This is a genomic window from Exiguobacterium sp. s130 (assembly GCF_018619055.1).
Classification (GTDB): Bacteria; Bacillota; Bacilli; order Exiguobacteriales; family Exiguobacteriaceae; genus Exiguobacterium_A.
Window position 1 is genome coordinate 1 of sequence record NZ_JACSNI010000011.1, and the last position, 41,576, is coordinate 41,576.

Consider the following 41,576-nt stretch of genomic DNA (forward strand, 5'->3'; position numbering starts at 1 on the left):
CCGAAAGTAGTTGGGGGCTTCCCCCTGTGAGGATAGGACGTTGCCAGGCACTTGACCGATCTGCAGATTGCAGGTCGGTCTTTTTGTGTAATCATTTTAGAGGAAAAGGAGTTTTTTCATGAAACACGAACTTCCTATTGTACATGCACTTCAACGTCACTTAGATCGAACGCCCATCTCATGGCATGTTCCTGGTCATAAGAATGGAACATTGACACCTCTTCCTGACTTCTTTAAATGGGACGTCACAGAATTACCTGGTCTAGATGATTTTCATCATCCGGAAGAGGCCATTGCAGACGCGATAGCTTTGTTGCAAAAAGTCTACGGTGCAAAAGCGAGTCATTTCCTTGTGAATGGTTCGACCGTTGGGAACTGGGCGATGCTTGCCGCTACAGCAACAAGAGGAGATCGTGTTTATGTACAGCGTAATTCCCATAAATCGGTGTTCAATGCGTTAGAATGGCTTGGGATCGAACCGATCTTTCTTGAACCAGACATCCATGAGGAAACGGGAATCAGTGGACATGTTTCACGTGAAACATTAAAGGAAGCGTTTACGAAATACCCAGGAGGAGTCGGGGTGTTTATCACTTCACCGACCTATTACGGGGAAGCAGCTGATATCACGTCACTCGTTCAGCTCACAGCGTCGCACGGGCTCCCTTTATTAGTGGATGAAGCACATGGTGCACACTTCGGTAAAGCATTTGGTGTTCGTTCTGCATTTGAATTAGGAGCAACCGCTGTTGTCCAGTCTGCCCATAAAACGCTTCCTGCACTGACGATGGGAGCATGGATGCACGAGCGATTTTCGGAAAAGATGAGAAGAAAGTTACAGCGAGCGCTCCAAGCGTTTCAAACCTCAAGTCCTTCGTATTTGTTAATGGCTTCATTAGACTATGCCCGTTCCTATCGTGAACAATGGACAGTTGAAGGTATGTCAGATATTCAGGTTAGTCACGATGCGTTTATCGAATCACTTCAACGGTTTGATCATATGACCGTCCTTCGCTTCGATGATTGGTCACGGATGACATTAACGTATGAGGGATATTCAGGAGATGCGTTGTTGCACGCGTTACGAGCTGTTCAGCTCGATGCGGAATTTGCTCTAGGAGATCACGTCGTCTGTATTTTGCCACTTCGTCCGCTAGCAAAGTCTGAGCAGGATGACTGGGTCCATCGTGTCGAACGCGCCATTCAAATGATGAAATCAGAAGGAATTCCTTTGAAAAGGTATATCGAGCAACCAATTATGGGTAAAATACAGGTATCTGCTTTAGCTTGTTCTTATGAACAGTTAGAACAAGCAACAGGTATGTTCCGTCAGTTGGATGGGTGTATCGGTCATGTTTCACTTGAAACCATTATTCCGTACCCGCCAGGCATCCCGTTGATCGTCAGAGGCGAACGCATTACGGCGGAACAGGTACTACGTTTACGACATTATCAAACCGTAGCCGTTCATTTGCAAGGGGGCGAACAATTGCAACAAGGAGCGTTACGCGTCATAGAGGAAGGGTTTGAAAGATGAAAGGTACGTTCATTACTGTCGAAGGACCGGATGGTGCCGGGAAAACGACACAACTACAATTGCTTAATGATGTGTTAAAAGAAAAGGGCTATAATGTCATGATGACCCGTGAGCCAGGTGGCACACGCGTTGGGAACGAAATTCGTTCATTGATTTTAAATCCTGATTTTGAAGAAATGAAAGAGATGACGGAAATTCTGCTGTATGCAGCGTCTCGTGCCCAGCATGTCGAAGAATTGATTCGACCGGCGTTAGAGGCAGGCACAATCATCTTATGTGACCGATTCGTTGATGCCTCACTTGCCTATCAAGGATATGGGCTTGGACATCCGATTGATCTCGTGCGTCAAATCAATGATTCTGCAACAGGTGGATTAGCGCCAGACCGGACGTATTTATTTGATTTAACGGTAACGGATTCTAAAAAACGAATGATGGACCGGGGAGCACTTGATCGAATCGAGCAGCGAGATGATGCGTTTCGTGCCCGCGTCTATGAAGGTTTCCAACAGATTGCAGCATCGGATCCAGAACGGGTGCAGATCGTACAAGCCAATCGATCGATTGAAGTGATTCATCAGGACTTAGTGGAAGATGTCATTACCTATTTAGAAGAAAAGGAGAGATTCTCATGAAAATGGTCATTACGATTATTCAAGATAAAGACAGCTTACGTTTGGCGGAAGCGCTTGTCGAGCATGATTTCCGAGCAACGAAACTAGCGACGACAGGTGGTTTTCTTAAAGAGGGAAACACGACGTTCATGATTGGTGTACAGAGTGAGCGTCTCGATGATCTGTTACGATTGATCAAAAAGAATTGTTCGAGTCGTGAACAGATGGTCTCTCCAATCTCACCAATGGGTGGTCATGCCGATTCTTATATCCCGTACCCTGTTGAAGTCCAGGTAGGCGGGGCAACGGTTTTCGTCTTGCCAATTGAAGGGTTTCACCAATTCTAATGCAGACGTTTCATGAACTGGAACAGACACAATCGGTCATTTCGACGATTCTTCAAAATTCGTTACGAAACGATCGAATCAATCACGCTTATATCTTCACTGGAGACTATGAGCCGCTTCTACTTGAAGCGGCTCACTTGTTCGCGAAAAGCCTTTTTTGTGAGGCCCCGGTCGATGTGGAGCCATGTGGTGTCTGTCGTAGCTGTCGGCGGATGGAAAGTGGTAACTTGGTCGATTATTATGAAATCGAACCAGATGGCGCGACCATCAAAAAAGAACAGATTCAACAATTGATGCATGATCTCTCACTCCGAGGACTTGAAGGCGATCGTCAGATTTATGTCATTACACAGTCCCATAAGATGACTCCCCAAGCAGCGAACAGTTTGCTGAAGTTCTTTGAGGAACCAGGAGAAGGAAAAGTGGCCTTATTGTTGACGAATCAACCTCAACTCCTTTTACCTACGATTCGATCGCGGGGACAGTTATTAAGTTTTCGTCCAGCGGATCGTCAAATGATTGGCGAGGTTTTATCTGAAAAAACGGGACGGGACCACGAGTTGACGCAACTGGCAGCGCGTGTCTATCCAAAAGTCGAGGATGCAGAAGAAGCATTACTCGAAGACTGGTTTGTAAATGCGCGAGCGTCAGTGTTACAATTGATGGAGGAATTAGCGAATCGTCCGGCTGATTTACCACTGTTCGTACAAGAGAAATGGATGGGACAATTCAAGAACCGTCAGGATGTCCGAATTGGTCTTGAACTCGTCACTTGTTTCTTCGAGGATGTCTTACGCCTGAAACTGAATCCGGCGTGGGAAGGTATGACCTATACGAATAGTAAACCCCAACTTGAACAGATGGGGTCCAAGAGCCAGACGACGATCACCCGCTGGTTACAAGCTGTGCTTGCCGCAGTCCGACGGGTCGAAGCGAATGTTAATCCCCAATTAACAGTTGAGCGTCTCATGTTTGACTTACAGAAAGGGTAGAGCGACATGCTAGAAGTAGTAGGCGTTCGCTTTAAAGAAGCGGGCAAAATTTATTATTTTGCACCTGGACAAGAGTCATTATCACGAGGACAAGCAGTCATCGTTGAGACGGTACGGGGCATTGAATATGGCGAAGTGGTCATCGCCGATAAACAAATGGACGAAGAAGATGTGGTGTTGCCACTGAAATCCATTCTTCGAATTGCTGACGATAAAGATGCAATGATCGTCCGCGAAAATAAAGTCGCAGCGCTTGATGCGCATGCGGTATGTGTCGAAAAAATCCGTGAACATAAACTCGATATGAAATTGGTCGATGTCGAGTACACGTTTGACCGCAATAAGGTCATCTTCTACTTCACGGCAGAAGGACGTGTTGACTTCCGTGAGCTCGTCAAAGATTTAGCGGCTGTTTTCCGGACACGCATCGAACTCCGTCAAATCGGTGTTCGAGATGAAGCGAAGTTACTTGGAGGCATTGGTCCATGTGGTCGTGTCTTATGTTGTTCATCTTTCCTTGGTGAGTTCGAACCGGTCTCGATCAAGATGGCAAAAGATCAAAACCTGTCGTTGAATCCGACGAAGATTTCAGGGGTGTGTGGTCGTTTAATGTGCTGTCTAAAATATGAGAACGATACGTATGAAGAGATGCGCCGTGACTTGCCGGACTATGGAAAACGTTTGACGGTACCTGAAGGCGAAGGACGCGTCGTTGGCTTGAACATCCTCGATCAAGTCGTTCAAATTGAACTGAAGGATCGTTCCCGCGTCTTGACGTATTCGATGGAAGAACTATTATCCGTTGGTGCCGTAAAACCAAAACGACCAAAAGAATAACGGGGTGCATACGCGTGGAGAGAGTCGATAAAAAAGAAATCATTACGCGTGTCGATGCGATTGAGCAACAGATTCATTTGCTAACTGAGCATCTGAGCGTGTTAAAGGATCAGCTGGCTTACATGATGGAAGAGAACCAACATCTGTATCTGGAGAATCATCATCTTCGGGAAAAAGTCGAACGCGATGAACAACAGCCGGTCACGGAAGCGGAAGAAGCGGAAGCAGGCGTTGGTGCGGGCTATGACAATCTCGGACGATTGTACCAGGAAGGGTTCCACATCTGTAACTTGCATTATGGACAAGTACGAAAAGACGGCGATTGTCTCTTCTGCTTATCCATGTTAACGAAACATTGAGAGGCTGACTTCTACATGAGTCAGTCTTTTTTTCGGAAAGGAAGGCACGACATGTTTGAACTATTACCAGACGAACGACTTGATTATCTCTTAGGACAAGAAGGGAAAATCATTCAAAGTCCATCCGTCTTCTCCTATTCACTCGATGCGGCATTGCTCGCACGATTTGCATGGGTTCCAATTCAACAGGGGCGGATTGCCGATCTTTGCTCTGGGAACGGTGCGATCCCACTCTTTTTATCCTACCGGACGAAAGGGCAAATCACGGGTCTTGAAATTCAGCCGCGACTAGCGGAGATGGCACGACGTAGCATTAACTTGAATGAACTGAACGACCAGATTGAGATGATTGATGGTGACGTCAAAGAGGCGGGGGCACGTCTTGGATACGGCATCTATGATGCTGTCACCTGTAATCCGCCTTATTTTTTAGCCAACGAGACATCAAACCAAAACCAAAGTGAACATTATACGATCGCAAGGCATGAAGTCCTCTGTACACTTGAAGACTGTATTCGTGGAGCATCTGATTTGTTAAAACAAGGCGGAAAGGCAGCGTTCGTCCATCGACCGGAACGACTGCTCGATATCGTCACTTTGATGCGAACATACCGCTTGGAACCGAAACGGATGCAGTTGATTTATCCGAAGGCAGGGAAGGAAGCGAACATGCTTTTGATCGAGGGGATCAAGGATGCAAAACCTGGACTGAAGGTTCTTTCCCCGTTCATCGTCTATGAAGCGGATAACTCGTATGCGGCTCAGATGAAGGAACTGTTCGATGTCTGAGCATGCAGTCTATATCGTTCGTTGCCAAGATGATACGTATTATACGGGTTACGCGGTAGACGTTACGCAACGCATCGCAACACATAATGCAGGCAAGGGGGCGAAGTATACACGTGCCCGTCTGCCGGTCGTCCTCGTTCATGAGGAAATTTTCGCGACAAAATCAGAAGCGATGAAGCGGGAATACGCGATTAAACAATTGACACGTTCACAGAAAGAGCGTTTGATTCAAGGAGGAACCTCATGAAAGCGACAAGTAGCTATCAACAGCAAGGAGCCGGTCTCTATATCGTCCCGACACCAATCGGCAATTTAGAAGACATGACCTATCGAGCCGTCCGGATCTTACAGGAATCTGATATCGTCGCAGCAGAAGATACCCGGCAGACGATGAAACTGTTTCGGCATTTTTCGATTGAGACAAAGCTAGTCAGTTACCATGAACATAATAAACAAACAAGTGGCGAACGACTACTCGCTGATTTAGAGGCGGGAAAGCAAATTGCCCTCGTCTCCGACGCCGGGATGCCCGGTATTTCGGACCCGGGAAGCGATTTGATCCGCCAAGCAATCGCAGCAGATATTCCTGTCATCGTTCTTCCGGGTGCGAACGCTGCATTGACAGCCCTTGTCGCGTCCGGTCTGTCGACAGAACGCTTTTTGTATTATGGTTTTTTGCCACGAAAGAAAAAAGAACGCCGCGAAGCGTTAGAGCAATTGAAATACGAATCAGGAACACTCATCTTTTATGAAGCACCGCATCGATTAAAAGAGATGTTGCAAGGGATCGAAGAAGTACTTGGTGATCGCCAGGTGACGTTAGCCCGAGAACTAACGAAACGGTATGAAGAGTATATTCGTGGAAGTGTGAGTGAATTACGCGCTTGGGCAGCAGAAGACGTTCGAGGTGAGTTCGTCGTCCTTGTCGAAGGATCAAACGAAGAACGACCGGATGCCGTCATTCAAGACAGTGATCCCCTCGAGCAAATCCGTCGGTATATCGAAGAGGGCGAAAAACCGAATGCAGCGTTGAAGCGTGTCGCAAAAGAACGAGGACTGGATCGTCAGCAATTGTACCTCGCGTTTCACGAAGCAGATTAAAAAAAGAAGCCCCGTTAAGGAGCTTCCTTTTTTGTTTATTCGTTGCTTGCGTAATGACGATCGAGGAAATCTTTTAATTCAACGAGAACGCGTTGTGCGCCATCTGGTGAAAGAATCAATTTACCATCAGCCAATTTGAAGTTATCTTCTGATACTTCACCTGTCACTTGGCAAGTCATGTTTGGTTTATATTTTTTAAGGATGATCTGTTCGTTGTCGAAATAGATCTCGAGGGCATCCTTTTCTGCGATTTGAAGTGTACGGCGTAATTCGATTGGAATTACGACACGACCGAGCTCGTCTACTTTACGTACAATACCTGTTGATTTCATTTTGTTGTTCCTCCTTTGATGTCATGGATCTCTTTTTCTTTTGAAAAATCGTCAAAATTCGACATCGTTTCTATAGAATGTAGAATACTAGACTTTCCAAAAGTAGTCAACCAATCTGAATAGCTTGAAATCAAAATGTCATTTATTTCTCAAAAAACCCATATTTGAAACGATTTATTAATATATTTTCCCTTTTTAAAGGAAATGAAACTATAGAGTGTGTTTTTTTGTAATTTGATGTCTGATGTCAAAAAATGTTTCGATTCGACAAAAAGTGAATTTCGACATCAGTCCCGTAACAGCGTATAATAGCCTATAATGAAGATGGAAATAAGAGAACGGAGGAATAACATGGCAAAGACATTTTATATCACGACCCCGATTTATTATCCAAGTGCAAAACTACATATCGGTCACGCGTACACGACGGTGGCTGGAGATGCAATGGCACGGTACAAAAGACTTCAAGGATTCGACGTCCGGTATTTGACAGGTAGCGATGAGCACGGTCAAAAGATCCAGGAAAAAGCAGCAGAAGCAGGTATTTCGGAACAGGCATTCGTCGATGGTGTCGTCGAGCAGATTAAAGTCTTATGGGATCGTCTCGACATCTCGTACGATGATTATATCCGGACGACGGAACCACGTCACAAGAAAGTCGTCGAAAAAGTGTTCGAGACACTTCTTGAATCAGGCGATATCTACCTAGGTGAATACGAAGGTTGGTATTCGATTCCGGATGAGACGTACTATACGGAATCACAACTCGTTGACGGAAAGAGCCCCGATAGTGGACACCCAGTCGAACTCGTTCGCGAAGAATGTTACTTCTTCCGGATCAGCAAGTACGCGGACCGTCTACTTGAGTACTTTGAAGCGAATCCGTCATTCATCTTGCCAGAATCACGTAAACACGAAATGATCAATAACTTCATTAAACCAGGTCTTCAAGACTTAGCGGTCTCACGGACGACATTCAACTGGGGTGTACAAGTCCCGTCGAATCCGAAGCACGTCGTCTACGTCTGGATCGATGCGTTGACGAACTATATCTCGTCACTCGGTTATGGTACGGACGATCATGGTAATTTCGATAAGTACTGGCCAGCAGATGTTCATCTCGTCGGAAAAGAAATCGTTCGTTTCCACACGATCATTTGGCCGGCACTCTTGATGGCACTTGATCTCCCATTACCGAAGAAAGTCTTCGCACACGGTTGGTTGTTGATGAAAGACGGAAAAATGTCGAAATCAAAAGGGAACGTCGTTGATCCGATCCCATTGACGGATCGTTACGGTCTTGACGCCCTTCGTTATTACTTGTTACGCGAAGTTCCATTCGGTTCAGATGGTATGTTCACACCTGAAGCATTCGTTGAGCGGATGAACTACGATTTAGCAAACGACCTCGGGAACTTACTCAACCGAACGATCGCGATGGTCACGAAATACTTTGACGGTGAGATCCCAGCCTATACAGGCAATGTGACACCGTTTGATGCGACACTGTCAGATCTTGCAAGAGAAACGGTCACGAAAGTCGAAGCATCGATGGAACACATGGAATTCTCTGTCGTGCTATCGAACATTTGGCAATTGATCAGCCGTGCCAATAAATACATTGATGAGACACAACCATGGGTGCTTGCAAAAGACGAATCCAAAACGGCGGAACTCGGTTCGGTCATGGTGCATCTCGTCGGCGTCTTACGTCACGTGGCGATCATGTTGCAACCGTTCATGACGCGTTCACCAAAAGAGATCTTCGCGCAACTGGGTCTCTCTGGACAAGCGATGGACTGGGCAGCGCTCGAGAAATTCGCAGACATCGCACCAGGAACGAAAGTCGGTACAGCGACACCAATCTTCCCACGTCTCGACGTCAAAGAAGAAGTCGAAGCAATCGTCGACATGATGCGTCAAGCTTCTGCAGCACGTGTTGAGGAAGAAGAAGTTGAAGAAGAAGACGAAGATATTCGTCCAGAAACGACAATCGATGTCTTTGATCAGATCGAATTACGTGTCGGTGAAGTCGTGACGGCTGAAAAGATCAAAAAGGCGAAAAAACTATTGAAGCTACAAGTCGATATGGGCAAAGAAACACGCCAAATCGTCTCTGGTATCGCTCAGTGGTATGAGCCGGAAGATTTAGTCGGACGAAAAGTCATCGTCGTGGCGAACTTAAAACCGGTCACGTTACGTGGCGAACTCTCACAAGGAATGGTCCTTGCTGCTGAAAAAGCAGGAAAACTTGAACTAGCGACGGTCCCGTCAACGATGGCGAACGGCGCAAGCGTAAAATAAAACCGATGCCTGTGGACTTCATGTCACAGGCATTTTTTTAAAGAAGGAGTCGAACAGCTATGTTAATCGATACACACACTCACTTGAATGCAGACCAATTTGCGGACGACGTCCACGAGACGATCGAGCGGGCACGCGCGAACGGTGTCTCACCGATGATCGTCGTCGGATTTGATCATAAGACGATCGATCGTGCGATGGAACTCGTTGAAGCGTACGATGATCTTTATGCGGTCATCGGGTGGCATCCCGTCGACTCGATTGATTTTGATGAGGAAGCGTACCAAAAGGTCGAACGGTTGATGGATCACGAAAAAGTCGTTGCGCTCGGAGAAATCGGACTCGACTATCACTGGGACACGTCACCGAAAGATGTCCAGCAGGAAGCTTTCCGCAAACAGATCCGTCTCGCGAAGCAGAAAAAGAAACCAATCGTCATCCATAACCGGGAAGCGACAGAAGATACGTTACGGATCCTTGAAGAAGAGGATGCAAAAGAAGTCGGCGGGATTCTGCATAGCTACAGCATGAGTGCTGAATTATTACCACGTTGCCTAGCGATGAACTTCTACATTTCACTCGGAGGTCCCGTTACGTTCAAGAATGCGAAGATGCCGAAACGTGTCGCGCAGGAAGTCCCGCTCGATCGTCTACTCGTTGAGACGGATTGTCCGTACCTGACACCAACACCGCACCGCGGTAAACGCAACGAACCGGCTTACGTCCGATTCGTCGCCGAAGAGATCGCGCAGCTCCGTGGCATGATGTACGCTGACGTCGAAGCAGCGACGACGGAAAATGCAAAACGGGTCTTCCGTTTGCCATGATGCGTTCGTTAACGTTCATTACAATCGGGTGCAGCCTGCTACTTGCGGCAGCACTCGTCTATGGGATGATGGATCATCCACAAACCGTGACTGTCTTGATTGATGGTCAAGAACAGCAAATTGAAACGACAGCTGACTCTGTCTATGGAGCACTTGAAGAAGCCGGTATTACGACGCGTGACAATGATGTGATTGAACCAGCACTTAGTGCCGACCTGCCGAAAAAACGATTAATCGTCATTCAGCGGGCGAAAGAAATCACGCTGATCATGGGATATGGTGAGTCTCGTCGCGTTCGAACGCAAGCACGCCAAGTGAAGGATTTGCTGGCAGAACGCGGCATCAAGAAAGCCGACACGGATGATATCTATCCGTCCTCTGACGCTGTGTTGACGAACGGCATGACAGTTCGGTATCGGGAAGCTTTTCCCGTTGACCTCGTCGTCGGTGGAAAAGCCCGACAAATCTACACGTATGAGACGTCAGTTCGGGAATTGTTAGCACGGGAAGGAATCCGTCTGCAAAAGGAAGACCGGGTCGCTCCGGATCCTGATACCCGCGTGACGGAAGGGACGTTGATCACGGTCAACACGACACGTCGTGCGACGTTGACGCAAGAACAGCTCGTGCCGTTTGAGATTGAAGAAGTCAAGGATCCGACCTTACCGGAAGGCGAGCAACTGGTGACGGCATCAGGTCGTCCGGGTGTCCGAACGAAAAAGTATCAATTGACGTTAGCTGACGGTCTTAGTAAAGAGAAAAAACTGATTGATGACCAAGTGACACGGACGCCGATCAAACAAGTCGTTAAAGTCGGGACAAAACCGATTGAGACACCAATCGAAACGCCCGTCTTCAACGAAAAACAAGCGACCAATCCACTAACTGAAACACCGAAAGCCGATGCAGACCTTGATTTTTCGAGTGCGAAGAGTTTGATGGTCGAAGCGACGGCGTATACGAATGACCCAGCTTCGAACGGCAGTCGTTTGTACAACGGACGTGCCTTGACAGCGACCGGGTATGACGTGACCGATACGATCACCTATCAAGGTTTGCCGATTATCGCGGTTGATCCGAAGGTCATTCCGCTTGGTACGAAGGTCTACGTCGAAGGAGTGGGTCTTGCGATCGCTCTCGATACAGGTGGTGCCATTAAAGGCAATAAGATTGATATTTTAGTCGATGGCGAACAAAAAGCAAAGACGTTCGGTCGAAAACAACTACAAGTCTGGGTCATTCCTAGTGCAACGGAAGCGGACATGTGACGCTTCCTTGTTTTTTTCGTGGAAACAGGTACAATTACGAGAGTGTTTGAAGAAGGTGGAGAGATCATGCGGAAACGCTTAAAAGAAGTCATAGTCGTCGAAGGACGGGATGATACGACACGATTACAAGAAGTCTTTGATGTCGATACAATTGAAACGAACGGTTCAGCCGTTAATGAACAAACGATGCAACGCATCGAGAAGGCACTGGAACGACGCGGTGTCATCATCTTCACGGACCCTGATTTTCCAGGAGATCGTATCCGTGCCCGAATCAATGAACGCGTACCAGGCTGTAAACACGCCTATCTTCCGCGTGCTCAAGCAAAAGATAAACGAGGGAAAATCGGTGTGGAGCATGCCTCACCTGCCGCAATCGAAGAGGCGCTCGCTGCTGTCTATGAGACGGAAGAAGCACCGGTTGCCGAAGTGACACGTGAGATGATTCTAGCAGCCGATTTGATTGGTGGACCAGCAGCCTCGATCCGTCGTCGTCGTCTCGGTCAGATTCTTGCGATTGGTGAACCGAATGCAAAACAACTCGTCAAACGCGTCGCATCGATCCGAATCACGCGGGCGGAATGGGAAGCGGCATTGAAACAATTAGAGGAGGAAGAAGTTTGAAAGACATTGCTACATTGCACCGGACGAAGGAAATTTTAGCGAAACATGGCTTTTCGTTTAAAAAATCGTTGGGACAAAACTTTTTAATCGATTTAAACGTATTAGGAAACATCGTCGGGGCAGCTGGATTAACGCCTGAAAGCGGCGTACTCGAGATCGGACCAGGAATCGGCTCATTGACGGAACAATCGGCGAAACAGGCGAAAAAAGTCGTCGCTCTTGAAATCGATCAGCGGTTGCTACCGATTCTTGACGATACACTTTCACCATATCCCCATACGAAGGTCATTCACGGCGATGCTCTTGAACTTGATCTTTCGACGATCGTCGCAGAAGAGTTCACGCAAGAAGGCATCACTGACATTGCCGTCGTCGCGAACCTCCCATATTACGTCACGACACCGATCATCATGCGGATTCTCGAAGCGAAAGCACCGTTTCGGACGCTCGTCATGATGATTCAAAAGGAAGTCGCTGAACGAATCGGTGCAAAACCGGGCACGAAAGCATACGGTTCTCTATCGATCGCGATTCAGTATTATGCGGAAGCTGAAGTCTGCTTCACGGTTCCAAAACAAGTCTTTATTCCGGCACCAAATGTCGATTCAGCAGTCATCCGTTTGAACATTCGAAAAGAGCCGGCGGTACTGACACAGGATGAGGCATTATTCTTCGAAATCGTCCGAGCAAGTTTTGCACAACGCCGGAAAACGATTTTGAACAACTTGACGACACACTTCGGGAAAACGGAAAAGGCGGCGGTCGAAGCGGCATTGTTGGAAGCTGGAATCGAACCACGTCGTCGCGGAGAAACGCTCAGCCTGCAGGAATTCGCACAGTTAGCGGATGCACTTTTGCCAATTAAAAAACGTTGACGGATACGATTAGAACAGATATAATATTTCCCCTTTCTAATATTTATTTAATATGCTATAATAAATATTAGTGAGGTGAAGCGTATGCCAAAGACGTTGAACGAAATCAGACATGTTTTCGAAACACATGTTGGTGAAAGACTGACGCTAAAAGCAAGCGGCGGTCGTAAAAAGGTCGTAACCCGAATCGGAACGCTCGTTGAGACGTATCCTTCGGTGTTTGTAGTCAAGCTAGACGCAGAGCGCCACAATGTCGAGCGAGTTTCTTATAGCTACGCCGACGTGCTAACAGACTCCGTACAAATCGAATTTGCGAATTCGTAAACTTACCTTCCGAAGCGGACAAAATGTTCGCTTCTTTTTTTGTGGAAAGGTTGATACAATTCCTACAGGAAACGAACTAGAGGAGGAACGGCACGATGACGATTATTGTAAAGGCTCCGGCCAAGATCAACCTAGTCCTAGATGCGACGGCAAAGCGCCCGGACGGCTATCACGATGTACATATGGTGATGACGACAGTCGATTTGGCAGACCGTCTAGAATTGACGGAGCTGCCGTCAGGAGAAATTCGAATGAATGCCCAGCACGCTTACGTTCCGAACGACGAACGTAATCTTGCGTATAAAGCAGCAGCGATCTTAAAAGAAAAATACGACGTCAAGACAGGAGTAGAGATCTTCTTAGAGAAACACATTCCAGTTGCAGCCGGACTCGCTGGTGGATCCAGTGACGCGGCAGCGACGTTACGCGGATTAAATGAGTTGTGGCAACTCGGTTTGACGCTTGAAGAGTTGGCGGAAGTCGGCGCAGCAGTAGGCTCTGACGTCCCGTTTTGTGTCATGGGTGGAACAGCGATTGCAACGGGTCGCGGAGAGAAGCTAGAAAAACTTGTCTCACCACCCCCATGCTGGGTTGTTCTTGCCAAGCCGACGATCGGTGTTTCAACAGCTGACGTCTATGGTGCCCTCGACTTGAACACGGCAAAACGTCCGAACGTCGAAGCAATGATTGATGCGGTGAAGGCGCAAGATTTCCAAGCCATCTGCCAATCACTCGGTAATGTACTCGAAGCGGTCACGTTGCCGATGCACCCAGAAGTCGAGCAAATTAAGGAATTCATGGCAAGTTGTGGCGCAGAAGGCGTCTTAATGAGCGGAAGTGGTCCGACGGTCTTTGCTCTAACGGAGCATGAAAATCGGGCACAGCGTCTCTATAATGGATTACGCGGCTTTTGTAACGAAGTCTACGTCGTTCGTCTTTTAGGCGAAAACCATTGATAATATCCGTATGAAAATGATATATTCACTATTGAATATTCGGAATTACGGAGAGGTGGAACGAAACAAATGAAAATTCGGAGAAGTGGTCGATTGGTCGACATGACGCGGTACTTGCTTGACCATCCCCATCATCTCGTCTCATTGACGATTTTTGCAGAACGTTATAAATCGGCGAAATCGTCGATCAGTGAAGATTTAGATATCGTCAGCGAGATGTTAGAACATGAGGGAACAGGTCGTCTCGTTACAGTACCTGGTGCTGCGGGTGGCGTCATGTTCATTCCGACGTGGAGCAGTAAGAAGGCGTTACCGTTCATCGATGATCTATGTGAACGTGTCGCTCGTCCAGACCGACTGTTACCGGGGGGATACCTTTATTTGACGGACTTACTTGGAGATCCGAAGATGGTCAAACAAATGGGACAAGTGTTTGCATCTGTCTTTAGCCAAAAGAAAGTCGATGTCGTCATGACGATCGCAACGAAGGGGATTCCACTTGCTTATGCAGTCGCTGAGCAACTTGGTGTACCGTTCGTCATCGTGCGTTCAGATAGTCGCGTTACGGAAGGATCAACGGTCAGCATCAACTATGTCTCGGGTTCTTCAAAAGCGATCCGGACGATGGCACTCGCGCGTCGAAGCTTACCACGTGGAGCGAATGTCTTATTGATTGATGACTTCATGAAAGCCGGCGGAACGATTCGCGGAATGATGAGTCTCTTAAGCGAGTTTGAAGCAAAGGTCGCAGGTGTTGGTGTTTTAATCGAGGCAGAGGGTGCTGAGAAGAAGATGGTCAACGAATACGTCAGCTTAATGAAATTAGCGGACGTCGACGTCGATCTTGGTCAAATCCAAGTTAAGCGTGGAAACGTCGACCACTATTTCTCAGAAGCTGAGACTACCTGAAATTGACAGCCGCATGGATTGTAACTATACTGTAATTATCAAACTTTTGGAAATTATGCGTAAAAAGATTGGGAAAGACTAAACCTTTGTTTGTTTTAAGCCGTAAGTAGAAGTAGACAACGAAGAGTTGTGACAACGGTTAAAGGGGTGCGGACAAAATGAACGTTACGAACGTTAAAATTCGTCGCGTCGTAGCAGAGGGTCGAATGAAAGCACTTGCCTCTATTACGCTCGACCACGAATTCGTGGTACATGATTTGCGTGTCATCGAAGGGAACAGTGGTCTCTTCGTCGCCATGCCAAGCAAACGAACGCAAGAAGGTATCTTCCGGGATGTCGCTCATCCAATCAATGCATTAATGCGAAAAAAGGTCGAAGATTCAGTACTCGAAGCCTATGCGGCACGTGAGGATCAAGAAGAAGGCATCGGTTACGAAGTCTCTTCTGCCCAAACGGCAGATCAAGCATAAGAAAAAGACAGGTTTTCTCTTCTTGGGAAAACCTGTCTTTTTTCTCGATTTTTCATCGATTCTGCTTCGACCCATCATTGAATAACGATGCTATTTTCGTTATAGTTGGAACGAGTGTACTATTTCAGAACGAAATCAACACTAATTTACGTGGAGGAGCGACAAGGATGAATCATTTCGCGGTAATTCTAGCAGCGGGTAAAGGAACTCGGATGAAATCGAAGCTTTACAAAGTACTTCACCCAGTCGCTGGGAAACCTATGGTACAGCACGTCGTCGATCAATTAGCGACGCTCGGCGTCAAGCGACAGGTCGTCATCGTCGGTCACGGTGCGGAATCCGTCAAAGAAGTGCTTGGCACATCGGTGGAATACGCACTTCAAAGTGAGCAGCTTGGCACAGGACATGCTGTTCAAATGGCAGAACCCGTACTCGGGAACGAACAGGGAGCAACGCTCGTCGTCTGTGGCGATACACCACTCTTGACGAGTGACACACTGGCTTCATTGTTACAACATCATGCGGAGACAAACGCAAAAGTGACCGTCTTGACGGCACTCGCTGACGATCCGACAGGTTACGGACGTATCGTTCGTAGCGAAGACGGAAACGTCTCGAAAATCGTCGAGCATAAGGATGCGAATGCAGAAGAGCTCGCGATTCGTGAAATCAATACCGGTACGTATGTATTCGATAATGAGATGTTGTTCGCGACGCTGAAGCAGGTTAAGAACGATAATGCGCAAGGTGAGTATTACTTACCAGACGTGATTGAGATTGCAAAGGCAGCAGGCGAGACGATCGCAGCGTATGCGGCACCTACGTTCGAAGAGACGATTGGTGTCAATGACCGCGTCGCACTTGCACAAGCAGAAACGTCGATGCGCAAGCGAACGAATGAGTACTGGATGCGTCAAGGTGTCACGTTCGTTGATCCGTCTTCGACGTACATCGGACCTGACGTCACGATTGGTTCAGATACTGTTCTCTACCCTGGTACGCAGTTGCTCGGTCAGACGGTCATTGGTTCAGAATGTACGATTGGTCCGAACTCGGATATCCGTAACAGTGAAGTGGCAGATGGCGCCATTGTTCGTCAATCCGTCGTCACGGATAGTAAGATTGGTCCAGCGGCACAAGTCGGTCCATTTGCGCATTTACGTCAACAAGCGGTTCTCGGTGCGAACACACGCGTCGGAAACTTCGTTGAGATCAAGAAATCAACATTTGGCGAAGGTAGTAAATCAGCCCACTTGAGCTATGTCGGAGATGCAACAATCGGAGAGAACGTCAACCTCGGTTGTGGATCGATCACGGTCAACTATGATGGAAAAAATAAATTCCAGACGATCATTGAGGACGATGCCTTCATCGGCTGTAACGTCAACTTGATTGCACCGGTCACGGTCGGCAAGAATGCCCTTGTTGCTGCCGGATCAACCGTCACAGACGATGTGCCGGAAAACGGTCTCGCGATCGCACGGGAACGTCAAACGACGAAACCCGATTATCGTTAATTCATTACTTGTCGCTCTACTCGTCTAAACCCAAACAAATGGAGGCCACCTACACATGTCTACTGTCTTAGAACATGAAATTCGTATTTTCGCACTCAACTCGAACAAACCACTGGCAGAGGAAATCGCTAAAGTCATCGGAATCCCGGTGAGCGAAAGTTCAGTCAAACACTTCAGTGATGGCGAAATTTCGATGAACATCGAAGAAAGTGTCCGAGGGGATGATATTTACATCGTTCAATCGACAAGCCAACCAGTCAACGAAAACCTGATGGAACTTCTCATCATGATCGATGCACTGAAACGGGCGTCTGCACGGACGATCAACGTCGTCATTCCGTATTACGGTTATGCGCGTCAAGATCGCAAAGCACGTTCACGTGAGCCAATCACGGCGAAACTCGTTGCGAACTTGCTTGAAGTAGCAGGGGCGACACGCGTCGTGACGATGGATCTCCATGCAGCACAAATCCAAGGGTTCTTCGATATTCCAGTAGATCAATTGATGGGTGTACCGCTTCTCGCTTCATACTTCGAGAAAAAGAACATCGATCCAAACGAACTCGTCATCGTTTCTCCAGACCATGGCGGTGTCACACGGGCACGTAAATTAGCAGAGCAATTAAAAGCACCAATCGCGATCATCGACAAACGCCGTCCGAAACCGAACGTCGCAGAAGTCATGAACATCGTTGGTCAAGTCGATGGCAAGATTGCCATCATCATCGATGACATCATCGATACAGCGGGTACGATCACACTTGCAGCGAACGCTTTGATCGAAAACGGAGCGAAACAAGTCTATGCATGTTGTACACACCCAGTTCTTTCAGGTCCGGCAATGGAACGGATCGAGAACTCAGCGATCGAAGAACTCGTTGTCTTGAACACGATCGATTTAACAAAACGCGAATGTGCAAGCAAAATCAAACAAATCTCTGTGGCACGCTTGCTTGCAGAAGCAATCATCCGTGTACACGAACAGAAATCAATCAGCCCGCTCTTCAGCTGATTGCTTGATGCATACGAACGATGTGGTCCGGTTTATTGAAATCGGACCCCTTGTTCGTTTACTTTTTTAAACAGAAATGAGGAATCGGTATGAAATGTATCGTCGGATTAGGGAATCCTGGCGCGAAGTATGCGAATACGCGCCACAACATCGGTTTTCTTGCGATCGATGCCTTAGCGGAGAAACACGGGATCACGCTTTCAGAATCGAAGTTTAAAGCCCTCTTCGGAACGGGAATGATAAATGGAGAACGTGTCGTGCTCGTCAAGCCATTGACGTATATGAATTTATCAGGTGAAGCGGTACGACCGTTACTTGATTTCTATAAGATCGCGGTCGAGGATGTGCTCGTCATCTATGATGATCTGGATTTACCACTTGAGAAATTGCGCTTGCGTTCGAAAGGCAGTGCAGGCGGTCATAACGGCGTCAAGTCGTTGATCCAGCACCTCGGTACGCAGGAAATCAAGCGTCTTAAACTCGGTGTTGGTCGACCACCGGCACCCATCCAAGTCATCGACTGGGTGTTAATGAATTTTTCGAAGGCGGAACAAGGAAGTCTGCAACACGTACTCAATGCGTCTGTCGATGTAGCGACGGACTTTATAGACACCCCGTTTCTCGCTTTGATGAATCGGTATAACTGAACGCAACGCTTTGGGGGTTCCAAAGCGTTTTTGCTGTCGTGTTTTAGGAGGAAGAAGATGAAACAATTACAAGAACTCTTACTAGCGATTCCTGAAATCAAGACGGTTCGGGAACGTTTCCGGGACGGTGTCAACGCTCAGTTGATCACCGGTCTGATGAACAGTGGAAAGGCATTGTTCGTAGCCGGGATTTATCAGGAGACGAAACGTCGATTCGTACTCGTGACACATAATATGTTCCAAGCACAAAAACTGTACGATGATTTGATTGAACTCGTACCGGAAGAAGACGTCATGCTCTATCCGGTCGATGAGACGTTAGCAGCAGAACTTTCTTATGGCGCAAGTCCAGAACTGCGGGCGACGCGGATTGAGACTCGTCATCGTTTACTGACGACGGACGACGGAATTTTGATCATTCCGCTCGTCGGTTTACGTCGATATGTTCCGGATGCAGAGACGTTCTTGTCACACGTCAAACAGGTGAAGCCGGGCGACATCTTATCGATTCCGGACTTCGTCCAAGATTTAGTCGATGCGGGGTACGAACGGACAGCGACCGTGACGACACCAGGTGAGTTTGCCGTTCGCGGGAGTATCATCGATATTTATCCGCTTACGGTCGAACGCCCATACCGGCTCGATCTATTCGACGAGGAAGTCGACTCGATCTATACATTCGATGCGGAGACCCAGCGTTCGCTTGGCGTCGTCGCAGAAGCATGTTTGATGCCAGCAGCCGAACACTTCGCGACCAAGGATCAGTTAAAGGAGGCTGGCGAAAAAGTCCGTCGTCTTTATGAGGTGACGAAAGAGCGCGTCCAAAGTACGGAAGTCCTCGCGGCACTCGAAGAGGGGATCGCTTACGACGTCGAGTTGTTAGAAAACGGCGATCGTCCGAAACAGTTCGCGAAGTATGCACCAATCCTCTACACGTCGACGTTACGTCAAGACGTGACGGGCAGCGTCTTGATCGTCGATGAAGTCGCGCGGGTTGAAGAAGCGGCAGAAGTCCAGGATGCAGAGGAAGCAGAATGGATGGCGTCGCTCATCGAACGCGGACAAAGCGTCAGTGATTACGTCCTGTCCGTTCCGATGACACATGTCTTTGAAGGACACCCCTTGTTGTACCTCTCGCTCCTTCCGACTCGTCGGAGCGGTGTACCGGAAAGTGCGGCAATCCATTTCAGCATCAAACCGATTGCGCCGTTCCATGGTCAGATGGAACGCCTGAAGCAAGAAGTCGAGCGATATCGTCGCGCTGACATGTGGATGGTCTTCTTAGCGAGCAACCGAGAACGTGCCGAGCGGATGCGCCAGACGTTATCCGATTATGGGGTTGAAGCCTCGATCGTAACAAAAGAAGGCATCACTCGTGGTCAACCCGCGATTCTGATCGGCGGAATCCATGGTGGATTCGAGATGACGAATGCGCGTCTCGTCGTCATCACGGAAGAAGAGGTCTTCAAGCAACCGGCGCGTCGCCGGAAGCAAACGACGAAGCTGACGAACGCTGAACGGATCAAGAGTTACCAAGAATTGAAGACAGGCGATTACGTCGTCCATATTCATCACGGGATTGGGCGGTACCATGGAATCAAGACGATTGATGTAGCCGGTAATCATCAGGATTATCTCCATCTCGTCTACGCGGGAGAGGACTCGTTGTATGTTCCTGTCGATCAGATCGACTTGATTCAAAAGTACGTCGGCGCTGAAGGAAAAGAGCCGAAGATCTATAAACTCGGTGGAACGGAATGGAAAAAGGTCAAAGCGAAGGTCCAAAAATCGGTCGAGGATATCGCTGACGAGTTAATCAAGCTTTATGCGGCTCGCGAGGCTGCCGTCGGTTTTGCGTTCCCAGAGGATGACGATAACATGCAAGCATTCGAGGCTTCGTTCCCGTATGAGGAAACGGTCGATCAATTGCGATCGATCGCTGAGATCAAGAAGGATATGGAACGTCCGCGTCCGATGGATCGTCTATTATGTGGCGACGTCGGATACGGGAAAACAGAAGTTGCGATTCGTGCAGCCTTTAAAGCAGTCATGTCTGGAAAACAAGTGGCGTTGCTCGTACCGACGACCGTCCTTGCACAACAACACTACGAAACGATGCTTGAACGATTCAGTGAATGGCCGATTCGAGTGTCGGTCATGAGCCGGTTCCGTTCGCCGGCAGAATTGAAGGCAACGAAACAAGGGTTAAAAGAGGGAACAATCGATGTCGTTGTCGGAACACACCGTGTGCTGTCGAAAGACGTCCAATTCGCTGATATCGGATTGTTGATCATTGATGAAGAGCAACGATTCGGTGTTAAACACAAAGAACGTCTGAAACAGTTGAAGACAAACGTCGATGTCTTGACGTTGACAGCGACACCGATTCCGCGGACATTGCACATGTCGATGATCGGAATCCGTGATCTCTCCGTCCTTGAGACACCACCGGAAAACCGTTATCCGGTTCAGACATACGTCATGGAATACGACGGAATCGTCATGCGGGAAGCACTCGAACGGGAACTCGGACGTGGTGGACAAGCATTCTTCCTCTACAACCGTGTCGAGGGCATCGAGCGAAAGGCAGAAGAGATTCGCGCCCTCGTACCGGAAGCACGAATTGTCACGGCTCACGGTCGAATGACGGAAACCGAACTCGAAAGTCAGCTAATCGCCTTCTTCGAAGGAGATGCCGACGTTCTTGTCAGTACGACGATCATTGAGACGGGGATTGATATCCCGAATGTCAATACGTTGATCGTTCATGACGCCGATCAAATGGGCTTATCACAGCTTTATCAATTACGTGGTCGTGTCGGTCGTTCAAGTCGCGTTGCCTACTCGTACTTTACGTACCGTCCACAAAAACGATTGACGGAAGTGGCAGAAAGTCGTCTGCAGGCGATCAAGGAGTTCACGGAGCTCGGGAGCGGTTTTAAAATCGCAATGCGTGACTTGTCGATTCGCGGTGCCGGGAACTTACTCGGTTCGCAACAATCTGGATTCATCGATTCTGTTGGTTTCGATCTCTATTCGCAGATGCTTGCAGAAGCAGTCGAGGAGCGGAAAGAACGGATGAAAGGTAAAAAACGCATCCAGAAATTCGTTCCTGAGTTCACATTCAGCCTTGATGCCTATATTCCATCGCACTACATGACAGACTCCGAACTGAAAATCGAGTTCTACAAACGCTTGAAATATGTCGATACTGTCGATAGTCTCGAGCAGCTCGAAACGGAAATGCTTGAACGATTCGGTGAGTTTCCGGATGAGGTCGCGCGTTTGATCCAATTGACACGGATGCGGATTTTCGCGGAACGGGCGCGTGTCGAGCGTGTCAAACAAACCGATCCGAAAATCGAGATCGTTTTGTCGCTTCAAGCAACACAGCAGCTTGACGTGGCGGACTTCGTTAAATGGACTGTCCCACTGGGACGTGGTCTTGGAATGGGACAACAAGAGCAGAAACTCGTCTTAACCCTCAACCGCAACAAACAGTCGACGCAACAGATGACGATGCAGGCAGAACAATTATTGGCGGAACTTGATCGCCGGCTCGTTGCGCGATGAATAGACGAACGATTGCGCAAGGCGCAGCACTGCTTGCGATCTCTAGTTATATCTCAAAATTGCTCAGCTTCTTTTACCGGATTCCGTATCAGAACCTCGCTGGTGATTTCGGGTTGTACGTCTACCAGACCGTCTATCCATTATTTGCGATTGCGGCAGCGCTCGGCATTTATGCGCTGCCTGTCATCGTGGCGAAGTTGACGCTTCACCACCCGGATGAGAAACGAGAAGTTCTCTGGTCGATTTTTTATGTCTTACTTGCCATGACCGTCTTTTTCGGTCTGCTCGGATGGTGGATCGCCCCGACGCTCGCTGGGTGGTTCGGGGATGCAAAACTGGTTGTGCCCCTGCGTGCGGTAACATGTACGTTTTATTTACTACCCGTGATTGCTGTTCTACGAGGAATGTTCCAAGCAGATCTTGAGATGCGACCGACGGCTGTATCCCAAGTCTCTGAAAATGCCGTCCGTGTCGGACTATTGTTGCTTGTGACGTATATCGGTGTCTCGATGCAAGCGGACCCCTACTGGATTGGTGCGAGCGCTCATTTAACGGCGATTGGCGGCAGCATCGTTTCGTTATTCGTCTTGTTACGCTTTGCGAAAGGAAAAATCGGTCGTCCGGTATTTTCGAGTATTCATATAAGACGTGTCGGAAAAGTGCTCGTGACAAGCGGTGTAGCGGTTAGTATCGCGTCACTTGCCTTGTTGCTGATGCAATTGATTGATGGATTAACGTTCGTCAATCTACTTGGCAATACGACGGAGACAAAAATCGAAAAAGGAATACTCGACCGTGGGTATCCGTTACTGCAATTCGCGATTCTGTTTGCGACGTCGATGAGTCTTGCGAGTGTGCCAGCCTTGTCGACCGCATACCGGAAACACGATCCACAGATGGTGCGTCAACAACTCGAGACATTACTCCGTTCCGGTTTATTGATTGCCGCTGCAGCGACAATCGGACTAATGGGTGTGATGCGTCCGCTCAATATTGCGTTATATCAAGATGACCAGGGAACAGCAGGGTTGATTTGGCTCGCGGCGACGGCATTTGCCGCATCGATCGCGATGATGATCGTCTCTTGTCTCCAGTCGGTTGATGCTGAAAAATATGCGCTCATCGGTGTTCTTATCGGATTAGGGGCGAAGCTTACTCTGAATCTCTATTTCATTCCCCGATATGGTATGATCGGAGCGGGTATGGCGACATTTGGCGGTTTTGCCGTCATGGCGGCAGCACAATGGATTTTATTGAACCGGAAGTTCGGTCATGTATCAGCAGGAAACGCCTTTTATCGAAGACTGGTCTTACCTGTGCTTACCATGGGTGTGTTTCTGTATCTGATCGAGACGTTTTTCCAGCTGTTTGAGCTTGAGACACGAATCGGTGCGGCACTCGAAGTCGGCGTTCTTGTCGTCGGTGGTGCCATCATTTATGGCAGTATGGCGTTACGCTTTCGTGCCTTATCAGAACAAGAGTGGGCGTTATTGCCTTTAGGAGATAAGTTATATCAGATGTACCAACGTAGGAGGAGCATATGACACACCGAATTACGATCGTCGGTCTTGGCGTCGGCGAACTCGAACAATTGCCGTTTGGCATCTATCGATTACTAAAAAACACGACACAACCTATTTATTTGCGGACAGTGGATCATCCAGTCGTTTCAGAACTTGCAGCAGAGGGAATGAACTTTACATCATTTGACTCAGTTTACGAACGACATAGTCGGTTTGAGGACGTATATACAGAAATCGTCGAGGAATTGCTTCGTCTTTCTGAAACGACGGATATCATCTATGCCGTTCCAGGACATCCATTAGTCGCTGAGAGTACCGTGCAACAGTTGTTGCAACGGACAGACAATGTCGATGTCGTAGGGGGACAAAGTTTTCTCGATCCGATGTTCGCTGCACTTGGTGTGGATCCGATTGAAGGATTCCAGTTACTTGATGCAACGGCATTTGCCGTCGATGAAGCACAGATTCGTCAACATCTACTGATTGGGCAAGTCTATGACGCGCTCGTCGCTGGCGACTTAAAAGTCCAGTTGATGGAACGTTATCCGGACGAACATCTCGTCACTCTTGTCACAGCAGCAGGTACGAGTCAGCAAACCGTCCAAAACGTACCGTTGTATGAACTCGATCATGTGACGACGCTCAGTAACTTAACGACGGTCTATGTACCACCGGTTACGGATGAGCAGACGTTGAATCGTGACTTCGCAACCTTAAAAGAGATTATCGCTCGTTTACGCGGTGAAGGTGGTTGTCCGTGGGATCAAGAGCAGACACATGAGTCCTTAAAACGACATCTAATCGAAGAATCTTACGAATTACTGGAAGCAATCGACCTTCAGGACGATAACTTAATGATAGAAGAGCTAGGAGATGTCCTCTTACAGGTCATGCTCCATGCACAAATTGGTCTAGATGAAGGGTATTTTGATATTCGGGACGTCATCGGAAGCGTCAGTGATAAGATGATTCGTCGCCATCCGCATGTCTTCGGGGAAACGACTGTTGATTCTTCAGCAGACGTCGTTTCGAACTGGCAAGACATCAAAGCACAAGAAAAACCGGAGCGGACTTCTTTGCTTGATGGTGTGACAAAAGGAGCACCTGCTTTGATGCGCGCAGAAGACATTCAAAAGAAAGTGGCGAAAGTCGGTTTCGAGTGGGAAGATGTCGAGGGGGCACTTGAAAAAGTGATCGAAGAGTTACGTGAATTGAAAGAAGCAGCCCCAGAAGAACGACTCGGAGAATTTGGAGATGTCCTGTTCTCGATAACACTCGTCGGAAAATACCTCGGTCTATCGGCAGAAGAAGGATTACAACGAACGAATGATAAATTTATTCGCCGTTTTACACGGATGGAACAACTAGCGGATCGACCGCTCGTTGAGATGACGCTTGAAGAGCAAGATTCACTCTGGCATCAAGCGAAGCAGGAGGAACAGTCATGAGACTTGATAAATTTTTAAAAGTATCGCGTCTGATTAAACGACGGACGCTTGCGAAAGAAGTCGCCGATCAAGGTCGGATTACGATCAATGGTAATGTAGCGAAAGCAAGTAGCACGGTAGCAGCAGGTGATGAGATGACGATTCGGTTCGGAAATAAGATCGTGACAGTTGCGATTTCAAGCATTAAAGAACATGCGAAAAAAGAAGAAGCATCAGATATGTATGAAATCATCCGTGAAGAAAAGGTGAATTCCGAAGAATCGATGTAATTTACCGGAAAAAGGAAGTATACTAAAGAGTGTCAGGGATGACCACTCAGAAAGAGGAGGGATGATATGCCAACACCGCTCGAATCAGGGCGTCAAACGCCAAAGATCAAGCCGCTCAATGACCGTAAGAAGCAATTGAGTCAGAATGCTATTGAAAACCGTCGACGTCTCAAAAATCGCTTTTTCTTGTGTCTGACCGTCTTTTTGCTCATCTTTTCCCTCATGGGGTGGTCATACATGGAAAAACGGCAATTGATCGCAGAACAAAAGCAGTCATTTCAAGTAGCTGAACAGGAGCAGACGAAAGCAAAAAAAGAGACTGCTCGTCTGAAAGAAGAAATCAATCGTCTCAATGATAAAGAATATGTGGCGAACTTAGCCCGGAGTGAGTTGCTCTATTCGAAAAAAGGGGAAACGATCTTCTACTTTTCACCTGAAGACTAATTGAAGGTTGCCGATTGATTGAAAAAAGAATGAATCACTCGTATAATAAGAAACGAATCAACTAAAAAGGAGCAATACAATTTATGTCGATTGAAGTAGGCAGCAAAGTGCAAGGGAAAGTAACAGGCATCACGAATTTCGGAGCGTTCGTTGAGTTACCAACAGGGAAAACTGGTCTTGTTCACATTAGTGAAGTGGCAGATTCTTATGTTAAGGACATCAATGATGTATTAACGGTTGGTCAAGAAATCACCGTTAAAGTCTTAAGTGTTGAAAACGATGGTAAGATTGGTCTTTCCATTAAAAAAGCCGTCGATCGTCCAGAAGGTGAACGCCCACGTCCAGCACGTCAGTTCGATCGTGGACCACGTCCAGCAGGACAAGATCGCGGACCACGTTCGTTCGATAACAAAGGACCGCGTGGAGGCGGTAATCGTGGAGGCTTCAACAAAGGTGGCCGTAATACACCACCACCGCGCAAAGAACAATCGTTCGATACGTTGATGTCTAGTTTCCTGAAAGATAGTGAAGATCGTCTTGCTACATTGAAACGTCAAACGGATTCAAAACGTGGCGGGCGCGGCGCAAAACGTCAATAACTTGCTGACCTGTTCTCTATAAGAATAGAGATGGAATGACGCCGTTCATTCCATCTTTTATTTTTTTAAAATTATTTTTATAAAAAGCGTTGACTTTCATTTGACCTGCCCGTATTATAGAAAATGTGCTTAAGACGCACGAGTTAAAAATATGGCGGTGTAGCTCAGCTGGCTAGAGCGTACGGTTCATACCCGTGAGGTCGTGGGTTCGACTCCCTCCGCCGCTACCATATTTTTTTGGCCCGTTGGTCAAGCGGTTAAGACACCGCCCTTTCACGGCGGTAACACGGGTTCGAATCCCGTACGGGTCATTCTCAAAAAGCTATCTCTATTATATAGAGATAGCTTTTTTTAGGTTTTAACGGAAAGGGGTGAAGTCGTAATGGAAGGTGTGCCGTTCGAACCGCTCCTAGTCGGAGTGTCTGGAGGATGTGACTCGATGGTACTCGTCGATCGGTTGTATCGAGAAGGGTATGACATTGCAATTGCACATGTGCATCACGGATTACGAGAAGCATCCGACGAAGAAGCACATTTTATCGAAGACTGGGCAGCAACTCGAAAGATTTCGTTTTTCATGACGCGTTTAGACTGGGCAGGACGTACGAGCTCTCAAGCAGCATGTCGTGAGGAACGGTATGCATTTTTTGAGCGCATCATGGAAGAGACCGGACGCTCGCGTCTTGTTCTCGCCCATCATCAAGATGATCAAATCGAGACGCTACTCATTCAGCTCATTCGTGGAGAAGCACAGGTTGATGGTATTCCTGTCATTCGTCCGTTTGGTAACGGTTGGTTGCATCGACCGTTACTACATGAATCGAAGCAAACATTACTCGAGTATGCGCTGCAACATGAAGTTCCGTGGCGAGAAGATGCGTCAAATGCAGAAACCAATTATTTGCGCAATCAAATCCGGCATACGATTGTTCCAACACTCCGAGAAATGCGTCCAGAGTTTGAACAAGCAACAGCAGCAGCAGCACATGCGCGACAGCAAATCATGCGTGAGCAGGCAACGTTCGTTGCGACCTATCTCGACCGGTGTAAGGAAACAAACGGAATTCCGATCGCACGTATTTTAGAATTACCGACGGATTTACAGCGGCTCGTCTTGCCGACACTAACAGGAGAAACGTTTTCTTCAGAAACGATTCGTCACTTTGTTACATGGCTTCGGGTGGATAAGGGCTCGGACGAAGTGTATTATGGAAACTGGAGGATGCGACGTGCATATGGTTTTTTAATGCAGGATCGTGTGATACGGTCAATGAATGACGATTTACCGTTTCAAGTAGGGGAGAATTTGGGAACGTATCATTATGGTGAACAAATGGTTCGCTTCTCAATCGGAAACCAAGGTATCCCGCTGGACGCGATTGCGTTCCCGTTGACGGTGCGTCCGCCACGTCCAGGAGATCGGATCCAGCTTGCGGTGGGATCGAAAAAAGTCAGTCGAATTCTGATTGACGCTAAGGTTCCGCGTTATCTCCGAAAACAGGTTCCGGTCGTCGTCGATGCAAATGGAGTGATTTTAGCCGTCATTGGACATCGAATTGCAATATTCGGGTCATTTGAACTCCTCGCAAAATCTTATTTAATGATAGAATGGTAATGTAGTGTTTATTATGGAGGAGGAATACCTAGCATGACCTTGATGAACGATATGGAAAAAGTACTGATTTCAGAAGAAGAGATCCAAAATAAAGTGGGCGAACTCGCCGGCGAATTGACAGCGGATTATCACGATCGTTTTCCGTTGCTTGTGTGTGTCTTAAAAGGCGCGATGCCGTTCATGTCTGATCTTGTCAAAAAGATGGATATGCATCTTGAAATGGACTTCATGGACGTTTCAACGTATCACGGTGGGACAACATCAACAGGTGAAGTCAAGATTGAAAAAGATTTGAACACATCGGTAGAAGGACGCGACATCTTGATTGTCGAAGATATCATCGACAGCGGATTAACGCTTGGTTACCTCGTTGACCTCTTCAAGTACCGGAAAGCGAAGTCCGTTAAAATCGTGACATTGCTCGACAAACCGACAGGACGGAAGAATGACTTGCACGCAGATTACAGCGGCTTCGTCATTCCACACGAATTCGTCGTCGGTTATGGTCTGGATTACGAAGAGAAATACCGTAACCTTCCGTATGTAGGTGTCTTGAAACCTGCAGTCTACGGCGGCTAATTATTTTTAATCTCGTCTGTCCCATGATAAGATGAAACCAATTACAAAGCGCGCCCTGTCGCGCCAGGATTCGTATTCATCCACTAGAAAAACGAGATGGATGCGGAGAGGAGGCATAAGATGAACCGAGCAGTGAAGAATACCCTCGTGTTTGGGGTCATTTTTCTAGCTTTGATCTTGTTTCTGCAATACTTGCAGAGTCCAGTGAACAAAAGCAAAGAAATCAATTACACACAGTTTGTCGAGTCTGTTGAAAAAGGTGAAATCAAGACGGCTACCTTCCAATATGAAGGGCAGACGTATAATGTGACAGGAGATTTGCGTGAAAAAGATTCAACGTATGAGACAGTCGTACCGGCTGTTGATACGGAACTAACGGATCTCTATACGCAACTCAGAAGCCAAGGAGTCAAATTGGACTTCAAGGCAGCAGAAACGAATGGTGGTTGGATCGCGTTACTGACGACGATCGTTCCATTCATCATCATCTTCATCCTCTTCTTCTTCTTGATTAATCAAGCACAAGGTGGCGGTGGTGGCGGTCGCGTCATGAACTTCGGGAAATCGAAGGCACGCCTCTATGATACAGAGAAGAAAAAGATTACGTTTGATGATGTAGCCGGTGCAGACGAAGAGAAACAAGAACTCGTCGAAGTCGTTGAATTCTTGAAAGATCCGCGTAAATTCGCGAAACTCGGTGCCCGTATTCCGAAAGGGGTCCTCCTCGTAGGTCCTCCAGGTACAGGTAAGACGTTGCTCGCACGTGCCGCAGCTGGTGAAGCTGGCGTACCATTCTTCTCGATTTCAGGTTCTGACTTCGTTGAGATGTTCGTTGGTGTCGGGGCATCACGTGTCCGTGACTTGTTCGAAAACGCGAAGAAAAATGCACCATGTATCATCTTCATTGATGAAATCGATGCTGTTGGTCGTCAACGGGGCGCAGGTCTCGGTGGTGGACATGATGAGCGTGAGCAAACATTGAACCAACTTCTCGTTGAGATGGATGGATTCAGTGAAAACGAAGGCATCATCATGATCGCAGCAACGAACCGTGCTGATATTCTTGACCCAGCCTTACTCCGTCCAGGTCGTTTTGACCGTCAAATCACGGTTGACCGTCCAGATGTCGTCGGTCGTGAAGCAGTCTTGAAAGTTCACGCGCGGAACAAACCGCTTGATTCAACGGTTGATTTGAAAGCCATCGCACAACGGACGCCTGGATTCTCAGGTGCGGATCTTGAAAACCTTCTAAACGAAGCAGCACTTGTTGCCGCTCGTGCAGATCGTGATAAAGTCTCAATCGTTGACCTCGAAGAAGCGATTGACCGCGTCATTGCTGGACCAGCGAAGAAGAGCCGAATCATCTCGCCGAAAGAGAAAAAGATCGTCGCATGGCACGAAGCTGGACATACGATCATCGGTGTCACGCTCGACGATGCGGATGAAGTACACAAGGTAACGATCGTTCCTCGTGGTAACGCGGGCGGATATGTCGTCATGTTGCCAAAAGAAGATCGTTACTTCATGACGAAGCCGGAACTCGAAGATAAGATTACTGGATTGCTCGGTGGTCGCGTCGCAGAGGACATCGTCTTCGGAGAAGTCTCGACTGGGGCAAGCAATGACTTCCAGCGTGCGACAGGTCTTGCACGGAAAATGGTCATGGAGTTCGGAATGAGTGAAAAACTCGGACCACTTCAATTCGGATCAGGTCAAAGCGGTAACGTCTTCCTCGGCCGTGATTTCCAAAACGAACAGAATTACTCGGATGCAATCGCACACGAGATCGATACGGAAATCCAAGCGATCATCAACCGCTGTTACCAAAAAGCGAAAGATATTCTGACTGAGAAGCGCGATCAGCTCGACTTGATTGCAACGACGTTGCTTGAAGTCGAAACACTTGATCAAAAACAAATTCACCATCTCTTAGAGACAGGCGAATACAAAAAACATGAACCAGAAGCAACGACTCCAAAAGCAGAAGAGAAAGCACCGGAATCGACAGATGCAACCGTCGATCAACCGACAGAGTCTCCAACGCAAATGGGTTCAGTCGTTGACGAAGGACAAAATGTAGATACGGATACACCAGATACGCCGCGTCGCGACGATCAAGTGTAAACGGATAGAACGGATTCGATCTCGCATCGAATCCGTTCTTTTTTGTTACAGACCGAGCGAATACACATCGGTAGGTGTGACCATACGAGCATGGTATAATCACAACGTATATCATTCCGAGCGCGAAACAACGGAATATAAAAAGAAGCATGAAAATCGAGAAGAAGCGGGGAAATAAGCAAATGATTTTAGTCATCGATGTCGGAAATACGAATATCGTCTTAGGTGTCTATCAAGGACAAGAGTTGATCGAGCATTGGCGGATTGCGACAGACCGGACAAGGACGACGGACGAATACGGTATGCTCGTCAAAGCGTTATTTCGTGACGCAGAGCTAAACGTGGAAGAAATCGAGGGAATCGTGTTATCATCTGTCGTACCCCCCGTCGTGTTTCCGCTAGAAAATATGTGTGTGCGTTACTTTAAACGCCGTCCGTTTTTGATTGGACCAGGAATCAAGACAGGACTCGATTTAAAAGTCGATAATCCACGGGAAGTGGGAGCCGATCGAATCGTCAATGCAGTAGCGGCGACGGCGAAATACGAGGGACCGATGATCATCGTCGATTTTGGAACAGCGACGACGTACTGTTACATCGATGCACAAAAACGGTATTACGGCGGCATCATCTCACCGGGTGTGATGGTTGCGACCGAGGCACTCTATAATAAGGCAGCAAAATTGCCGCGAATTGAAATTGCGAAACCGCAGTCAACCATCGGACGAAATACGATCCATGCGATGCAATCGGGTACGTATTTCGGATATGTGGCGCAGGTGGACGGACTCGTTCACCGGATGAAAGAAGAAATGGGTGAAGCGAAGGTCATTGCGACCGGTGGTTTAGCCCGACTAATCAGCGAGGAATCCACGATGATTGAGATCGTCGATCCATTCTTGACGTTAGATGGATTACGGATTATCTACGAACGAAATAAGTGAGGGATTAAGATGAAACGGGAAGAATTATTAGCACAATTAAAAGATGACTATTTAGTACGGGCGTTAGGCTTCAACGGAGAAGTTCGTGCATTTGCGATACGTTCGACAAAAACGGTCTATGAAGCACAACTTCGTCACCAGACGACACCGGTCGTCACGGCAGCGCTCGGTCGGACACTAACAATCGGCGCGATGATGGGTACGATGCAAAAAGGCGATACACGTGTCACATTGAAAGTCGAAGGCGATGGACCAATCGGAAAAATCATCGTCGATGCCGATGCAAAAGGGGTCGTTCGTGGATATGTCAGTCGTCCCCGCGTCGAGATGGATACGTACGTCAATGCAGACGGTCTGACGAAATTAAAAGTCGGTGAAGCGGTCGGTCGCGGAAACATCTCTGTCATCAAGGATCTCGGGTTGCGTGACTTTGTCGGAGGTCAATCTCCGATTCAAACCGGTGAGATCAGCGAAGACTTCACGTATTACTTCGCTGTATCGGAACAAAGTCCATCAGTCGTTGGAGCTGGCGTTCTCGTTTACCCAGAAGACGAATCGGTCATTGCAGCAGGTGGGTTGATCGTTCAATTGATGCCGGGTGCATCGGAAGAGACGATCGCAGCGCTTGAAAAACGTGTCGGAGCTCTTAAACCAATCTCCATTCTCGTCGGTGAGGAAAAAACACCCGAAGAAATGTTAGAACTCGTTCTCGGTGACTACGAACATCTTGATACGATTCCGGTGTCATTCGAATGTACATGTGACCGCGACAAATTAGCAACAGCGATTATTGCCCTCGGACCAGATGAGATTCAAGCGATGATTTATGAAGATGGTGGCGCGGAAGCTGTTTGTCACTTCTGTTCAGAGCATTACCACTATGATGTTCCAGAATTAGAGGAACTTCGCGAAAAATCACTTGAAAGAGCATAAGAGGGATCCGATATGGGGAATGTACAACCTAAGTACTTGTGGATGTTGATCTTCATCTTATTGTTGACGAATTTCATGACCGGCGCTTATGCCTTCATGGGTGAGCTCCCTAAGGTCGATTCTCCTAAAATCGTTCAGGACAGCATTGGCGGTCCGCTTGAGGATGTCATCGCCGAAGTCGGTGATGAAAAAATCACCCGAGCAATGGTCTATCAGACGATGCGAACGGAACAAGAGAAGCAGACAATCGATCGTTTGATTCAAGAAGCGGTCGAGCGCCAGACAAAGGATGGAAAAAAGCCGGAAGTTAAACGCTTTGATTGACAGATTTCATCCAGTCCGCTGATAATTAATCTATCGGATTACTTGGAATTCAAGCGGTTCACTAATGAGGAGGAATGGTCATGCGTATTGCGAATTCAGTATTAGATTTAGTCGGTCGGACACCGATCGTCAAGTTACATCATCTAACGGGTCCTGAGGATGCAGATGTATATCTGAAACTGGAGTACATGAACCCTGGATCTAGCGTAAAAGACCGGATCGCGTTATCAATGATTGAAGCGGCAGAAGAAGCAGGTCAACTTAAAGAGGGAGATACGATCATCGAGCCGACGAGTGGGAACACGGGTATTGGACTAGCGATGGTCGCTTCGGCGAAGGGATACCGTTCCATCCTCGTCATGCCGGAAACAATGAGCATGGAACGTCGGACGTTGCTTCGCGCCTATGGTGCGGAATTGATTTTGACGCCAGGTCCTGAAGGGATGAAGGGGGCGATCGCTCGCGCGACAGCGGAAGCGGAAGAGCACGGTTACTTCATGCCTCAACAATTCAATAACGGTGCCAATCCAGTCGTGCATGAAAAAACGACAGGTCCTGAAATCGTCGAAGCGTTCGAAGGTATGCAACTCGATGCGTTCATCGCGGGAATCGGAACCGGTGGGACGATCACGGGTGCTGGTAAAGTGTTGCGCGATGCTTTCCAAGACATTGAAATCATTGCTGTTGAACCAACGGATTCACCGGTCTTATCAGGTGGTAAACCGGGGCCGCATAAACTGCAAGGTATCGGTGCTGGATTCGTACCGTCGATTCTCGATACAGATATTTATGATGGTGTCGAGCAAATCACGACGGAAGAAGCATTTGATCACGCACGCCGAGCAGCGAAGACGAACGGTGTCTTAGGCGGTATCTCGTCAGGTGCTGCGATTGCAGCGGCGCTCAAGACGGCAAAACGTCTCGGTAAAGGAAAAAATGTCCTCGCGATCATTCCTTCAAACGGTGAGCGGTACTTAAGTACACCGCTGTATCAAGTCGAGGAAGAAGCAGATCAATCGAAGTAATCCATCATACGTACACGGAAGTCATTCGGCTTCCGTGTACTTTTTTGCGTATAATGAGAGCAGAATAGTGTGAAGTGGGGGACGCGTATGCGACAGACGAAATATAAAGCAATACCATGGACGAAAGAACAATTCTACAATCGGTATGTCGAACAGACGATTGGAACAACAGGACACGTCTGGCTCGAAAGCGGTCGAATCGGACGGTATACGATGGCGGCGACTCGTCCTGTCGGATACCTCCGGACAAAGGACGGGATGACGACGATTGAGACAGATGGAAAAGTCGAGACGTCGACGGCAAACCCGTTTGATCTACTCGAACGACTCCGCGTCGAACGTGAATCCATCCGACCGAATGGAATGCCGCCATTCTTTGGTGGATTTGCCGGATATGTCAGTTATGATGCTGTCCGTTATTTAGAAAAGCTACCGGAGCAAGCGATGGATGATCTACAAACACCTGATTTATCGTTCTACTGGTACGATGAAGTTGCCGTGTTTGATGAGGAAACGAAGCAATTGTTCATTGCCGTGACGCGAGACACAGCAGAGGAAGCGACACAGATTCTTGAAGAAGAAGTCGCGCGTTGGTGCGTCAAGACAAATAGACCGCAGTTTACAACAACCGGTTCATCCGGCGAGCGAGAACGAGCTTTCGGACAGGAAGCGTTCATGACAGCGGCACACCGGATTAAATCGTATATTGAGGATGGTGACGTCTTCCAAGTCAATTTGTCCGTCCGCCAACAAGAACCGCTTGGGACGACAGCGGAACATCTGTATGATGTATTACGACAAATTAATCCTTCTCCATACATGGGTTACTTCGCAGATGAGGATTTAACACTTGTGTCCGCCTCACCTGAGTTGCTCGTCGAAAAAATCGGTGATGCGTTAGCGACACGCCCGATTGCGGGAACACGACCACGCGGGAAGGATGAAGAAGAGGATTTACGACTCGCGAAAACCTTACTGGATAACGAAAAAGAACGGGCAGAGCATGTGATGCTCGTTGATTTAGAGCGGAATGATTTAGGGCGCGTTAGTCGTTATGGTACGGTTCATGTCGATGAGCTGATGGTGATCGAGAAATACTCCCACGTGCAACATATCGTCTCAAACGTCAGAGGGGAAGTGGCTTCGGAACACTCCGGGAGTCAAGTGCTCGCTGCAATGTTCCCAGGTGGGACGATCACCGGTGCGCCAAAAATCCGGACGATGGAAATCATTGAAGAACTGGAACCAGTTCGGCGCGGCATCTACACTGGATCGCTTGGCTTCATCAGTTGGGCGGATGATGTCATCTTTAATATCTTGATTCGGACACTCGTCGCAAAAGACGGGATGGCATATGTTCAAGCAGGTGCTGGAGTCGTCACGGATTCGGATGCGGCACGTGAATATGAGGAGTCACTCAGTAAGGCCAAAGCGTTATGGGTGACAAAAGAAACGGCGGAGGGAACACGATGATTGTATTGATTGATAACTATGATTCCTTTACGTATAACTTAGTCCAGTATTTCGGCGAACTTGGACAAGACATCCGGGTATTTCGCAACGACGCGATTACGCTTGCGGAAATCGAAGCGTTGCAACCCGATCATCTCGTCATCTCACCGGGTCCCTGTACACCGAATGAAGCGGGGATCAGTCTAGAGGCGATTGCTTACTTCGCTGGGAAGGTGCCGATACTAGGGGTCTGCTTAGGTCATCAAGCGATTGGACAAGTATTCGGTGGTAAAGTCGTCCGTGCGAAGGAGCTGATGCACGGAAAAGTCTCGCCACTGACGCATGACGGACAAGGCATCTTTGAACGGATCCCACAAGCGACACCGGTGACGCGTTACCATTCACTTGTCGTTGAACGTAAGACATTCCCGGAAGTACTCGAAGTGACAGCGGAAGCCGGCGGAGAGATCATGGCACTCCGTCACCGGACGTTGCCGATTTTAGGTGTCCAGTTCCACCCGGAAGCGATTTTGACACGAGACGGTAAACAGATGTTAAAAAATTTCTTGGAGTTGACGCATTATGTATCTCTGGCATGACGGAATCATCAAACGAGAAGAAGAGATAAGAATCTCCCCACTCGATCACGGATTCGTCTACGGGATGGGTGTATTCGAGACGTTTCGGACGTATAACGGACATCCGTTTTTGTTCGATGATCATATTGAACGCTTACAGATGAGTTGTGTCGCACTCGGGATCCAGCTAGCATATGACCGGAAAGCCTTACGGCAAGCGATCCAAGATTTATATGACGCACATGGGGCGAACGATTTATACATTCGCTTGAACGTCTCGGCCGGTCCACGCGAGATCGGGTTATCAATCGATCCTTACGATACGCCGACCGTGTTGATCTATGCGAAACCAATCGCTCCGCGGAAACGGGCGGAACGTGCACTCGAGACGATTCGTTTACCGCGCAGTACACCGGAGACGACATACCGCTTGAAGTCACATCATTACATGAACAATCTACTGGCGAAACGCCAATTGTTCAATCCGGAAGCAGAAGGGTTGTTCTTAACGAAGGAAGGTCATGTCTGTGAGGGCATTACGTCAAACATCTTTTGGCGTTACGGAAGTACATGGTATACATCATCGCTTGAAACTGGTGCACTGAACGGGATTACCCGTCAGTTTTTGATGCAACACCTACCAGTCGAAGAACGCCTGGCGTATTTACCACAGCTCGAAGAAGCAGATGAGATCATCTATACGAATTCCGTTCAGGAAGCGGTCGCCATTTCGGCACTTGACGGACGCCCTTTCCCTGGAATCAATGGAATAGGATATGCACAACTCATGACGCTGTTCGATCAATCCGTCGAACAGGTGACGACAAGGAGGGAACAACGATGACTTACATCATGGGTATCTTGAACGTGACACCGGACTCCTTTTCGGACGGTGGACAATATGTCGATGTCGAGCAAGCGATACGGCAAGCACGTCAGCTCGTTGCGGATGGAGCAGATGCAATCGATATCGGTGGAGAATCGACACGACCAGGTGCAGCATTCGTATCAGTCGAAGAAGAACTCGCCCGTGTCTTACCGATCATTAAACGCATCAAACGAGAGCTGAACGTCCTCGTGTCGATCGATACGTACAAACCGGTCGTCGCAGAAGCTGCTATTGAAGCGGGAGCAGATATCATTAACGATGTTTGGGGCTCGAAGTGGGGCGATCGTTCGATGGTCAACGTCGCAGCGCGATACAGTGTACCGATCATTTTGATGCATAACCGGGAGACGGCGCACGGGGCAGATATGCTTGCAGAAGTCCGAGCAGACCTTGAGGAATCGATTCGGTTAGCGAAACAGGCAGGTGTAGCGGAAGAGCACATTTGGCTCGACCCGGGGATTGGATTCATGAAGACGCATGAAGAGAACTTGTACCTGATGCGTCATCTATCGATCGTAACGGACTTCGGGTATCCCGTTTTACTTGGGACGTCCCGTAAATCGATGATTGGTCTCGCGCTCGGATTACCGACGGAAGAACGACTTGAAGGAACGATTGCGACGGTGTGCTACGGGATTCAACAAGGATGTGACTGGATGCGTGTGCATGACGTCAAAGAAGTCAAACGGGCAGCACAGATGATGGACATCATGTTGGCTGCGACGAAGGGGGAATAACGGTGGATCGAATTCATGTAACAGGCATGCGTTTTTATGGGTATCACGGTGTATTTGCAGAAGAGACGAAACTCGGTCAACGCTTTAATGTCGACTTATCGATCGGACTTGCATTGGCAGAAGCCGGTCGGACGGATGATTTAACGAAAAGTGTCAATTACGCCGAATTGTATGAAGCGACGAAACGTGTCGTCGAAGGAGAACCGCTCCAACTCGTCGAAGCCTTGGCGGATCGTATTGCAAAAGCAGTCTTTGCGTTAGACGAACGAATTCAAGAAGCGTCGATCAAAGTCATCAAGCCGGATCCGCCGATTGCTGGTCATTATGAACATGTGGCGGTCGAGATCAATCGACTCCGGGGGGACTATGCATGAAGCAAGCTTACATTGCACTCGGCTCGAACATCGGCGATAAGGCGGCTCACTTAAGAGCAGCGATTGCTCGCCTGAGAGCATTACCGTCTGTTCATGATGTAAAGGTCTCTTCCATTTATGAAACCGTACCTGTCGGGTATCTCGAGCAGGATTTATTTTATAATATGGTCGTCGCGATTCAAACAACGGACGAGGCAGAGGTCTTACTTGGACGACTGCAGGAAATCGAACAGCTAGAAGGGCGCGAGCGTCTGTTCAAAAATGGACCGCGGACGCTTGATTTAGATATTTTGTTATATGGGGGAGAACGTATTGACCTTGAAGGATTAACCGTTCCGCATCCGCGGATGCAAGAGCGGGCATTCGTCCTCGCGCCATTACTTGAACTGGCAGCAACATGCGTCATACCTGGTCTTGGGCAAAGTGTCGAGCAATTGTACCAGCAGTTACCGGAGACAGAACGAAACGGTGTGCGACGCTTAGGTGGTCTTTTAGAAGCGGAGGAACAATAATGGAATTTAACATTGGTGATGTCAAATTGAAGAATCAAGTCATCTTGGCACCGATGGCAGGCGTCTGTAATCCGGCGTTTCGGTTAATCGCAAAAGAATTCGGTGCAGGACTCGTCTGTGCGGAGATGGTCAGCGATAAAGGGATCTTGTACGAGAACGAACGGACGCTACAGATGCTGTACGTGGATGAGCGGGAAAAACCGCTCAGTCTTCAAATCTATGGTGGTTCAAAGGAGACACTCGTTCAAGCAGCGCGATATGTCGAAGCGAATACGAATGCCGACATCATTGATATCAATATGGGGTGTCCCGTCCCGAAAGTCACGAAAAGTGATGCTGGAGCGAAATGGTTGCTTGATCCGGATAAGGTCTATGAGATGGTCCATGCGGTGACACAAGCAATCGATAAACCGGTGACGGTCAAGATGCGGACCGGCTGGGACAGTCATCACATCTATTGTGTCGATAATGTCAAAGCGGCAGAAGCAGGTGGCGCGAAGGCTGTTGCCATTCACGGACGGACACGTTCACAAAAATATGAAGGGGTCGCAGACTGGAACATCATCGGTGAAGCAAAAAAAGCGGTCAATATTCCAATCATCGGGAACGGGGATGTTCAAACCCCACAAGATGCTAAACGAATGATTGATGAGATTGGTGTCGACGGTGTCATGATCGGACGGGCCGCTCTCGGAAACCCATGGATGTTGTATCAGACGATCCAGTATCTCGAATCAGGAACGCTTCCGGCAGAACCGACGGCGCGCGAGAAGATTGATATCTGTCTCTTGCACGCCACACGACTAGTCGCGCTAAAGGGAGAAGAACTCGCCGTGCGCGAAATGCGGACACATGTCGCCTGGTACTTGAAAGGAATGAAGGGGAACGGTCGCGTTCGCAATGCGTTATTCAATATCGACACACACGCGGGACTCGTTGAACTGCTACAGCAGTACTTACAGACACTCGAAGAAGACGTAGCATATGCCTAACAGGTAAAGTATAGTCGGACAGAGTCGTTTTGTGGTACGCTAGTTGCATTGAAGATGAGCGTATCGGTTTTCTAAAAGGGCTGTCGGTCATTCCGACAGCTTTTTATTCGAGAGAATCGTCGTGAACCATTATTAAAAGGAGTGAAGACAGTGAGTCAGGATATGGAAATGAACGATCAAATGCAGGTGCGTCTCGGTAAGATGAACGCCATGCGTGAACAAGGTCTCGATCCATTCGGCGCACGTTTTGAACGTTCGACGGATACCGCGAGCATTCGTGCGTCGTTTGGTGAACATACAAAAGAAGAGTTGGCTGAACTAAAACCGGAAGTTGCTATCGCGGGTCGTGTCATGACGACACGTCGTAAAGGGAAGGTTGGTTTTACGAACGTTCAGGATGTACAAGGTCAAATTCAGTTGTATGTCCGTAAAGATGATGTCGGTGAAGAGGCGTATGAGATCTATAAGACATGTGACTTAGGTGACATCGTCGGGATCCAAGGATACGTGTTCAAGACGAATGTTGGTGAACTCTCTGTTCATGTCACAGCATTTACGTTATTGACAAAAGCGTTACGTCCGCTTCCGGATAAATATCATGGATTAAAGGATATCGAGCAACGCTACCGTCAGCGCTATCTCGACCTTATTACGAACCAAGAATCACGTGAGACATTCATCGCCCGTAGTAAAGTCATTCGTGGAATCCGTCAATATCTTGATAACCTCGGATACTTGGAAGTCGAAACACCAATGTTGCATACGATCGCGGGTGGAGCATCGGCGCGTCCGTTCATCACGCATCATAATGCACTCGACATGACGCTTTACATGCGGATTGCGATTGAGCTTCATTTGAAACGTTTGATTGTCGGTGGACTTGAGAAAGTCTACGAAATCGGTCGTGTATTCCGTAATGAAGGAATCTCAACACGTCATAACCCAGAGTTTACGATGATCGAACTCTATGAAGCGTATGCGGATTATAAAGACATCATGAACTTAACAGAGAATCTGATTGCTCACGTCGCACAAGAAGTACTCGGTACGACACAAGTCACTTACGGAGAAGACGTCATCGATTTATCTGTCGGTTGGAAACGAGCGCACATGGTCGATCTCGTTAAAGAAGCAACAGGTGTCGACTTCTTCGAACAGATTTCAAACGAACGTGCCCTTGAACTCGCGCATGAACACGGTGTTGAAGTCCAGTCGCACATGACGACGGGACATATCTTGAATGAGTTCTTCGAACAAAAAGTAGAAGAAACACTCGTTCAACCAACATTCGTCTATGGTCATCCTGTTGAAGTATCACCACTTGCGAAGAAAAATCCAGAGGATCCACGCTTTACGGATCGCTTTGAATTATTCATCGTCCGTCGTGAACATGCGAATGCCTTCACGGAATTGAACGATCCAATCGATCAACGTGAACGTTTCGAAGCACAACTCGTCGAAAAAGAAGCAGGAAACGACGAAGCACATGAAATGGATACAGACTTCATTGAAGCACTCGAGTACGGTATGCCGCCAACAGGTGGTCTTGGAATCGGGATCGATCGTCTCGTCATGTTGTTGACGAATGCGCCATCGATTCGTGATGTATTACTCTTCCCAACAATGCGTCACCAACAAAATTAATGAGTAGAGCTCCGTTTCTTCTATAGCTTATAGAAGGAACGGAGCGTTCTTTTTGAAGTCAATGTAGGGATAAACGAGTCAAAAAACGGGTAAATAAAAGTTTTTAAATGTTTTTCTAATAAAATGCTTGTACGATTCAAAAAGCCATGGTATATTACTTCTTGTGCCGCGAATGGTCGTGACACACAAAAATAAATATCAAAAAAGTTGTTGACAATCGGGTTGATAACTTGTTAAGATATTAAAGTCGCTGAAAACGACACGACGAACTTTGAAAACTGAACGATGAGGCAAAAATCGTATTCTACGGAATACAAAAACGAATGAAGCGCAAGCTTCGTCAATCGTGACTCCGGT

Annotated in this window: 43 protein-coding genes and 2 tRNA genes; 44 read left to right on the forward strand and 1 reads right to left on the reverse strand. The window is 47.9% G+C overall.

Going from position 1 to position 41,576, the window contains the following annotated elements; genetic code table 11:
• Positions 1 to 118 precede the first annotated feature (118 nt).
• The 9 genes from HZS85_RS16180 to rsmI are packed head-to-tail and all read left to right on the forward strand — an operon-like array spanning position 119 to position 6,576.
• The gene (locus HZS85_RS16180) at positions 119 to 1,537 is read left to right on the forward strand and encodes an aminotransferase class I/II-fold pyridoxal phosphate-dependent enzyme (protein WP_214856830.1); all 1,419 of its coding nucleotides are present in this window, start codon (positions 119 to 121) and stop codon (positions 1,535 to 1,537) included.
• Positions 1,534 to 2,172 carry a dTMP kinase gene (gene tmk / locus HZS85_RS16185; RefSeq protein WP_214856831.1) on the forward strand — a complete coding sequence of 213 codons (639 nt, stop codon included), beginning with the start codon at positions 1,534 to 1,536 and terminating at the stop codon, positions 2,170 to 2,172. Before HZS85_RS16180 ends, tmk begins: the two co-directional genes overlap by 4 nt.
• Positions 2,169 to 2,498 carry a cyclic-di-AMP receptor gene (locus tag HZS85_RS16190; RefSeq protein ID WP_214856832.1) on the forward strand — a complete coding sequence of 110 codons (330 nt, stop codon included), beginning with the start codon at positions 2,169 to 2,171 and terminating at the stop codon, positions 2,496 to 2,498. Before tmk ends, HZS85_RS16190 begins: the two co-directional genes overlap by 4 nt.
• The gene (locus HZS85_RS16195; protein WP_050677360.1) at positions 2,498 to 3,490 is read left to right on the forward strand and encodes a DNA polymerase; all 993 of its coding nucleotides are present in this window, start codon (positions 2,498 to 2,500) and stop codon (positions 3,488 to 3,490) included. The genes HZS85_RS16190 and HZS85_RS16195 overlap by 1 nt, the downstream gene beginning before the upstream one ends.
• A gap of 6 nt (positions 3,491 to 3,496) precedes the next feature.
• Positions 3,497 to 4,327, forward strand: coding sequence for a PSP1 domain-containing protein (locus HZS85_RS16200; RefSeq protein ID WP_029343044.1), 831 nt, complete (start codon positions 3,497 to 3,499; stop codon positions 4,325 to 4,327).
• An 8-nt stretch (positions 4,328 to 4,335) separates the two neighbouring features.
• A complete protein-coding gene (yabA, locus tag HZS85_RS16205; protein WP_119182633.1) occupies positions 4,336 to 4,686 on the forward strand; it encodes a DNA replication initiation control protein YabA in 351 nt (116 codons plus the stop codon).
• A gap of 51 nt (positions 4,687 to 4,737) precedes the next feature.
• Complete coding sequence (locus HZS85_RS16210; RefSeq protein WP_056061982.1) at positions 4,738 to 5,475, forward strand: tRNA1(Val) (adenine(37)-N6)-methyltransferase; 738 nt, start codon at positions 4,738 to 4,740, stop codon at positions 5,473 to 5,475.
• On the forward strand, positions 5,468 to 5,722 hold the full coding sequence (locus tag HZS85_RS16215) for a GIY-YIG nuclease family protein (RefSeq protein WP_035413209.1): 255 nt from the start codon (positions 5,468 to 5,470) through the stop codon (positions 5,720 to 5,722). The genes HZS85_RS16210 and HZS85_RS16215 overlap by 8 nt, the downstream gene beginning before the upstream one ends.
• Positions 5,719 to 6,576: a 16S rRNA (cytidine(1402)-2'-O)-methyltransferase gene (gene rsmI, locus HZS85_RS16220; protein WP_214856833.1), complete on the forward strand. Its 858-nt coding sequence runs from the start codon at positions 5,719 to 5,721 to the stop codon at positions 6,574 to 6,576. Before HZS85_RS16215 ends, rsmI begins: the two co-directional genes overlap by 4 nt.
• 35 nt (positions 6,577 to 6,611) lie before the next feature.
• On the opposite strand, the gene HZS85_RS16225 is transcribed toward rsmI, so the two are convergent.
• Positions 6,612 to 6,908, reverse strand: coding sequence for a transition state genes transcriptional regulator AbrB (locus tag HZS85_RS16225; RefSeq protein WP_214856834.1), 297 nt, complete (start codon positions 6,906 to 6,908; stop codon positions 6,612 to 6,614).
• A 324-nt stretch (positions 6,909 to 7,232) separates the two neighbouring features.
• Here HZS85_RS16225 and metG point away from each other — a divergent pair, with 324 nt between their 5' ends.
• The 35 genes from metG (at position 7,233) to lysS (ending at position 41,219) form a co-directional block, all read left to right on the forward strand.
• Positions 7,233 to 9,212, forward strand: a complete 1,980-nt coding sequence (metG, locus tag HZS85_RS16230) for a methionine--tRNA ligase (RefSeq protein ID WP_285801424.1) — start codon at positions 7,233 to 7,235, stop codon at positions 9,210 to 9,212.
• Between the two features lie 59 nt (positions 9,213 to 9,271).
• Positions 9,272 to 10,039, forward strand: a complete 768-nt coding sequence (locus tag HZS85_RS16235) for a TatD family hydrolase (RefSeq protein WP_023466535.1) — start codon at positions 9,272 to 9,274, stop codon at positions 10,037 to 10,039.
• Positions 10,036 to 11,307, forward strand: coding sequence for a 3D domain-containing protein (locus HZS85_RS16925; RefSeq protein ID WP_214856837.1), 1,272 nt, complete (start codon positions 10,036 to 10,038; stop codon positions 11,305 to 11,307). Before HZS85_RS16235 ends, HZS85_RS16925 begins: the two co-directional genes overlap by 4 nt.
• A gap of 66 nt (positions 11,308 to 11,373) precedes the next feature.
• Positions 11,374 to 11,931, forward strand: a complete 558-nt coding sequence (rnmV, locus tag HZS85_RS16245) for a ribonuclease M5 (protein ID WP_023466539.1) — start codon at positions 11,374 to 11,376, stop codon at positions 11,929 to 11,931.
• Entirely contained in the window at positions 11,928 to 12,806 is an 879-nt protein-coding gene (gene rsmA / locus HZS85_RS16250; RefSeq protein ID WP_214856838.1) for a 16S rRNA (adenine(1518)-N(6)/adenine(1519)-N(6))-dimethyltransferase RsmA, read from the forward strand. The genes rnmV and rsmA overlap by 4 nt, the downstream gene beginning before the upstream one ends.
• 84 nt (positions 12,807 to 12,890) lie before the next feature.
• Complete coding sequence (locus HZS85_RS16255; protein ID WP_012368950.1) at positions 12,891 to 13,130, forward strand: Veg family protein; 240 nt, start codon at positions 12,891 to 12,893, stop codon at positions 13,128 to 13,130.
• 95 nt (positions 13,131 to 13,225) lie between these two features.
• The gene (gene ispE / locus HZS85_RS16260) at positions 13,226 to 14,086 is read left to right on the forward strand and encodes a 4-(cytidine 5'-diphospho)-2-C-methyl-D-erythritol kinase (RefSeq protein WP_035413228.1); all 861 of its coding nucleotides are present in this window, start codon (positions 13,226 to 13,228) and stop codon (positions 14,084 to 14,086) included.
• A gap of 69 nt (positions 14,087 to 14,155) precedes the next feature.
• Complete coding sequence (gene purR, locus HZS85_RS16265) at positions 14,156 to 14,995, forward strand: pur operon repressor (protein ID WP_023466544.1); 840 nt, start codon at positions 14,156 to 14,158, stop codon at positions 14,993 to 14,995.
• Positions 14,996 to 15,153: 158 nt separating this feature from the next.
• Positions 15,154 to 15,465, forward strand: coding sequence for a septation regulator SpoVG (gene spoVG / locus HZS85_RS16270; protein ID WP_214856839.1), 312 nt, complete (start codon positions 15,154 to 15,156; stop codon positions 15,463 to 15,465).
• A gap of 167 nt (positions 15,466 to 15,632) precedes the next feature.
• On the forward strand, positions 15,633 to 16,982 hold the full coding sequence (glmU, locus tag HZS85_RS16275) for a bifunctional UDP-N-acetylglucosamine diphosphorylase/glucosamine-1-phosphate N-acetyltransferase GlmU (RefSeq protein ID WP_214856840.1): 1,350 nt from the start codon (positions 15,633 to 15,635) through the stop codon (positions 16,980 to 16,982).
• Between the two features lie 55 nt (positions 16,983 to 17,037).
• Positions 17,038 to 17,994, forward strand: a complete 957-nt coding sequence (locus HZS85_RS16280) for a ribose-phosphate diphosphokinase (RefSeq protein WP_214856841.1) — start codon at positions 17,038 to 17,040, stop codon at positions 17,992 to 17,994.
• A gap of 89 nt (positions 17,995 to 18,083) precedes the next feature.
• Positions 18,084 to 18,641: an aminoacyl-tRNA hydrolase gene (pth, locus tag HZS85_RS16285; RefSeq protein WP_035413235.1), complete on the forward strand. Its 558-nt coding sequence runs from the start codon at positions 18,084 to 18,086 to the stop codon at positions 18,639 to 18,641.
• 57 nt (positions 18,642 to 18,698) lie between these two features.
• Positions 18,699 to 22,214 (forward strand): transcription-repair coupling factor, encoded by a 3,516-nt coding sequence (gene mfd, locus HZS85_RS16290; RefSeq protein WP_214856842.1) that lies wholly within the window; start codon positions 18,699 to 18,701, stop codon positions 22,212 to 22,214.
• The gene (locus HZS85_RS16295) at positions 22,211 to 23,758 is read left to right on the forward strand and encodes a putative polysaccharide biosynthesis protein (RefSeq protein WP_214856844.1); all 1,548 of its coding nucleotides are present in this window, start codon (positions 22,211 to 22,213) and stop codon (positions 23,756 to 23,758) included. The genes mfd and HZS85_RS16295 overlap by 4 nt, the downstream gene beginning before the upstream one ends.
• Positions 23,755 to 25,185, forward strand: a complete 1,431-nt coding sequence (yabN, locus tag HZS85_RS16300) for a bifunctional methyltransferase/pyrophosphohydrolase YabN (RefSeq protein ID WP_214856846.1) — start codon at positions 23,755 to 23,757, stop codon at positions 25,183 to 25,185. Before HZS85_RS16295 ends, yabN begins: the two co-directional genes overlap by 4 nt.
• Entirely contained in the window at positions 25,182 to 25,454 is a 273-nt protein-coding gene (locus HZS85_RS16305) for an RNA-binding S4 domain-containing protein (RefSeq protein ID WP_023466556.1), read from the forward strand. Before yabN ends, HZS85_RS16305 begins: the two co-directional genes overlap by 4 nt.
• A gap of 66 nt (positions 25,455 to 25,520) precedes the next feature.
• Complete coding sequence (locus HZS85_RS16310) at positions 25,521 to 25,898, forward strand: FtsB family cell division protein (protein WP_035413247.1); 378 nt, start codon at positions 25,521 to 25,523, stop codon at positions 25,896 to 25,898.
• An 83-nt stretch (positions 25,899 to 25,981) separates the two neighbouring features.
• Positions 25,982 to 26,497, forward strand: coding sequence for a S1 domain-containing RNA-binding protein (locus HZS85_RS16315; protein ID WP_035413250.1), 516 nt, complete (start codon positions 25,982 to 25,984; stop codon positions 26,495 to 26,497).
• Positions 26,498 to 26,650: 153 nt separating this feature from the next.
• A tRNA-Met gene (locus HZS85_RS16320) sits at positions 26,651 to 26,727 on the forward strand.
• Positions 26,728 to 26,736: 9 nt separating this feature from the next.
• Positions 26,737 to 26,808, forward strand: a tRNA-Glu gene (locus tag HZS85_RS16325).
• 71 nt (positions 26,809 to 26,879) lie between these two features.
• Positions 26,880 to 28,112 carry a tRNA lysidine(34) synthetase TilS gene (gene tilS / locus HZS85_RS16330; RefSeq protein ID WP_214856848.1) on the forward strand — a complete coding sequence of 411 codons (1,233 nt, stop codon included), beginning with the start codon at positions 26,880 to 26,882 and terminating at the stop codon, positions 28,110 to 28,112.
• 33 nt (positions 28,113 to 28,145) lie between these two features.
• Positions 28,146 to 28,691: a hypoxanthine phosphoribosyltransferase gene (gene hpt / locus HZS85_RS16335; protein WP_023466560.1), complete on the forward strand. Its 546-nt coding sequence runs from the start codon at positions 28,146 to 28,148 to the stop codon at positions 28,689 to 28,691.
• Between the two features lie 120 nt (positions 28,692 to 28,811).
• Positions 28,812 to 30,815, forward strand: coding sequence for an ATP-dependent zinc metalloprotease FtsH (gene ftsH, locus HZS85_RS16340; RefSeq protein WP_214856849.1), 2,004 nt, complete (start codon positions 28,812 to 28,814; stop codon positions 30,813 to 30,815).
• Positions 30,816 to 30,997: 182 nt separating this feature from the next.
• Positions 30,998 to 31,759 carry a type III pantothenate kinase gene (locus tag HZS85_RS16345; RefSeq protein WP_035413293.1) on the forward strand — a complete coding sequence of 254 codons (762 nt, stop codon included), beginning with the start codon at positions 30,998 to 31,000 and terminating at the stop codon, positions 31,757 to 31,759.
• A 9-nt stretch (positions 31,760 to 31,768) separates the two neighbouring features.
• The gene (hslO, locus tag HZS85_RS16350) at positions 31,769 to 32,692 is read left to right on the forward strand and encodes an Hsp33 family molecular chaperone HslO (protein ID WP_214856850.1); all 924 of its coding nucleotides are present in this window, start codon (positions 31,769 to 31,771) and stop codon (positions 32,690 to 32,692) included.
• Positions 32,693 to 32,704: 12 nt separating this feature from the next.
• Positions 32,705 to 33,016: a hypothetical protein gene (locus tag HZS85_RS16355; protein ID WP_035413262.1), complete on the forward strand. Its 312-nt coding sequence runs from the start codon at positions 32,705 to 32,707 to the stop codon at positions 33,014 to 33,016.
• Between the two features lie 80 nt (positions 33,017 to 33,096).
• Positions 33,097 to 34,041 (forward strand): cysteine synthase A, encoded by a 945-nt coding sequence (gene cysK, locus HZS85_RS16360; RefSeq protein WP_214856851.1) that lies wholly within the window; start codon positions 33,097 to 33,099, stop codon positions 34,039 to 34,041.
• An 87-nt stretch (positions 34,042 to 34,128) separates the two neighbouring features.
• Positions 34,129 to 35,514 (forward strand): anthranilate synthase component I family protein, encoded by a 1,386-nt coding sequence (locus HZS85_RS16365; protein ID WP_214856852.1) that lies wholly within the window; start codon positions 34,129 to 34,131, stop codon positions 35,512 to 35,514.
• Positions 35,511 to 36,092, forward strand: coding sequence for an anthranilate synthase component II (locus tag HZS85_RS16370; RefSeq protein WP_035413271.1), 582 nt, complete (start codon positions 35,511 to 35,513; stop codon positions 36,090 to 36,092). The genes HZS85_RS16365 and HZS85_RS16370 overlap by 4 nt, the downstream gene beginning before the upstream one ends.
• Complete coding sequence (locus HZS85_RS16375) at positions 36,076 to 36,915, forward strand: aminotransferase class IV (RefSeq protein ID WP_214856853.1); 840 nt, start codon at positions 36,076 to 36,078, stop codon at positions 36,913 to 36,915. Before HZS85_RS16370 ends, HZS85_RS16375 begins: the two co-directional genes overlap by 17 nt.
• On the forward strand, positions 36,912 to 37,697 hold the full coding sequence (folP, locus tag HZS85_RS16380; RefSeq protein ID WP_214856854.1) for a dihydropteroate synthase: 786 nt from the start codon (positions 36,912 to 36,914) through the stop codon (positions 37,695 to 37,697). The genes HZS85_RS16375 and folP overlap by 4 nt, the downstream gene beginning before the upstream one ends.
• Before the next feature lie 2 nt (positions 37,698 to 37,699).
• On the forward strand, positions 37,700 to 38,071 hold the full coding sequence (gene folB, locus HZS85_RS16385) for a dihydroneopterin aldolase (protein WP_214856855.1): 372 nt from the start codon (positions 37,700 to 37,702) through the stop codon (positions 38,069 to 38,071).
• On the forward strand, positions 38,068 to 38,583 hold the full coding sequence (folK, locus tag HZS85_RS16390; protein WP_214856857.1) for a 2-amino-4-hydroxy-6-hydroxymethyldihydropteridine diphosphokinase: 516 nt from the start codon (positions 38,068 to 38,070) through the stop codon (positions 38,581 to 38,583). Before folB ends, folK begins: the two co-directional genes overlap by 4 nt.
• Positions 38,583 to 39,575: a tRNA dihydrouridine synthase DusB gene (dusB, locus tag HZS85_RS16395; RefSeq protein WP_023466575.1), complete on the forward strand. Its 993-nt coding sequence runs from the start codon at positions 38,583 to 38,585 to the stop codon at positions 39,573 to 39,575. The genes folK and dusB overlap by 1 nt, the downstream gene beginning before the upstream one ends.
• 162 nt (positions 39,576 to 39,737) lie before the next feature.
• Entirely contained in the window at positions 39,738 to 41,219 is a 1,482-nt protein-coding gene (lysS, locus tag HZS85_RS16400; RefSeq protein ID WP_087682563.1) for a lysine--tRNA ligase, read from the forward strand.
• Positions 41,220 to 41,576 lie beyond the last annotated feature (357 nt).

Excerpts from the sequence above, each read along its gene's own strand:
- HZS85_RS16180 (WP_214856830.1), top strand. The coding sequence starts at position 119 with ATGAAACACGAACTTCCTATTGTACATGCACTTCAACGTCACTTAGAT.
- tmk (WP_214856831.1), top strand. The coding sequence starts at position 1,534 with ATGAAAGGTACGTTCATTACTGTCGAAGGACCGGATGGTGCCGGGAAA.
- HZS85_RS16190 (WP_214856832.1), top strand. The coding sequence starts at position 2,169 with ATGAAAATGGTCATTACGATTATTCAAGATAAAGACAGCTTACGTTTG.
- HZS85_RS16195 (WP_050677360.1), top strand. The coding sequence starts at position 2,498 with ATGCAGACGTTTCATGAACTGGAACAGACACAATCGGTCATTTCGACG.
- HZS85_RS16200 (WP_029343044.1), top strand. The coding sequence starts at position 3,497 with ATGCTAGAAGTAGTAGGCGTTCGCTTTAAAGAAGCGGGCAAAATTTAT.
- HZS85_RS16210 (WP_056061982.1), top strand. The coding sequence starts at position 4,738 with ATGTTTGAACTATTACCAGACGAACGACTTGATTATCTCTTAGGACAA.
- HZS85_RS16215 (WP_035413209.1), top strand. The coding sequence starts at position 5,468 with ATGTCTGAGCATGCAGTCTATATCGTTCGTTGCCAAGATGATACGTAT.
- rsmI (WP_214856833.1), top strand. The coding sequence starts at position 5,719 with ATGAAAGCGACAAGTAGCTATCAACAGCAAGGAGCCGGTCTCTATATC.
- HZS85_RS16225 (WP_214856834.1), bottom strand. The coding sequence starts at position 6,908 with ATGAAATCAACAGGTATTGTACGTAAAGTAGACGAGCTCGGTCGTGTC.
- metG (WP_285801424.1), top strand. The coding sequence starts at position 7,233 with ATGGAAATAAGAGAACGGAGGAATAACATGGCAAAGACATTTTATATC.
- HZS85_RS16235 (WP_023466535.1), top strand. The coding sequence starts at position 9,272 with ATGTTAATCGATACACACACTCACTTGAATGCAGACCAATTTGCGGAC.
- HZS85_RS16925 (WP_214856837.1), top strand. The coding sequence starts at position 10,036 with ATGATGCGTTCGTTAACGTTCATTACAATCGGGTGCAGCCTGCTACTT.
- rnmV (WP_023466539.1), top strand. The coding sequence starts at position 11,374 with ATGCGGAAACGCTTAAAAGAAGTCATAGTCGTCGAAGGACGGGATGAT.
- HZS85_RS16255 (WP_012368950.1), top strand. The coding sequence starts at position 12,891 with ATGCCAAAGACGTTGAACGAAATCAGACATGTTTTCGAAACACATGTT.
- ispE (WP_035413228.1), top strand. The coding sequence starts at position 13,226 with ATGACGATTATTGTAAAGGCTCCGGCCAAGATCAACCTAGTCCTAGAT.
- purR (WP_023466544.1), top strand. The coding sequence starts at position 14,156 with ATGAAAATTCGGAGAAGTGGTCGATTGGTCGACATGACGCGGTACTTG.
- spoVG (WP_214856839.1), top strand. The coding sequence starts at position 15,154 with ATGAACGTTACGAACGTTAAAATTCGTCGCGTCGTAGCAGAGGGTCGA.
- glmU (WP_214856840.1), top strand. The coding sequence starts at position 15,633 with ATGAATCATTTCGCGGTAATTCTAGCAGCGGGTAAAGGAACTCGGATG.
- HZS85_RS16280 (WP_214856841.1), top strand. The coding sequence starts at position 17,038 with ATGTCTACTGTCTTAGAACATGAAATTCGTATTTTCGCACTCAACTCG.
- pth (WP_035413235.1), top strand. The coding sequence starts at position 18,084 with ATGAAATGTATCGTCGGATTAGGGAATCCTGGCGCGAAGTATGCGAAT.
- mfd (WP_214856842.1), top strand. The coding sequence starts at position 18,699 with ATGAAACAATTACAAGAACTCTTACTAGCGATTCCTGAAATCAAGACG.
- HZS85_RS16295 (WP_214856844.1), top strand. The coding sequence starts at position 22,211 with ATGAATAGACGAACGATTGCGCAAGGCGCAGCACTGCTTGCGATCTCT.
- yabN (WP_214856846.1), top strand. The coding sequence starts at position 23,755 with ATGACACACCGAATTACGATCGTCGGTCTTGGCGTCGGCGAACTCGAA.
- HZS85_RS16305 (WP_023466556.1), top strand. The coding sequence starts at position 25,182 with ATGAGACTTGATAAATTTTTAAAAGTATCGCGTCTGATTAAACGACGG.
- HZS85_RS16310 (WP_035413247.1), top strand. The coding sequence starts at position 25,521 with ATGCCAACACCGCTCGAATCAGGGCGTCAAACGCCAAAGATCAAGCCG.
- HZS85_RS16315 (WP_035413250.1), top strand. The coding sequence starts at position 25,982 with ATGTCGATTGAAGTAGGCAGCAAAGTGCAAGGGAAAGTAACAGGCATC.
- tilS (WP_214856848.1), top strand. The coding sequence starts at position 26,880 with ATGGAAGGTGTGCCGTTCGAACCGCTCCTAGTCGGAGTGTCTGGAGGA.
- hpt (WP_023466560.1), top strand. The coding sequence starts at position 28,146 with ATGACCTTGATGAACGATATGGAAAAAGTACTGATTTCAGAAGAAGAG.
- ftsH (WP_214856849.1), top strand. The coding sequence starts at position 28,812 with ATGAACCGAGCAGTGAAGAATACCCTCGTGTTTGGGGTCATTTTTCTA.
- HZS85_RS16345 (WP_035413293.1), top strand. The coding sequence starts at position 30,998 with ATGATTTTAGTCATCGATGTCGGAAATACGAATATCGTCTTAGGTGTC.
- hslO (WP_214856850.1), top strand. The coding sequence starts at position 31,769 with ATGAAACGGGAAGAATTATTAGCACAATTAAAAGATGACTATTTAGTA.
- HZS85_RS16355 (WP_035413262.1), top strand. The coding sequence starts at position 32,705 with ATGGGGAATGTACAACCTAAGTACTTGTGGATGTTGATCTTCATCTTA.
- cysK (WP_214856851.1), top strand. The coding sequence starts at position 33,097 with ATGCGTATTGCGAATTCAGTATTAGATTTAGTCGGTCGGACACCGATC.
- HZS85_RS16365 (WP_214856852.1), top strand. The coding sequence starts at position 34,129 with ATGCGACAGACGAAATATAAAGCAATACCATGGACGAAAGAACAATTC.
- HZS85_RS16370 (WP_035413271.1), top strand. The coding sequence starts at position 35,511 with ATGATTGTATTGATTGATAACTATGATTCCTTTACGTATAACTTAGTC.
- HZS85_RS16375 (WP_214856853.1), top strand. The coding sequence starts at position 36,076 with ATGTATCTCTGGCATGACGGAATCATCAAACGAGAAGAAGAGATAAGA.
- folP (WP_214856854.1), top strand. The coding sequence starts at position 36,912 with ATGACTTACATCATGGGTATCTTGAACGTGACACCGGACTCCTTTTCG.
- folK (WP_214856857.1), top strand. The coding sequence starts at position 38,068 with ATGAAGCAAGCTTACATTGCACTCGGCTCGAACATCGGCGATAAGGCG.
- dusB (WP_023466575.1), top strand. The coding sequence starts at position 38,583 with ATGGAATTTAACATTGGTGATGTCAAATTGAAGAATCAAGTCATCTTG.
- lysS (WP_087682563.1), top strand. The coding sequence starts at position 39,738 with ATGGAAATGAACGATCAAATGCAGGTGCGTCTCGGTAAGATGAACGCC.